At 60.8% G+C, this 57,671-nt stretch carries 45 protein-coding genes and 1 riboswitch (2 of these 46 only partly in view); of the genes, 20 read left to right on the plus strand and 25 right to left on the minus strand.

Going from position 1 to position 57,671, the window contains the following annotated elements; translation table 11 throughout:
- Positions 1–162 carry the 5' portion of a PTS 2-O-a-mannosyl-D-glycerate transporter subunit IIABC gene (mngA, locus tag G5195_RS04245; protein WP_421221533.1) on the minus strand. 1,785 nt of this gene lie to the left of the window's left edge, so only the first 162 of its 1,947 coding nucleotides appear in the window; it begins with the start codon at positions 160–162; its stop codon lies beyond the left edge, outside the window.
- A 247-nt stretch (positions 163–409) separates the two neighbouring features.
- Here mngA and G5195_RS04250 point away from each other — a divergent pair, with 247 nt between their 5' ends.
- The gene (locus G5195_RS04250) at positions 410–1,129 is read left to right on the plus strand and encodes a GntR family transcriptional regulator (RefSeq protein ID WP_005337027.1); all 720 of its coding nucleotides are present in this window, start codon (positions 410–412) and stop codon (positions 1,127–1,129) included.
- Between the two features lie 128 nt (positions 1,130–1,257).
- On the opposite strand, the gene xseA is transcribed toward G5195_RS04250, so the two are convergent.
- On the minus strand, positions 1,258–2,631 hold the full coding sequence (gene xseA / locus G5195_RS04255; RefSeq protein ID WP_421221567.1) for an exodeoxyribonuclease VII large subunit: 1,374 nt from the start codon (positions 2,629–2,631) through the stop codon (positions 1,258–1,260).
- A 330-nt stretch (positions 2,632–2,961) separates the two neighbouring features.
- On the opposite strand from xseA, the gene G5195_RS04260 reads away from it, so the two are divergent.
- The 7 genes from G5195_RS04260 (at position 2,962) to G5195_RS04290 (ending at position 12,808) form a co-directional block, all read left to right on the plus strand.
- On the plus strand, positions 2,962–6,168 hold the full coding sequence (locus tag G5195_RS04260) for an alpha-amylase family glycosyl hydrolase (protein ID WP_421221534.1): 3,207 nt from the start codon (positions 2,962–2,964) through the stop codon (positions 6,166–6,168).
- Between the two features lie 610 nt (positions 6,169–6,778).
- On the plus strand, positions 6,779–7,414 hold the full coding sequence (locus G5195_RS04265; protein ID WP_234933221.1) for a YitT family protein: 636 nt from the start codon (positions 6,779–6,781) through the stop codon (positions 7,412–7,414).
- Positions 7,415–7,678: 264 nt separating this feature from the next.
- Positions 7,679–9,142 (plus strand): IMP dehydrogenase, encoded by a 1,464-nt coding sequence (gene guaB / locus G5195_RS04270; RefSeq protein ID WP_005345006.1) that lies wholly within the window; start codon positions 7,679–7,681, stop codon positions 9,140–9,142.
- A gap of 84 nt (positions 9,143–9,226) precedes the next feature.
- Positions 9,227–10,816, plus strand: a complete 1,590-nt coding sequence (gene guaA / locus G5195_RS04275) for a glutamine-hydrolyzing GMP synthase (protein WP_042032353.1) — start codon at positions 9,227–9,229, stop codon at positions 10,814–10,816.
- Between the two features lie 380 nt (positions 10,817–11,196).
- The gene (locus tag G5195_RS04280; protein ID WP_005337011.1) at positions 11,197–11,469 is read left to right on the plus strand and encodes a hypothetical protein; all 273 of its coding nucleotides are present in this window, start codon (positions 11,197–11,199) and stop codon (positions 11,467–11,469) included.
- 359 nt (positions 11,470–11,828) lie between these two features.
- Positions 11,829–12,275, plus strand: a complete 447-nt coding sequence (locus tag G5195_RS04285) for a hypothetical protein (RefSeq protein WP_194496296.1) — start codon at positions 11,829–11,831, stop codon at positions 12,273–12,275.
- Positions 12,276–12,394: 119 nt separating this feature from the next.
- The gene (locus G5195_RS04290) at positions 12,395–12,808 is read left to right on the plus strand and encodes a hypothetical protein (protein ID WP_421235886.1); all 414 of its coding nucleotides are present in this window, start codon (positions 12,395–12,397) and stop codon (positions 12,806–12,808) included.
- Positions 12,809–13,206: 398 nt separating this feature from the next.
- Here G5195_RS04290 and G5195_RS04295 read toward each other — a convergent pair whose 3' ends face one another.
- The 5 genes from G5195_RS04295 to G5195_RS04315 all read right to left on the minus strand — a co-directional run bounded on the left by G5195_RS04295 (position 13,207) and on the right by G5195_RS04315 (position 19,601).
- On the minus strand, positions 13,207–14,034 hold the full coding sequence (locus G5195_RS04295) for a bifunctional transcriptional activator/DNA repair enzyme AdaA (protein WP_421235887.1): 828 nt from the start codon (positions 14,032–14,034) through the stop codon (positions 13,207–13,209).
- Positions 14,035–14,085: 51 nt separating this feature from the next.
- Positions 14,086–14,850 carry an SDR family oxidoreductase gene (locus G5195_RS04300; protein ID WP_421235888.1) on the minus strand — a complete coding sequence of 255 codons (765 nt, stop codon included), beginning with the start codon at positions 14,848–14,850 and terminating at the stop codon, positions 14,086–14,088.
- Between the two features lie 384 nt (positions 14,851–15,234).
- Positions 15,235–16,275 carry a lipocalin-like domain-containing protein gene (locus G5195_RS04305; protein WP_216980299.1) on the minus strand — a complete coding sequence of 347 codons (1,041 nt, stop codon included), beginning with the start codon at positions 16,273–16,275 and terminating at the stop codon, positions 15,235–15,237.
- Positions 16,276–16,460: 185 nt separating this feature from the next.
- The gene (locus G5195_RS04310; protein WP_421235889.1) at positions 16,461–18,890 is read right to left on the minus strand and encodes an FtsX-like permease family protein; all 2,430 of its coding nucleotides are present in this window, start codon (positions 18,888–18,890) and stop codon (positions 16,461–16,463) included.
- Between the two features lie 30 nt (positions 18,891–18,920).
- Positions 18,921–19,601: an ABC transporter ATP-binding protein gene (locus tag G5195_RS04315; protein WP_421235890.1), complete on the minus strand. Its 681-nt coding sequence runs from the start codon at positions 19,599–19,601 to the stop codon at positions 18,921–18,923.
- A gap of 197 nt (positions 19,602–19,798) precedes the next feature.
- Here G5195_RS04315 and G5195_RS04320 point away from each other — a divergent pair, with 197 nt between their 5' ends.
- Both G5195_RS04320 and nhaD read left to right on the plus strand, forming a co-directional pair.
- Complete coding sequence (locus tag G5195_RS04320) at positions 19,799–20,266, plus strand: DUF4357 domain-containing protein (RefSeq protein WP_005333716.1); 468 nt, start codon at positions 19,799–19,801, stop codon at positions 20,264–20,266.
- Positions 20,267–20,373: 107 nt separating this feature from the next.
- Positions 20,374–21,798 (plus strand): sodium:proton antiporter NhaD, encoded by a 1,425-nt coding sequence (nhaD, locus tag G5195_RS04325; protein WP_421235891.1) that lies wholly within the window; start codon positions 20,374–20,376, stop codon positions 21,796–21,798.
- An 86-nt stretch (positions 21,799–21,884) separates the two neighbouring features.
- On the opposite strand, the gene G5195_RS04330 is transcribed toward nhaD, so the two are convergent.
- From G5195_RS04330 to G5195_RS04380, 11 genes are all read right to left on the minus strand, one after another.
- The gene (locus G5195_RS04330) at positions 21,885–23,096 is read right to left on the minus strand and encodes a Bcr/CflA family multidrug efflux MFS transporter (RefSeq protein ID WP_201936403.1); all 1,212 of its coding nucleotides are present in this window, start codon (positions 23,094–23,096) and stop codon (positions 21,885–21,887) included.
- 113 nt (positions 23,097–23,209) lie between these two features.
- Positions 23,210–24,904, minus strand: coding sequence for a hypothetical protein (locus G5195_RS04335; protein ID WP_421235892.1), 1,695 nt, complete (start codon positions 24,902–24,904; stop codon positions 23,210–23,212).
- A 58-nt stretch (positions 24,905–24,962) separates the two neighbouring features.
- Positions 24,963–26,291: a hypothetical protein gene (locus G5195_RS04340; RefSeq protein WP_421221568.1), complete on the minus strand. Its 1,329-nt coding sequence runs from the start codon at positions 26,289–26,291 to the stop codon at positions 24,963–24,965.
- Positions 26,292–26,397: 106 nt separating this feature from the next.
- The gene (locus tag G5195_RS04345; protein WP_337072111.1) at positions 26,398–26,958 is read right to left on the minus strand and encodes a hypothetical protein; all 561 of its coding nucleotides are present in this window, start codon (positions 26,956–26,958) and stop codon (positions 26,398–26,400) included.
- A 34-nt stretch (positions 26,959–26,992) separates the two neighbouring features.
- The gene (locus G5195_RS04350; protein WP_337072112.1) at positions 26,993–28,417 is read right to left on the minus strand and encodes an FAD-dependent oxidoreductase; all 1,425 of its coding nucleotides are present in this window, start codon (positions 28,415–28,417) and stop codon (positions 26,993–26,995) included.
- A gap of 102 nt (positions 28,418–28,519) precedes the next feature.
- The gene (locus tag G5195_RS04355; protein ID WP_421221545.1) at positions 28,520–29,359 is read right to left on the minus strand and encodes an FTR1 family iron permease; all 840 of its coding nucleotides are present in this window, start codon (positions 29,357–29,359) and stop codon (positions 28,520–28,522) included.
- The gene (locus G5195_RS04360; protein ID WP_421221546.1) at positions 29,359–32,349 is read right to left on the minus strand and encodes a YncE family protein; all 2,991 of its coding nucleotides are present in this window, start codon (positions 32,347–32,349) and stop codon (positions 29,359–29,361) included. The genes G5195_RS04355 and G5195_RS04360 overlap by 1 nt, the downstream gene beginning before the upstream one ends.
- Before the next feature lie 4 nt (positions 32,350–32,353).
- Positions 32,354–32,803 carry a hypothetical protein gene (locus tag G5195_RS04365; RefSeq protein ID WP_279487892.1) on the minus strand — a complete coding sequence of 150 codons (450 nt, stop codon included), beginning with the start codon at positions 32,801–32,803 and terminating at the stop codon, positions 32,354–32,356.
- Between the two features lie 299 nt (positions 32,804–33,102).
- Positions 33,103–33,579, minus strand: coding sequence for a DUF2919 domain-containing protein (locus tag G5195_RS04370; protein ID WP_421221547.1), 477 nt, complete (start codon positions 33,577–33,579; stop codon positions 33,103–33,105).
- 148 nt (positions 33,580–33,727) lie between these two features.
- A complete protein-coding gene (corA, locus tag G5195_RS04375; RefSeq protein WP_266133904.1) occupies positions 33,728–34,675 on the minus strand; it encodes a magnesium/cobalt transporter CorA in 948 nt (315 codons plus the stop codon).
- 505 nt (positions 34,676–35,180) lie between these two features.
- On the minus strand, positions 35,181–36,824 hold the full coding sequence (locus G5195_RS04380) for an electron transfer flavoprotein-ubiquinone oxidoreductase (RefSeq protein WP_421221548.1): 1,644 nt from the start codon (positions 36,822–36,824) through the stop codon (positions 35,181–35,183).
- Positions 36,825–36,993: 169 nt separating this feature from the next.
- Between G5195_RS04380 and G5195_RS04385 the strand changes: the two genes are divergently transcribed.
- The 5 genes from G5195_RS04385 (at position 36,994) to aroG (ending at position 42,785) form a co-directional block, all read left to right on the plus strand.
- Positions 36,994–37,761, plus strand: a complete 768-nt coding sequence (locus tag G5195_RS04385; protein WP_421235893.1) for an electron transfer flavoprotein subunit beta/FixA family protein — start codon at positions 36,994–36,996, stop codon at positions 37,759–37,761.
- Positions 37,758–38,684, plus strand: coding sequence for an electron transfer flavoprotein subunit alpha/FixB family protein (locus G5195_RS04390; RefSeq protein WP_421221550.1), 927 nt, complete (start codon positions 37,758–37,760; stop codon positions 38,682–38,684). The genes G5195_RS04385 and G5195_RS04390 overlap by 4 nt, the downstream gene beginning before the upstream one ends.
- 225 nt (positions 38,685–38,909) lie before the next feature.
- Positions 38,910–39,998 (plus strand): 3-phosphoserine/phosphohydroxythreonine transaminase, encoded by a 1,089-nt coding sequence (serC, locus tag G5195_RS04395; protein WP_421221551.1) that lies wholly within the window; start codon positions 38,910–38,912, stop codon positions 39,996–39,998.
- A gap of 227 nt (positions 39,999–40,225) precedes the next feature.
- Positions 40,226–41,509, plus strand: a complete 1,284-nt coding sequence (aroA, locus tag G5195_RS04400) for a 3-phosphoshikimate 1-carboxyvinyltransferase (RefSeq protein WP_247822662.1) — start codon at positions 40,226–40,228, stop codon at positions 41,507–41,509.
- Positions 41,510–41,729: 220 nt separating this feature from the next.
- Complete coding sequence (gene aroG, locus G5195_RS04405) at positions 41,730–42,785, plus strand: 3-deoxy-7-phosphoheptulonate synthase AroG (protein WP_421221552.1); 1,056 nt, start codon at positions 41,730–41,732, stop codon at positions 42,783–42,785.
- Positions 42,786–42,877: 92 nt separating this feature from the next.
- Here the strand turns inward: aroG and G5195_RS04410 are convergent, their stop codons facing one another.
- Positions 42,878–45,133: an LTA synthase family protein gene (locus G5195_RS04410; RefSeq protein WP_421221553.1), complete on the minus strand. Its 2,256-nt coding sequence runs from the start codon at positions 45,131–45,133 to the stop codon at positions 42,878–42,880.
- A gap of 255 nt (positions 45,134–45,388) precedes the next feature.
- Here G5195_RS04410 and G5195_RS04415 point away from each other — a divergent pair, with 255 nt between their 5' ends.
- Complete coding sequence (locus G5195_RS04415) at positions 45,389–46,474, plus strand: hypothetical protein (protein ID WP_266133911.1); 1,086 nt, start codon at positions 45,389–45,391, stop codon at positions 46,472–46,474.
- Between the two features lie 82 nt (positions 46,475–46,556).
- Here the strand turns inward: G5195_RS04415 and lysC are convergent, their stop codons facing one another.
- Together lysC and argA are read right to left on the minus strand one after the other, a co-directional pair.
- Positions 46,557–47,909, minus strand: a complete 1,353-nt coding sequence (gene lysC, locus G5195_RS04420; protein ID WP_234664056.1) for a lysine-sensitive aspartokinase 3 — start codon at positions 47,907–47,909, stop codon at positions 46,557–46,559.
- A 90-nt stretch (positions 47,910–47,999) separates the two neighbouring features.
- A riboswitch (Lysine riboswitch) is annotated at positions 48,000–48,223 on the minus strand.
- Between the two features lie 107 nt (positions 48,224–48,330).
- Entirely contained in the window at positions 48,331–49,659 is a 1,329-nt protein-coding gene (gene argA / locus G5195_RS04425; protein WP_005345063.1) for an amino-acid N-acetyltransferase, read from the minus strand.
- Between the two features lie 268 nt (positions 49,660–49,927).
- Here argA and msrA point away from each other — a divergent pair, with 268 nt between their 5' ends.
- Complete coding sequence (gene msrA / locus G5195_RS04430) at positions 49,928–50,560, plus strand: peptide-methionine (S)-S-oxide reductase MsrA (protein WP_005352745.1); 633 nt, start codon at positions 49,928–49,930, stop codon at positions 50,558–50,560.
- A 261-nt stretch (positions 50,561–50,821) separates the two neighbouring features.
- Here msrA and G5195_RS04435 read toward each other — a convergent pair whose 3' ends face one another.
- Genes G5195_RS04435 through G5195_RS04445 form a run of 3 tightly spaced genes read right to left on the minus strand, consistent with a single transcriptional unit; the run spans position 50,822 to position 52,083 of the window.
- Positions 50,822–51,157, minus strand: coding sequence for a DUF3802 family protein (locus G5195_RS04435; protein WP_005333735.1), 336 nt, complete (start codon positions 51,155–51,157; stop codon positions 50,822–50,824).
- Between the two features lie 57 nt (positions 51,158–51,214).
- Positions 51,215–51,703: a GNAT family N-acetyltransferase gene (locus G5195_RS04440; protein ID WP_421235894.1), complete on the minus strand. Its 489-nt coding sequence runs from the start codon at positions 51,701–51,703 to the stop codon at positions 51,215–51,217.
- On the minus strand, positions 51,700–52,083 hold the full coding sequence (locus tag G5195_RS04445) for an MmcQ/YjbR family DNA-binding protein (RefSeq protein ID WP_005333730.1): 384 nt from the start codon (positions 52,081–52,083) through the stop codon (positions 51,700–51,702). Before G5195_RS04445 ends, G5195_RS04440 begins: the two co-directional genes overlap by 4 nt.
- A 118-nt stretch (positions 52,084–52,201) precedes the next feature.
- Here G5195_RS04445 and G5195_RS04450 point away from each other — a divergent pair, with 118 nt between their 5' ends.
- From G5195_RS04450 to G5195_RS04460, 3 genes are all read left to right on the plus strand, one after another.
- Positions 52,202–52,993: an alpha/beta fold hydrolase gene (locus tag G5195_RS04450; protein WP_005333728.1), complete on the plus strand. Its 792-nt coding sequence runs from the start codon at positions 52,202–52,204 to the stop codon at positions 52,991–52,993.
- Positions 52,994–53,244: 251 nt separating this feature from the next.
- The gene (locus tag G5195_RS04455; RefSeq protein WP_118853921.1) at positions 53,245–54,615 is read left to right on the plus strand and encodes a leucine-rich repeat-containing protein kinase family protein; all 1,371 of its coding nucleotides are present in this window, start codon (positions 53,245–53,247) and stop codon (positions 54,613–54,615) included.
- 286 nt (positions 54,616–54,901) lie between these two features.
- Positions 54,902–55,549: a thiopurine S-methyltransferase gene (locus tag G5195_RS04460; protein WP_005351307.1), complete on the plus strand. Its 648-nt coding sequence runs from the start codon at positions 54,902–54,904 to the stop codon at positions 55,547–55,549.
- Positions 55,550–55,881: 332 nt separating this feature from the next.
- Here G5195_RS04460 and G5195_RS04465 read toward each other — a convergent pair whose 3' ends face one another.
- Positions 55,882–57,671 carry the 3' portion of an insulinase family protein gene (locus tag G5195_RS04465; protein ID WP_421235895.1) on the minus strand. 997 nt of this gene lie beyond the right edge of the window, so the window shows 1,790 of its 2,787 coding nt (coding positions 998–2,787); its start codon lies off the right edge, out of view; the stop codon is at positions 55,882–55,884.

Here is a 57,671-nt window from a genome sequence, read left to right on the forward strand (position 1 = left end):
CTGTGCCTCGCGGGCCATGACCGCGGCCAGAAAGGCGGCCTTGTCGTGCAGCTTGCCGGCCTGATCGAGCCGATCAGCCAGGGCATGGATGGCCGCATCTCGATCGGCAAACCGGGTTTGCAGCGTGATGAGATGGGGGCCGGTAAGACTGGTCAGATTCATGATGATCCTCTGTCAGGTTGGCTTGCCAGCAAGCCGTCATGGTGAAAGTGACAGCGATGCTAACAAACCGGCCGACTGATTTTTGTGAGTGGTATCATACAATTAGTTATTTGTATTGTTTTTGTATTGTTTGTCCAAGGTGATTTGTTAGGTCAAATGGGGCCAAGCCGTTTTGTCTGCCGGGCAACTGGGGTAGAATGGCGCCTCTTCCATTTATCATGGCGCAGAGCCGACGAGGTGGCCTTTCGTGTCGAAAAAACCCATGTATCGCCAGATAGCCGACACCATCCAGCAGTGGATTGCGCAAGGGGAGCTGGCCCCCGGCGATGCCCTGCCCACCGAAGCCGAGCTGCGCGAGCAGTTCGGGGTGAGCCGGGTGACGGTGCGTCAGGCTCTCAAGCAGCTGACCGAACTCAACGTCATCGAGAGCATTCAGGGTAGCGGCAGCTACGTGCGGCAGGAGAAGGTGAACTACGACATCTATCAGCTCACCAGCCTCTATGAGAAGGTGACCGATCCAGCGGCCGAGACCCACAGCGACATTCTCGCCTTCGAGGTGATCAAGGCGAGCAGCGAGCTGGCCGAGCGGCTCAATCTGCTGGAAGGGGCGCTGGTCTATTACGTCAAGCGGGTGCGCTTTATTCGCCAGATCGCGGTAACGCTGGAGGAGACCTGGATGCCGCTCGCTCTCTTCCCCGATCTCAGCTATGCGGTGATGCAGGGCTCCAAGTACCACTACATCGAAGAGGTGAAGCAGCTGGTGATCGACCGCAGCGAGCAGGAGATCATTCCGGTGCTCCCCTCGGCGCAGGTAGTGGAGGCGCTCGGTATCGATCCCGCCAAGCCCATTATCGAGAAGGTCTCCCGTGGCTTCTTGCAAGATGGCACCGTGTTCGAGTTCAGTCGCAACTTCTTCAAGAGCGATGATTACAAGTTCACCCTGGTCGCCCGCCGCGCCAAGGGGTGAGCGGGCGGCAGCATCTTAGATAAAAAAGGCCACCACCGTGTTTGCGGTGGTGGCCTTTTTGTTTGGCCGATTAACGGGCCAGCAGCTGGGCTGGATAGTTCGTTGGCTGGTGGTTTGATGCAGCCGACCTACTGCGCAGAGTCCTTGACGATCCCCTCGACCCGCACCTGCAGGCTCCCTTGCGCCAGGGTGGTGATGAGCTGGTCGCCACTGTTGACCTGATCGGCGCGGCTGATGACTTCGCCGCGTGGAGTGCGGGTGATGGAGTAGCCGCGCCCCAGAGTAGCGAGCGGGCTTACCCCGTCGAGGCGGGCGGTGAGCATGGCGAGGCGGTGACTAGCAAGGTCTTGCCGCTTGGCAATCAGGGCATGAAGCCGCTCCTCGGCCAGCTGATGGCGGCGCTTGCCAGCTGCCAAGAGGCGCTCCGGACTTTTGCCCTGCAGGCGCAGCTCAAGGTTGGCGAGGCGCCGCTCACCCTGATGCAGCCGCTGGCGTAGCAGCTGCTGCAAACGAGTAGATAGCTCGTCGAGGCGCTGGGATTGTTGCTCCAGCCGCCGCTTCGGATCCTGATGGTCGAGCCGCTTTTGCAGCAGGATGAAATCGTGGCGGGCGGCGGTCTGCTGGCGGCTCATCGCCTGCAGCAGTCGCTGTTTAAGGTGGGCGAGGCGCTGGATGCGGGCCTGATTGTCCGGCGCCACCAGCTCGGCGGCAGCCGACGGGGTTGGGGCGCGCAAGTCGGCGGCAAAGTCGCTGATGGTGACATCCACCTCGTGGCCCACCGCGCTCACCACAGGTATGGCTGAATGGGCAATGGCGCGGGCCACCGCCTCTTCGTTAAAGCACCAGAGATCTTCGAGGGATCCGCCACCACGGCCAACGATCAGCACATCCACCTCGGCGCGCTGGTTCGCTTTGGCGATCGCCGCGACGATCTGGCTGATGGCGGCGCTCCCCTGTACCTGAGTCGGGTAGATAAAGACCGGCAGATCCGGGGCGCGCCGTTTAAGCACCGTCAGCATATCGTGCAGGGCGGCACCTGTGGCTGAGGTGACAAGGCCCACCGCCCGTGGTTCACGGGGCAGCGGCCGCTTGCGGCTCTCGTCAAACAGCCCCTCGGCACCGAGGCGGCGCTTGAGCTCCTCAAAACGCAGGGCCAATACGCCGTCGCCCGCCGGCTGCATCGACTCGATGATCAGCTGGTAGTCGCCGCGCGGCTCATAGAGAGAGACCCGCGCCTGCACCAGCACCTGCATGCCATCCTGCGGGCGAAACGCCACCCGCCGGTTGTTGCCCTTGAACATGGCGCAGCGCACCTGAGCTGACATGTCCTTGAGCGAGAAATACCAGTGGCCGGAGCTTGGCATCGCCAGATTGGAGAGCTCGCCGGTCAGCCACACCTGCCCCAGATCCTGCTCCAGGATCATGCGCACGGCGCTGTTGAGGCGGGTGACGGTAAAGACCTGCTGTTGCCTGTTTTGGCCGGATTCGTTGCGATAGTTCAAGGCGGTTCCTGCGCACGGTTCCTCGCCAGCGAAGGCGGAGGAGAGAAACAATGTCGCCATCTTACCCCACTTCACCTCGTCCGCCGAGTCAATGGATCAGGTTGGTCACTCCTCCCTGCAAATCGGTGTTGCATGGAAATGAAAGCGCTATCAATCACATACAGCCAATAGCGAAGTCGATGGTGGTCACATTTTGCGCGCATTCGCCATGAATTGGTTATGGGGAACTCTAGACTGATCGGGCTCATCCGAAGGCGGGACTGTAGCGGATGGGGGAATGCCGGGGCACACCGGCATCACACACAAAACAATGAAAATAAAGGACTATCAATGGCTAGATGGATACTCGCGGCCGGATTGTTGGGAACCCTGATCACGGCGCCGACGTCGGCGGCGGAGTGGTTCTTCCGGGGCACCGCGAATGGATGGGCGGCGACCGCCATGACGTCGACGGACGGCGTCAATTTTGATACCTGCCAGCGCTTCGTGAGCGGGGATGCCAGCGGCGGCCCGCGCTTCAAGATAGACAGGTACGGCAACTGGCAGCAGAGCTACCCGGCGGCCGACTACGGGGTCAATGCCAACACGGCGTACCAGATCCGCATCAACGCCAGCACTCAGGCGGTGAGCGCGACGGCGGTGGCCAGTTGCGAGGCCTCGGGGTTTGCCAGCACCTTGCCGCAACTCAACGTACGCGGCACCTTCAACGGCTGGGCAAGCCTCCCCATGACTCTGGTAGGGGATCACCTGTGGCAGGTGGAAGCCTACATGGATGGCAAGGCGAGCCAGCGCCTCAAGTTTGATCAGGCTGGCGACTGGGCCGTCAACTTTGGCGACAGCAACGGCGACGGCGTGCTGGAGAAAAGTGGCGGCGACATCTTCTGGAACGCCGTGGGTACGGTGCGCATCCAGGTCAACGACCAGACCCTGGTCTACAGCATCACCCCCCTTGGGGATGACAACCAGCCGCCGCTCGCGGTCATCACCCCGGGGAGCACGGTGAATGTGACCCAGGGGGCGTCACTGACCTTGAGCGGCAGCGACTCTACGGATCCCGACGGCCAGATCACGAGCTATCTGTGGAGCAGCGGCGAGACCACGGAGAGCATCGTCGTCAGCACCACCCAGACCGGCACCTTCACCTATGGCCTCACGGTCACCGACGATCAGGGCGCCAAGGGCAGCAGCAGCGTGAGCGTGGTGGTTGGGGCAGGACAGAGCAGCGACAGCTGGTACTTCCGGGGCACGACCAACAACTGGGGGCTCACCCCCATGACCATCGAGGATGGTACCACCTTCTGCACCGAGCAGGCCTTTGGCAGTAACAACCCCCGCTTCAAGATTGACCACAAGGGGGACTGGACCGAGGCGTATCCGGCCCAGGATTACCTGGTTAGCGCCAACACCCGCTATCGCATCTGCTTTGACAGCCTGCGCAAGGCCATCGAGGTGGAGACGCTGGCCGGGGCCGATCTGCAGGCCCCCACGGTGACGGCCACCCCGGCCCCGGGGAGTTATCTGGACAGCCAGTCCATCACCCTGGGGGTGAGCGACGATCAGGACAGCGCCCCCGCCGTGCATTTCACCACGGACGGCAGCCAGCCCACCACTGCGTCGGCCCGCTATGCAGGCCAGCCCTTGGTGGCGAGCGACAAGGGGAGCGGCACCGATCTGGTGATCCGCACCCTTGCCATTGACGCCAGCGGCAATCAGCGCGAGCAGCGCTTCGAGTACCGTATCGGCGAGCAGGGTGTGGCGAGCGGCGATTTTCGTGCCGAGAGCATCTACTTCCTGCTGACCGCCCGCTTCTATGATGGCGATCCCAGCAACAACTACCATAACCGGGATCGCTACAAGGCGGGGGATCCCCATTGGCGCGGCGACTTCAAGGGCTTGATCGCCAAGATCGACTACATCAAGGATCTCGGCTTCACCGCCATCTGGGTGACGCCACCGGTGGAGAACCGCTCCGGCCTCGACTACCACGGCTACCACGCCTACGACTTCTACCGGGTCGATCCCCGTCTGGAGTCGCCGGGGGCGGGTTACCGGGAGTTCATCCAGGCGGCCCACGCCAAGGGGCTCAAGGTGATCCAGGATGTGGTGCTCAACCACTCGAGCCAGTACGGCCTGCGCGGCAAGACCTGGATCGATCGCCTGCCCGTCAAATACTACGTACCGGCGGGGTCGAGCCAGGGGCTCATCAACAACGGCCCCTATCAGGGCAACCTCGGGGACTACGCCAGCGCCAACCGCTGTGACGACGACAACCCGGTGGCTCCCGACTGGTACAAGGCCCGCTGCCAGTCCGATCCGGCGGGCACCCAGCCTCTGGTGGACCCCAAGACAGGCGCCACCGTGCCGAGTGCTGGCTACAACCCCAACCGCTTCTTCGGCATCGACGCCCAGACCCTGGATCCCGCCTGGTATCACCTGGACGGTTTCATGTCAGGCGGTGACTGGGAGAGCCCGCTCGCCCTGCAGCGCAAACACATGGCGGGGGATTGCATCGATCTCGCCACCGGCAACCAGAACGTCAAGGACTACCTCAACGGCGCCATCCGCCAGTACCTCGACATGGGGGTTGACGCCATTCGCATCGATACCTTGAAGCACATCGAGCGGGACGAGCTGCTGACCTATGTCCACGACTGGCAGGCCCACAAGCCGGGGTTGTTCGTCTTTGGCGAGAACCTGGTCAAGGGCACCGGCTGGGGCTCTGAGCTGGCCAACGACAATGCCTCGGCGGTGATCCGTCCCTGGTGGTATACCCGCACCACGCCGAACCCGGCGGATCCCCGGGCAGGGGGCGATTCCGGCCTCTCTGTGCTGGACTTCTCCCTCTTCTCCACCTTCCGTGACAACGTCACCCGGGGGAGCTTTGGCGGGGTGGGCGGGATCTTTGCCATGGACTGGGTCTATGGGGATGCCACCAAGCTCATCACCTTCTTCCAGAACCATGACGTGGGGCCGGATAACGACTTCAAGTACCGCTACGGCGGGGAAGAGGGCAATGCGGCCATGACCTACAACCTGCTCTGGACGGCGCGGGGCATCCCGACCCTCTACTACGGGGAAGAGGTGATGTTCCAGGCGGGCAAGCCTCAGGATATCGACGGGGCCACCATGACGGTGGATCAGACTGGTCGTGCCTACTACGGGGAGGTGCTGGACAACCCGGCCACTCCGAGCCACCCGCTCTACCAGCACATCAAGCGCCTGAACCAGATCCGCAAGGCGGTGCCCGCCCTGCAGAAGGCGCCCATGAGCCAGGTGAACGAGTGGGGCAGCGGCATCAGCTTCGTGCGTGACCTGAGCGCTCAAGGCAGCTACGCTGCCGTGGGCCTCGCGGCCAATTCGGCCCAGCAAATAAACCTGAGTGGCCTGAAGAACGGCACCTATATGGATGCGGTGACCGGCGCGAGTCAGAACGTCAGCAACGGCAGTCTGAGCTTTGCGGTGCCCGCCTATTCGGCACGGGTCTGGGTACTGAACGGCCCGGGCAAGGTGGGCGTTGACGGTAAATATCTCAAATAAGGAAAGCCTGTCACAGTGTGCAGCGAGTCGGCCTTGGGGCCGACTTTTTTATGCCGCATATCAAGGGATCGAGGGAGATGGACCAGACGGGGAAGGCAATAAGCAGTAGCGTCGACATCGCTTGGGAGCAAGCGGCATCCGAGGGTGGCTTGCTCTGTTATGGTGCTTTCGCCCCAAAGTGGTGCGCATCATCGACATTGGCAGCAGGAACCCACCTTGGAGAAATATGCCGTATCCACCCTATGCCCCTCCTGTGACGAGCATGATTCATGCTGCCATGTGGCACCATATCAACATGATCCACTTAATAACGGGCTTTAAAAGGGGAGATGGTGAGCTGCCTTCAGTATGGCTGGTCAAACATGCTGATGCAGCCTGATGTTTGTCCCATGAATGGGTGTGTTGCTCCTGTCATAGGCAGAATGTCGGAATTTAAATTTGATTTTTCAGCTTATCCTGGATGCTTGTGTTGATTGGCGCTTTTTTTGCTGAGTCTTGTGATGTTGACAGGGGGACCGGCAGGGGAAATGGCCAGGGCGCCCGAGTATGCCGACCCCTTCGGCCCAGTGACTGGTGCCCTGATGTCACAGCAAACATGGAAAGGAGTCATATGGAAAGTGAAATGACCATGTCGCCCGTGCCGGCGACCAAAGCCCTGGCCCACACCCTCAAGGACGATGTTTACGGCATGGTGCTCGGGGTCATGTTTATCGCGGTCGGTCTCAACCTGCTCAAGTGTTCCGGCATGATCACCGGTGGCATCGCGGGCATCGCCCTGCTGCTCGCCCATGTCAGCAGTTTGCCCATCGGGGTTCTGTTCTTCATGGTCAACATGCCCTTCATGGTGTTTTGTTACTTCACCATGGGGCGCGCCTTCACCATCAAGACGCTGATCGTCAACGTTACCCTCTCGGCGGCCACCCAGGCGGTACCGCTGCTGCTGACGGTGAGCTATGTCCACCCACTGTTTGCCGCCTTGGTAGGGGGGACCTTTCTCGGCATGGGGGTGTTGTCTCTGGCGCGCCACAATGCCTCCGTAGGTGGCACCGGGGTGGTAACGCTCTGGCTGCAACGGCGCGTTGGCATCAACGCGGGAAAGAGCCAGATGGTGCTTGATGTGCTGGTGTTTGCACTCTCCCTGCTCACCTTGCCACTGCCCTTGCTGCTCTGGTCCACCCTGAGTGCGCTGGCGATGAACGCCATGCTGATGAATTGGCACAAGCCAGGTCGCTATCAGGGAAACTGAACACCCGGCTGCACATAATTGGATCATGGAAAATGCTGTTCCGGGAGGTTGGAGGGAGAAAGGAGCTCAACGACAAAAAAGATCATCTTGTCGTGAAAAAAGGCATGATTACAGCTGAATTTATTAGTTTTTTGCGCCGTTGGCCGCGTTAAATCGGGCTACGCCATAAAAAATTCAAAAAACTTCTTTACCAGTGACCAATGGGTGAGTAAACTTCGTCGGCAATATTTTACACCCCCACTTCCTCAACGGTGAGATATTGCCATGCTCAGGATTGCCAAAGAAGCGTTAACCTTCGACGATGTACTGTTGGTTCCCGCCCACTCCGAAGTTCTTCCCAATACTGCCGATCTGCGTACCAAGCTGACCTCCGCCATCAGCTTGAACATCCCGATGATTTCCGCCGCCATGGACACAGTGACCGAAGCCCGTCTGGCTATCGCACTGGCCCAGGAAGGCGGTATCGGCTTTATCCACAAGAACATGTCCATCGAGCAGCAGGCTGCCGAAGTGCGCAAGGTCAAGAAGTACGAGAGCGGCGTGGTGACTGACCCCGTCACTGTACGCCCTGACATGACCATCGCCCAAATCAAGGAGCTGAGCCACAAGAATGGCTTCGCCGGTTACCCCGTGGTGACTGACGGCAATCAGCTGGTCGGTATCATCACCGGCCGTGACGTGCGCTTCGTGATTGACCTCTCCCAGACCGTTGAACAGATCATGACCCAGAAAGATCGTCTGGTCACCGTGCGTGAAGGGGCCCCTCGCGAAGAGGTGGTTGCCCTGATGCAAAAGCACCGTATCGAAAAAGTGCTGGTGGTGAACGGCGACTTCAAACTCAAGGGCATGATCACCGTTAAAGATTTCCAGAAAGCCGAGCGCAAGCCCCACGCCTGTAAAGATGACAAGGGTCGTCTGCGGGTCGGTGCTGCGGTTGGTGCCGGTGCCGGCAACGAAGAGCGCGTCGCTGCGCTGGTAGAAGCCGGTGTAGACGTGCTGCTGATCGACTCCTCCCACGGCCACTCCCAGGGCGTGCTGGATCGTATCAAGGCCACTCGTGACGCCTATCCGGATCTGCAGATCATCGGTGGCAACGTCGCGACCGCCGCGGGCGCCAAGGCGCTGGCTGCTGCTGGTGTCAACGCCGTCAAGGTCGGTATCGGCCCGGGCTCCATCTGTACTACCCGTATCGTGACCGGCGTGGGTGTGCCCCAGATCACCGCCATCTCCGACGCCGTTGACGCGCTGGAAGGCACCGGTATTCCGGTGATTGCCGATGGCGGCATCCGCTTCTCCGGCGACATCGCCAAGGCCATTGCCGCGGGCGCCAGCTGCGTCATGGTCGGCTCCATGTTCGCCGGTACTGAAGAAGCGCCGGGCGAGATCGAGCTCTATCAGGGTCGCTCCTTCAAATCCTACCGTGGTATGGGTTCTCTGGGCGCTATGTCCAAAGGCTCCAGCGATCGCTACTTCCAGACCGACAATGCCGCCGACAAGCTGGTACCGGAAGGTATCGAAGGTCGCGTGCCGTACAAGGGTCGCCTCAAAGAGATCATCCACCAGCAGATGGGCGGCCTGCGCTCCTCCATGGGCCTGACCGGCAGCGCCACCATCGACGACATGCGCACCAAGGCTGAATTCGTGCGCATCTCCGGCGCCGGGATGAAAGAGTCCCACGTCCACGATGTGACCATTACCAAAGAAGCCCCCAACTATCGGATGGGCTGATAAAACGGGGCCCTGCGCCCCGTTTTTCCACCCTTTTTTTATCCCGTGCCCTTTGTGACAACATCAGCCTGATGCAGGAATAAAATGACTAAAGACATTCACCAGCACCGTATCCTTATCCTCGACTTCGGTTCCCAGTACACCCAGCTGATCGCCCGCCGCGTGCGCGAAATCGGCGTTTACTGCGAACTGTGGGCCTGGGACGTAACCGAAGAGCAGATCCGCGAATTCAATCCGAGCGGCATCATCCTCTCCGGCGGCCCCGAGTCCGTCACCGAAGCGGGCAGCCCGCGCGCCCCCGAGTATGTGTTCAACGCCGGTGTCCCTGTGTTCGGTATCTGCTACGGCATGCAGACCATGGCCGAGCAGCTGGGTGGCAAGGTGCAATCCTCCACCGAGCGTGAATTCGGTTACGCCAAGGTGGAAGTGCTGGGCGAAGCTGGCAAGAGCAGCGCCCTCTTGCGCAACATCGAAGATGCCATCGCCGACAACGGCAATGCCCTGCTGGATGTCTGGATGAGCCACGGTGACAAGGTCACCACCATTCCGGCCGACTTCACTACCATCGCCCGGACCCCGACCTGCCCCCACGCGGCCATGGCCAACGAAGCCAAGCGTTTCTACGGCGTGCAGTTCCACCCGGAAGTGACCCACACCCGTCAGGGTGCCCGCATGCTGGAGCACTTCGTCAAAGATATCTGCGGCTGCGAATGCCTTTGGACGCCGGCCACCATCATCGACGACGCTGTTGCCCGCATCCGCGAGCAGGTGGGTGACGATGAAGTGATCCTCGGCCTCTCCGGCGGTGTCGACTCCTCCGTGGTTGCTATGCTGGTGCACCGCGCCATCGGTGATCGCCTCACCTGCGTCTTCGTGGATAACGGCCTGCTGCGCCTGAACGAAGGCACCCAGGTGATGGAGATGTTTGGTGACCACTTTGGTCTGAACATCGTCAAGGTCGATGCCGAAGAGCGCTTCCTCTCTGCGCTGGCCGGTGTTGACGAGCCGGAAGCCAAGCGCAAGATCATCGGTCGCGTCTTCGTCGAAGTGTTTGACGATGAAGCGAAAAAGCTGAAAAACGCCAAGTGGCTGGCGCAAGGCACCATCTATCCGGACGTTATCGAATCCGCTGCCAGCAAGACCGGCAAGGCCCACGTCATCAAGTCTCACCACAACGTCGGCGGCCTGCCGGAAGAGATGAAGATGGGTCTGGTCGAGCCGCTGCGCGAGCTGTTCAAAGACGAAGTGCGCCGCGTCGGCCTCGAGCTGGGTCTGCCCTACGACATGCTCTACCGTCACCCGTTCCCGGGCCCGGGTCTGGGCGTGCGTGTCCTTGGCGAAGTGAAGAAAGAGTACTGCGATATTCTGCGCCGCGCCGATGCAGTCTTTATCGAAGAGCTGCGCAAAGCCGACCTCTACAACCAGGTCAGCCAGGCGTTCGCCGTGTTCCTGCCGGTGCGCTCCGTTGGCGTGATGGGCGACGGTCGCAAATATGACTGGGTCATTGCCTTGCGCGCTGTTGAAACCATCGACTTTATGACCGCCCACTGGGCTCACCTGCCGTACGACTTCCTCGGTCACGTGTCGAACCGCATCATCAACGAGATCAACGGTATCTCCCGCGTGGTGTATGACGTCTCCGGCAAGCCGCCCGCAACCATCGAATGGGAATAAGCGGCTCGCGCCGTTCTGCCCTTCGAGCATAAAAATGCAAAAAAGACGCCCTTGAGGCGTCTTTTCTTTTCTCAATCGTTTGCGCCACATATCTTCTTTTTTCGAGCAGCTTTTTCGCCACCTTGCCCCTGTCATATGTGACAGGGGCATTTTTGCCATCCCGCACTAGGCTCTCTCATGCCAATTGAGCCCGCTGTCAACAGCGGCTTGTGGCTGGGGGGAGGGCTGATCCAGTTGCAGATAGCTGCGCAAACGGGCCCATCGTCATCGCGCCAACCGGCAGTGATGACACCCCGGTGGAGACCGGAAACCACTTGAATCAACGGGGCGCAGCCCGAACGGCCAAACGAGTCGGGACCATAGAGCACGGAGAGTTTGATATGTCAGAACAAGCAGTGTTGGTGGGTGGATGGACCGCATATCACAAGCTGACCGCCGAGGATCAGGCGGTATTTGATCAGGCGCTGAAAGGATTTGTCGGGGTGCAGTACGTACCCTTTGAAGTCTCCACCCAGGTGGTGGCTGGCACCAACTACCGCTTCAAGTGCAAGAGCACTGTGCCGCTTGCCAAACCGATCCATGGCGAAGCCGTGGTGCAGATCTTCAAATCACTGGACGGGGATGCCCATATCACCTCCATTACCCCGATCTGATTGGGTGCGGGGCAAAGCGGGGAGGGGTAGATCTCTTAACCGGTTTGCTCCAGACTCCAGATAAAAGAAAAGACGCCTTAGGGCGTCTTTTCTTTATCTATGCTCCGGCACTGCTGATATGTGGCCAGTATTTGTACTTATTGATTAATTTGTTGATCTTGCTCAGGAAACTATCATCATCTGCTTTTGCTTATCTGTCTTGCTCGCTAGGATATCCGTCTGGATATGACCTCTTTGAAGTCACCAATGAATCAGAACAGAGACTTCGCGTGGCTCAAAAGCAGTAAATTGGAGGGGCGGATGCCCTGCGATGCAGGCGGAGTACCCTTAGATCTACGTTATTCTTTTTGGAGGCAGCCATGCCAGATATGACATTGATCACCACAGCTTTAAACGGAATTAAAACTGCTACCGACATTGCACGCTTTCTCAAAGACAGTGACTTCTCACTGGAAAAAGCGGAACTCAAGTTAAAACTAGCAGATTTAGTTGGTGCTTTAGCTGATGTAAAAATGGAATTAGCAGAAATCCATGAAACGATCGCGCAGAAGGACAAAAAGATTGAAGAATTGGAGAGTGCTTTTCAAAGTAAAGATTCTTTAATTCGACATATCGATGCATTTTATGAAGTGGACGAAGCAGGAAATCCACATGGGATTGCGCACTGTCTAAAATGCTGGGAAATTGAGCATAAAAAGCGTCCTCTAATTAAAAAGGCGACGAACCGCCACATCCATGTATGTCCCGCATGTGCTCATGAGTACGCAGATTGGCGATCACAACCAATAGAAGGGAAGCCCGAGTAGGCACTAACAATGCGCTCAATTGCTGCTCGCAAATAGCTAATCGCCAAGAGCCTCGCTTTTAATAGTCCGTTAGCTTAATCGTTATGTACATATTTTTAATATGCTGTAGGAATAGCTAGATGAGTGATTATCAGGATTTTTGTGAAGCATTTGGAGGATACGCTAGTGATCCAGATTTTATGGATGATTGGCTGGCAGTGTACGGCCATGATAGTTCTGTTAAATCTCGGCTGGCGCTATTTGATTACACTGATATCGCAAATAAATATAGTTTGTCTAACAATGAAATAGAACAAATAAAAAGTTATATGAATATTTATAATATTCAAGGCTTTAAAAGTCAAAAAGAGGCCAATAAATATATAACCAACAAAAACCGTTGGGGTGAGTTTCCTGATATAAGGTCGCTGAATGATCATGGTGCATATAAAAATGTTCCTGGTATTTTACCCAAGTTTTATCGTATAACTTGTGAAATTCTCGATATTACAAAAGGAAATGGTGCACCACTGATAAAAGCTACCAAGTATTAAGGACACATAACAAGCCGTTCAAGTGAGACTGCTAAATTTTGACTAAGTTCTGCTTCTTTACTCAAATTTTGCCAAGCATTACCATAGCCTAATGCTGTTGGGTGCAATGAAATTGCACCGCTAATTTAATCTCTGCTCCCTTGAATGAGAAATACTCAGCAAACGGTGCAATGCGCTGCGCTTATTGCACCCTACGTCTTTTCGTAAATCCGCTGGGGTGGGGTGGCTAGGCACCATGTCTTGCCAAGGCAACAAAAGGGGCGATTTGCGCCCTGATTCTTCTGATCTCCCTGTTTTATATCGCTGCACGTTTGTCCGGCACAGCCTTATTGTCTGCTGACTCACAACCAGCACTCCTGTTTCTTCCCCCCATCAGGCCGGGCAGGAAAAGCCCACCTTCACTCATACCTCGCCGCTTCCCAGGCGTGTATCGCCTGTTTGCGGGTCTCGCCCCAGTGATAGCCGCCGAGTTTGCCATTTTGCTGGATGACCCGGTGGCAGGGGATCATCAAGGCGACGGGGTTGGCGCCCACCGCCAGTCCCACGGCGCGGGCGGCTTTGGGATTGCCGACGGCGCTTGCTACCTGGGCGTAGCTCACCACCTTGGCGGGCGGGATCTGCAGCAGCGCCCGCCAGACGCTGATCTGAAAGTTGGTGCCGCTCACGTGCAAGGAGATGGGGCGATCCGGCGCCTTGCTGCCATCGAACATGGTGTTGATGACCCCTTGGGTGCGTGATGGCGCTTCTTGCAGCGTTGCCGCAGGCCAGCTGTGGGCGAGGGTGGCCAGCGGCGCCTCTGGGGCCTTGTCATCGAGAAACGAGAAGTTGCACACCCCCCGCGGGGTCAGGGCGACGAATGCCTGACCAAAGGGGGTGTCGTGCACCCCGTGATCGATAACCAGCCCGGCCCCGCGCAGCTTGTACTCGCCCGGCGTCACCGCTTCGAGCTGCACGAAGTGATCGTAGAGCCGCGAGCCGCTGCTAAGGCCCAGGGTATCGGCCACCTCGAGCAGTGGGCGCGACTCCTGCAGCAGCACCTTGGCCCGCTCCAGGGTCAGCACCTGCAGATAGCGTTTGGGCGTCACTCCGGCCCAGCGGCTGAACAGCCGCTGGAAGTGAAAGGGACTTAAGTGAACGTGCGCCGCTATCTCGTCCAGAGTGGGTTGGCGCTCCACCTGACTTGCGATAAAACGGATGGCATCGGCGATGCGGGCGTAATCAGACATAAGGCGCTCTCACGATAAGTTTGCGGTCGCAGTGTGTTGGGGGCGACAACATCATGTGCGACAAATAGATACCCCACCATCGGCCAGCAAGGCAATGCCGGTGGTAAAGCTGGATGCATCGGACGCGAGATAGAGGGCCGAGCGGGCGATCTCCTCCGGTTGGGCCAGCCGTTTGAGGGCATGCATATTCTGCACAAAGGCGAGGCTCTCTGGCGTATTGGCAAAAGCCCGCCCCATGGGGGTATCGGTGCCCCCCGGCAGCAGGGCGTTGACCCGAATCCCTTGTGCCCCATACTCGGCGGCCAGCATCCGGGTCAGGCCAATTAGGCCCGCCTTGCTCGCCGCATAGGCCGCCATGCCGGGCAGCCCCAGGGTATGGCCGACAAAGGTAGAGGTAAAAATAAGCGAGCCGCCGCCACGCGCCAGCATGGCGGGGATCTGGTACTTGGCCCCCACAAAGGCGCTGGTGAGGTTGGTATCCAGCGTTTCCTGCCACTGCGTCAGCTCAAGCTGCTCTACGCTACCCGGCGTGCCTGTGGTACCGGCGTTGTTGAAGGCGATATCGAGCCCGCCGAAACGGGTTAGCGCGAGATCCACTAGGGCGCGGGCGTAACTCTCGCTTTTCACATCTCCCGCCAGACTCACCGCCTGGCCCCCCTCATGGCGGATCTCCTCCACCAGCAGATCCAGCTCGGGTTGGCGGCGGGCACCGACGACGACGCTGGCCCCTTCACGGGCAAACAGGATGGCACTGGCGCGACCGATGCCGGAGCTGGCGCCAGTGATAATGGCGACCTTGTTGGACAGTAATGACATGGCAGTTCCCTCGCTGAGTGTGTTGTGCGCCAGCTAAGTGGCTCACAGGGTTGGCTGTGGGTTGGAACCTCAATAGATTCCAACCGACTTGGGTTTGGCCCCCACTATGGCAACCACTCCTCGCAGGAACGACCCGAATCTTGCTCTCTTTGTCCCCAAGTCGTTTTGCGACATGTCGATACAGTCCTTCGCGGCAACAAAAAGGGGCGTTTTGCGCCCCGAATTCTTTATCATGCCCCCTTTAAAATCGCCGGATCCAGGTGCGGCGCGCCCTGTGTGCTGCAGTGAGGGGCGAGAGCCCCGGCGCCATGGTGGCTGCGTGCATCATCAAGCCTGCCTGGCAGGGCATTGACGGCGATTGCAATCAACAGACACGCTCCTGGATCAATAGCCCGTCATCTCCAGATAGCCGACCCCCTTGGCATCCCCCGAGACAGAGACCGCGCCCTCCCAGTAGTCAAAGCGACCTGTCATGGCCTGATTGGGCTGACGGGCTTTGATGGTGAGGCTCATACCGGCGGCGTTTAGCTGCCACTCGACGGGGTAGGGTTGGCCTTTGGGACCGAGCCAGCTCTTGCCCGGCATAAAGCGGATCTGCTCCGGGTTCAGCACCTGACTGCTGCCGTCGCGCTCAATCAAGATGCCGTAGCGGTTCTCCGGCTCGGTGCGGCCCGATTTGGTGCGCAGGCGAAACAGCATCAGCTCGCGGCCATCGGCCAGTTGCAGCGAAAACCAGTCCCAGCCCGATTGCCACTCGGCCAATACCGAGCTGCTCCACTCGTGATCAAACCAGCCTTGTCCGGTGATGGGGCGGGTTTCCCCATCACGAGTCAGGGTGCCGCTCAACTGCAGGCGCGGGTAGGAGTAGTAAAAGGAGGCGTTGCCCGGGCTCTTCTCGCTGTAACCGGCCTTGCCTTGCAGCACCAGCGGCTTGGCGGCAGTGACGGTGAGGTTCAGTTCGCCAATCTTGCTCTGTACCTTGAGGGTGGCGGGGAACAGCGCGGCCCCTTGCGAGGCAAGCCGCCACTCCCTGAGCCAATATTGGCCGCCGCTGGCCCCTGCCAGTCCCGGCCCCTGCCGACTGGCCCGTTCATCGTGCCGGTGGCTGCCACGGTCGAGATCCGTGATGGCAAACTGGGCCAGCCAGAGCTGGGGGGTCAGCCAGGGGTTGCTGGTACGGAGTTCTTGCTCGATCCCTTGGCGAAACAGGGTCCACTGCATGCCATATTCGCGTCCCTGCTCATCCTTGAGATTGCCGGTGAGATACCACCACTCGGAGCGGTAATCGGGGTGGGCGGCGTGATCCTCCGGCAATTGGATAGTTTGCCCCGGCAGCACCTTTTTGAAGCTGTCGTTGCCGCCACCGAGCAGGGCGCCCAGATCGCTGGCCTGCGCGCTGCCAATCATGGCAATCAGCGGGAGCAAGAGGGTGGCGAGCCACAGGGGCCGTAAGGAGGACAAGATCCCCCTCACCCTGGCCCTCTCCCGAAGGGAGAGGGGATGGTTCAATGCCGCACTGTGCTCTTCTTTGCGTTGAAGAAGGGGCGGAGAGAGGGAAGTGGTCGATGGGAGCTTCAAGCCATGGCTGAGCCAGTGCGCTAACCGATATTTCATACCACTCTCCTTGCCGCATACCAGGAGGCCAATGCGCCACAGACCGGTGCCAGCAACAGGGCGGTGACCGCATGAAGGGGGGCGGACTCGAAGGCGAGGCGCCAGCCAAAGGCGCGGGGGTTGACCACCTCGATCAGCACCCAGGCGAGGCCATACCCCACCGGTAGAGCCAGCAGGGCGGTGAGCAGCCCCAATCCCGCCCCTTGCCACAGCAGCAGCTGGCGGCAGTGGCGGGGGCTCAAGCCCAGACTCTGCAAGGTCTGCAGCTCGCCACGGCGCGCCAGCCCCAGCACCATAAAGGCCGAGCCGATCCCGACAAAGGCGATGCCGAGGATCAGCAACTTCAATAGCTCGGTCACCACAAAGGTCTGGTCAAACACCTTGAGCGCCGCGCTGTGGATGGCGGGGGCGGAGAGCAGATTGAGCTGCTCGCCAAAGCGCTCGCGCAGGTGGTCGGCCAGCTGTTCGGGGTCGTTGCTAAAGAGGGCGAGGGATTGCACCGCCCCCGCCTCGAAGGCGTGCAGAATTTGTCCCTTGTCGCTGCCGTAATCCTGATAGACGCCGGTGACGGTGAACTGCCGTGGCCCCTGTTCGCCACTCACCTCAAGGGTCTGGCCCACCTTGACCCTGAGGCGCACCGTCAGCGGTTCGCTCGCCAGCACTTCGTCGGGGCGGGTCGGCCAGCGTCCGGCCAGCAGCGGATAGGCCGCTTTCAGCTGGGGGATAAAATCCATCTGCGCCCACTCGATGGGCTGCCCCTGCCAACGAGCGGGGTGCACCGAGCGGCGCGAGGCGGCGCTCACCAGCGGATTGGCTAGCAGGGTCTCGAGGGTTGTACCGCTCAAGGTGCCCTTGTTGCCCGCCACCCCTTTGGGGGCGGTGACATAGAGATCGGCGGCCAAACGCTGGCCGAGCCAGATCTCCACGCTGGAGCGAAAGCTCGACACCATGACCCCGATGCCGATGGCCGCCGCGATGGCGAGCTGCAACGCCATCACCGCGATGGCGGTGCGGTCGAGATGATAGAGGGTATCAGCCACCCCGAGCCGGGCGGTGAGGGGGCCGCCCGCGCGCCGTCGCAACCAGCCAAGCAGGCCGCGCAGGGCATCGGGCAGCCAGAGCGCCATGGCCAGCAGCCAGCCGCCGGCGATAAAGAGGGCGCCACTCAGACCCGTTTTCGGCAGCCACAGGCACAGAGCGCACAGCAGCAAGATGGCGATGGCCAGCCCGCGCCGTCGCCACGGGTGAGCGGGGGGACGGCTGCTCCCGGCTCGCAGTTCGAGGGGGGATTGGCGCAGCAGTTGCCACCAGTCGGGCAGGTTGGCGGCCAGCGTGCCGAACAACCCGATCAACAGCGCCTTGAGCAGGCTCACAGGGGAAAGGCGCAACAGATCGATGGGGTTGGGGCCATAGAGATCGGCCAGCGCCTGGGTGAGCTGCCCCATCAAGGCGAGCGCCAACAGGCTGCCGAGCAGCACCCCGAGCAGGGTGCCGAGGGTGGCGAGAATAACGAGCTCCAGAATGAGCCAGCGGAGCACCCGACTCGGCCCCATCCCCAGAATGATCAGCTGGGCCAGCTGGGGGCGGCGCACGCTCTGCACAAATCGCTGGGCGTTGAACACCAGAAACAGTCCCACTGCCATGGCGAGCAATGAGAGCGCCGTCAGGTTAAGGGCCAGCGCATCGCCAAGCTGGCTGGCATCGAGCGCCGGGCTGATGGGCTCAAGCCACAAGGGCTGGTTCGGGTAATCGGTTTGCAGGGTGGCCTGCAGGGTGCGAGCCTCGGCGTCGCTTAATTTGAAGACGATGCGATCGAGCCGACCCGCTTTATCCAGCAGCGGCTGGGCGAGGCCGATGTCGGTTATCAGCAGCCGCTCCATGGGCACGGCGCCCTGTTCAAAGGTGCCTGCCAGCGTCAGGGTCAGGGGGCGGGTGCTGGCGCCATCGCTGCCGCCCAATACAAAGCGGCGACTCTGGCCCGCTTGCCAGCCAAGGCGCTGCGCTTCGGGGGCCGCCAACCAGATGCTGTCGGCACGGGTTAAGGAGAACGCAGGTTCGCTCGCGGGTTGGGCGCCAAACAGCTGGCGCAGGGGGCCGGGGTTGAAGAGATCCATTCCCAGCAGCTGAAAACTGCGCCCCTCTTCATCCTTGAGCCAGCCATGGAGCTGGGGCATGGCATCGAGGGCGGGCTGGCTGGTCACCAGCTGCACGTAAAGCTGTTCATCCAGCCCGCCAGCGGGGGCCAGCCGGTAGTTGGCTTCCCCTGCCAGCTGGCTGCGTGCGGCGACAAAATTGGTGCGGGCACTGTGATTGAGCAGCTCGATGGCCACCACCAGCGATACCCCCAATACCAGCCCGGCCAGACTCATCAGCAGCAACCAGGGGTGACTGCGATAGAGGCGCAGCAGCGCTTTAAGTGGCAGCATCAGCGTGCTCCCGGCAGACGCAGTCGCTGCCTAGTCATGACGGGGCCCCTTGAGCTCGATAAGTTGCCCCCCTTCGAGGCGCAGCACCCTGTCTGCCAGCGCAGCATAGGCGGGGTTGTGGCTCACCAGCAGCAAGCCTGCGCCTGTGTCCCGCACCGCCGCCACCATCAGCGCCATCACCTGTTCGGCATTGTGCTCATCGAGGCTGCCGGTGGGTTCGTCGGCGAGCAGCCAACTGGGTTGATGGATAAGGGCGCGGGCCAGCGCCACCCGCTGACGCTGACCGCCGGAGAGCAGCTCCGGCCAGGCATGGCGCTTGTGGCTCATATCGAGCCGCTGCAGCAACTGGTCAATCTTTGTCTCATCCGGTGGCAGAGCGTTGATGGCCAGCGGCAGGGCCAGATTCTCGGCCACGTTCAGGGTCGGCAGCAGGTTGAAATCCTGATAGACGATACCGAAATGGCGGCCCCGCAGGCGCGCCCGCTCGTCGGGTGAGCGGGTGTCGATCCGGGTCTCCCCCAGCCAGATCTCCCCTTCATCCGGTGCAATCAGCCCGGCGATCAGATTGAGCAGGGTGGACTTGCCGCAGCCGCTTTGGCCCAGCAGCAGGGTGATCTCGCCTGCGGGAAGGGCGAGATCGAGATGGTGGAACAGCGGCAGTCGTTCACTGCCGTTATCGAAGCTCTTGCAGAGGTTGCGCAGGGTCAGCATGGGATAACCGTTTGATGGTCAATGGCTTTCATCATGCTTGGTACGCTAGCACGGCCAGCATTGATCAACACCTCTTACGGTTGATCAAGAGTGCCAGTTAGTGATCAAGGCGGCAAAAGAGCAGTGGATCCTCGCTGGATCCCGCTCGCCCGAGGTGGTTAGAATAGGGGCTTCCATGGGTCACAGGATGAGCAAGGATGTTACACAAGCAAGTCAGTTTTATCATCGATAGCAAGGGCAACAAGCAGGCTGCCGTCGTCCCCATCGAGATCTACAACGAGCTGATGACCCTGCAAAAGGCACTCTCCGACAACCGGCCGGGGGAGCGCGAGCTCTACCACTTCAACGGCAAGGGGGCTGAGGCCCACGGTTATCCTGTGGGCAAGCGGCAAAATCCGGGCTTTATGGTGCTGGCCGGTTCCACCGCCAATGGCGAGGATGCCGCCTCTTTGCGTGAAGCGGTGATCGAGCTGCGTCACGAGCTGCTGGAAAAGGGGGTCATAGTGCCCCGCAGTCAGGGCGGCTTTGTCTTTACCGCCGATCAGCTGTTCAACAGCCCGAGTCTGGCCGCCAGTCTGGTGGCGGGCAATAACCGCAGCGGTCTGGATGCCTGGCAGAACAGCGCAGGCTATACCCTCAAGCAGTCGGGTTTCGGCAAGAAATAATCCCGCGTTTCGACAGCAAACCAATTAAGCGTTAATTGACCTGGATGAATTTTTCTTTTCATCCAGGTGTTAGCATCATTGCCAGATGGTTCTAAAAGGAAGAGACCATGTCTGCGCTTACCCCAGTTATTTTGCTGCTGTCCCTGTTTATCCCTCCCGCCCATGCCAGTAGTGGCCCAGTTCTGTTGACATCCTCCTCAATCGGACTTTTTTGTGTCGGATTGTTTGTGCTGGCCTACGCCCTGGTGATGGCTGAAGAGTATCTGCAACTGCGCAAGTCCAAACCCGTGCTGGTGGCCGCCGGGGTGATCTGGATCCTGATCGGTATCGCCTATGCACAGCAGGGGATGAGCCATGTCGCCGAGCAGGCCTTCCGCCATACCCTGCTGGAATATGCCGAGTTGATGTTGTTCCTGCTGGTGGCGATGACCTATATCAACGCCATGGAGGATCGGCGGCTGTTCGATGCCCTGCGCGCCTGGCTGGTGCGATCCGGCTTTCACTTGCGCACCCTGTTCTGGTTGACCGGCGGGCTTGCTTTTTGTATTTCGCCGGTGGCAGATAACCTGACCACAGCGCTCTTGATGTGCGCCGTGGTGTTGAAGGTGGCCAACGGTGATCGGCGTTTTGTCAATCTTGCCTGCATCAACATAGTGATCGCCGCCAACGCCGGAGGGGCGTTCAGTCCCTTTGGCGATATCACAACCCTGATGGTGTGGCAGGCGGGCAAGGTGCAATTTGGCCAGTTCTTCACCCTGCTTATTCCCTCTCTGCTCAATTTTCTGGTCCCGGCCATCCTGATGAGCCTGATGGTGCCGCGTCATGTGCCGGAGGCTGATAACGAGGTGGTCGATCTCAAGCGGGGTGCCCGTCGCATCGTCGCGCTGTTCTTGCTGACCATCATCACGGCGGTGCTATGCCACAGTTTCCTCCATCTGCCACCCGTGCTAGGCATGATGCTAGGGCTCGGTTATCTGCAGTTTTTCGGGTTTTATCTGCGAAAGTCACTGCCGCGATCCCTTGCCCGCAAGCGTGCGCTCTACGAACGCAATGGTGATGAGGTGCGGTTGCGCAGTCTGGGTTCTGTGGTGCCATTTGACGTGTTCAACAAGGTGGCCAAGGCGGAGTGGGATACCCTGCTCTTCTTCTACGGGGTGGTGATGTGTGTCGGTGGGCTGGGCTTTATGGGGTATCTGGAGCTGGTATCACACTGGTTGTATGACGGTACGGATCCCACCATGGCCAACGTCTTTATCGGGGTCTTGTCCTCCGTCATCGACAACATTCCCGTGATGTTTGCCGTGATCTCGATGAGCCCGGACATGGCGCTGGGGCAGTGGCTGCTGGTGACCCTGACCGCCGGAGTGGGTGGCAGCCTGCTCTCCATCGGCTCTGCGGCCGGGGTGGCCCTGATGGGACAGGCCCACGGCATGTATACCTTTTTTGGCCACCTGAAGTGGCTGCCGGCCATCTTGCTCGGTTATCTGGTGAGCATAGGGGCGCACCTCTGGCTCAACAGTGCCCAGTTCTGAACGTCTGGGCGCCAGTACGAGCCAATACGAAAAGAGGCTTCCGTTGACGGAAGCCTCTTTCGTCTTCCTGGCCGGGGGGAGGGGGATCAATCGCCTCGCTTGCCGGTCAGCAGCCAGTAACTCAGGGTGGAGCCCACCCCGCAGCAGGCGATGGCAATGGCCATCGGCAGCGGCGAGTGGGGCGGATTGAGGTTGACCAGAATGCCGACCAGGGCGCCGATGCCAAAGCGCAGGGTGCCCGCCAGTGCCGAGGCGGTGCCCGCAGATTGCGGGAAGTGGCCCATCAGGCCGGTCATGGCGTTGGCACCCACCAGACTGATATGGCCGACAAACAGTACCACCGGAATGACGATGCCCCACAGGCCGCCGGTCTGGCTCCAGGCGTTGTAGACCAGCAGGGCGCCCGCGCAGGGCAGCACCAGCAGGCCGTATTGCAGCATCCGCTCGGCACCCACCCCTTTCACCAGTCGGCTATTGACGAAGGTGACCACCATCATCAGCAAAATATTGAGACCAAACAGCCAGCCGTAGTGCTCGGTCGGCACCTTGAAATACTCGATATAGACATAAGGGGAGCCACTCAGGAAGGCGAACATGCCGGAGCTGGAGAGGGAGCCGCACAGCACGTAGCCCATGGCGCCGCGATGGGAGAGTACCCCCCAGTAGTTCTTGAGGATCTGGCCCAGATTAAGGGGCTGACGGTGCTCCGGTTTCAGGGTCTCCTGAATTTTCCACTGCATCACCAGACAGATCAGCAGGCTGATCCCCACCAGCAGCCAGAAGATCACCCGCCAGTCGGCGTGGGCGCTGATATAGCCGCCCACCACAGGGGCTACCAGCGGCGCCAAGGTCATCACCAGAATGACGAACGACATGGCGCGAGAAAACGCATCCTTCTCGAACAGATCGCGCAGCAGGGCATTGACCACCACCGAGCCCGCCGCACCGCCCGCTGCCTGCAACATCCGATAGGCCAGCAATTCGGGCAGGGAGTCCGCCATGGCGCAGCCCACCGAGGCGATGGCAAACATCACCAGCCCCGCCAGGATCACCGGCTTGCGGCCATAGCTGTCGGCCAGCGGGCCGTAGAAGAGTTGGCCGATGGCAAAACCGCCCAGAAAGGCGCTGATGGTGAGCTGGGCACCGTCGATGCTGGTGGCTAGATCCCGAGCGATGGCCGGAATGGCGGGCAGATACATATCCACCGCCAGCGGGGTCAGACCCGCCAGAGCGCCGAGCAGGATAAACAGGAAACGGGGAGAGAGCATGGTGGCCTGGGGGGACTGTGCGTGGGGCATAGGGTATCCGCTGGTGAACCTTGGTTGAAAAAGGGAGAAGGGCGAGTCTATCAGGTTTGCCCCCGCTCGGCATGACGTTCCTGCTCCCTCAAAAGGGGGAGGTGCCCGATCGCTCAGGCACCTTGGGGATCAAGCTTTCGGTCATGTCGGCGCGCTGCGCGGATCACCCCCCCCAGCCAGAGCAGCCAGGCCAGCAACGAGATGGCGTAACCGAGCCGCTCCGGCCAGCGGGCGGTGAGGGTAAAGGTGAGGCTGTGTTGTCCGGCGGGCACCCAGACCTGCACCAGCCCGTTGCGGGTGCTGCTGACGCTCAGCGGCAGGCGCTGGTCGAGCCTTGCCTGCCAGCCCGGGTAATCAAACTGGTGCAGGACCAGCTTGGCGGGTGCCGGGGCATCCACCGTCAATTCGATATGACGAGGCTGCCAGCGCTGGATCTGCCAGTTCACCCCCTGATGGTCGCTGGTGATGGCGGGCTGGAATTCCTCTTTCCAGGCCAGCAGGGTGGGGGCAAACATGCCGCGTGGCACCTGCTTTGGTCGGTATTCGCGGGCGCTGCGCTTGCTGTCGAACTCCCCGTCGAGCTGACTCTTTACGGGAGCCTGGGTGAGCGGCGCCTCGCGTACATAGAGTCCCTGCGAGAGCAGGGTGAGGGCAAGCAGTAACCACCAGACCCACTGCCACGGGCGATAGGTGGGGGTACCCAGCGCCACCACGGCGACGGTAGCGATGACCAGCAGCAGATTGAGGCGCCAGGGAAATTGCACCAGTTGCAACGGAGTGAGCAGGCGCCACAGGGGCTCGCTTGGAGGCAGCATCATCAGAAAGCTCAGGGTGCCAATGACCCCCCAGAGCAGCAACTCGGGATGGCGCGGCTCGCGGGCGGTAGCCCAAGCTACCAGCAGCAGAGCCAGGGTGAGCAGCGTCAGCCAGGCGAGATGGCCGCGAAAGCGCCAGTCATCACGGCTTTGGGGCAAACGATCGAGAAAGTTGCGCTGAAATTCGAACATGCCGGTGCGCATCTGCTCCATGGAGATCCCCCCCTGATCGAGCAGGGCGGGCAGCAGCAACAGGCTGGCCATCGCCAACCCCCAGAGCTGGCCCAGCAGGGTGCCAATGAGCGGGGAGGCGGTGACAGGGACACTGACAAGCGCTGTGCTCCCCTTGTAGCGCCAGACCAGTAGCAGGCTGCGCAGGGTGAGCAAGCCCAGAATGAGCAGGGTGCTTGGTAGATGGGAAAGCGTCAGCATGGAGACGGCCAGTGCGAGCAGCAGTAGTGCAAAGGGGGCGCCGCGGCAGAGGCGATCCTGCGCCAGTAGTGCCAGCGGCGCCCAGACGAAGGCCCAGCTCTCCGCCAGGGCAAAGCGGGCGTAGATATCGATGGCCAGATGATAGGGCAGCGCCATATAGAGCAGACTGGCCGCCAGCGCCCGTCCGTGGCCGGCAAAGGGACGCAACCAGAGATAGGCAAACAGGCCGGAGAGCCAGAGTGCCACGCTGCTGCTCCAGAGCAGCGGCGTCATCGCCTCGTGGGCCAGTGGGGTGGGGCCGGCGAACAGGGCGCTCACATAGTAGGGCAGGGGGGGATAGAAGAAAAAGACCGGGCTGCCGAAGGCGCCGTTCATCTCCATCAACCAGCGCGGATAGAGCTCACCTTGCCACAGTTGCACGGCAAAGAAGTGACCGGAGAGCAGGTGGTGAAACAGATCATGGCCCTGACTGCCGCCGCGCAGCCAGAATGGTAGCAACAGGAGGGCACAGGCCCCGGTCAGCACCGACAAAACCCACAGCCACTCTCTGGTTACACGCATAAGGAGACTCGTCTGTTATGGATGCGCTGTGAGTGTACCCGAGTTGTTCCCCTCTTTTTTAGTTGCCTTGGCGGATTTTTGTGCTCTTTATATGTTTCTTGTCACTTTCCCCATGGGTTGTCTGCCGTGAGGGAATGGCGAGCCAGAGTCCGGGCTCGGCGGCAAAGCGTGGGGCAAACCAGTGCTGGCGCACCGCGCTGGGCATTTCGTTCTCGGCGATGGGGCGGCGACTGAGGCGGCAGGCTCCCTGAGAGAGTGCCAGCGCCGCATCCCCCTTGTACCAGCCATCGGTGACGGCCAAGGCTGTGGTCTCCCGCAGCAGCCGCACTCCCCACTGGGTCACCAATGCCGGACACGCTTTTTCTGCGAGCCTTGCTGCCTGCACCATGGCGGGTGGACGGGGCAGGGTAAAGGTTACTCCGAGCAGCAGCAATCCGGCCACCGCGACCACCCCCTCGCCACGGCGCGGCAGCCAACCTGCCAGCAGCACGATACCGAGCAGGGTGACGGGGGCCAGATGGCGGGGATTGTCGGGATTCTGGCCAAACAGGGTCCAGAGCAGCAGGGCGAGCCAGTAGAGTGTCCAGAGTGGGGGGAGGGCGGCAGGGTGGTTTTTTGATCTTTGCCAAAGCGGCAGCACCAGCAAGGCCCCCATCAACATAGGCCAGAGCGGGGTCAGCTGACCGTTGAAGGTGCGCGCCCAGCTCAGCAGCCGATCGCCGTGGGCCGCCGCCGTGTTGCCCCACAGGGTAAAGTGGCCGTCGGTAAAGCGCCGCCCCTCGCTGAAATAGGCCCAGCCATCGGCTTGCCAGACAAACAGCAGGCTGATAAGCCCCACCAGCACGATGGGGAGCACAAACCTGACGCGCGTGCCCTGCTGCGCCAGCCCGAGCCACAGCGGCAGCAGCGCCAGCACAAAATAGGAGGGGCGCAGTGCCAGCATAAGGCCCAGCAGCAGACCCGCCAGCGCAATTCTGCGCTGCTGCAAGGCCAGCAGCGACCCGAGCCAGGCGGCGAGCGCTGGCCCGTCCGAGAGGCTGGAGAGCGCCAGCGTCGGGGTGAGCGGCAGTGCCAGCACCAGTAGCCAGACGGGTGCCAAAAGGTTTGGCCGTTGCCACAGCCTTACCGCCAGCAAGGCGGCGAGCGGCGCCAGCAAACTGCTACCGAGCAGACTTGCCCACTGCACTGCGCGGGCCGGATCGTCCACCGCCAGATTGATGAGCCGCGCCAGCCAGATAAAGGCGGGGTAGCCCGGAAAGTGGGGGGAGAACTCCAGCACGCTAAAGCGCGTTACCCCGTGGGCGAAATTGAGGGCATCATCGGAATCGAGCGCCACAGGGAAGGCTAGCAGCCAGCCGAGCCAGGCCAGTTGCAGCAGGATCAGCAAGTAGGGTCGATTAGCGAAGCGTAATCGGCCGTGGTGACGCCCCCCTTCTCCCCTTGCGGGAGAGGGGCTGGGGATGAGGGGGGCTGTCATCATCGATGAGAGGCCATCAAAGCGGCGCCAGCACGGCCATCAGCGCTTTTTCCGCTGCGGCAAAGGCGGCGGCGTCGGCGGGCTTGGCGCCCACCCCGAATACCCCCGGGTTGCCGATGGCATCCAGCACCTTGGCCAACGCCTGTTCGGCCGCCTTGCGATCCCCCTCGCTAAGGGAGGGGAGGATCAGATCGAGGAAGCGCTTGCTCTTGACCACCAGCACCTTGGCGGTCTGGTAGTCGCCAAGATTCTGGCTGGCCCCTTCGAGGCGGCGCTCGATCTCCGCCTTGTAGGCCCGGTTGAGCAGGGCGGCGGTGGCGGCAGCGTCTTTCCCCTTGATGGCGGCGGCCAGCGGCCCTTGCAGCTCCACCTTGTGGTGCTGTTCCAGATAGGTCAGCTCGTCGGCAATCTCGCTCAAGGTGGCGCTGGCATCCTTGCCGTCAGTGGCGGCGCCCAGCAGCGCCTCGCGGGCGTCGATCAGTGGCTCCTTGCCGGCGGCGGCGTAGGAGTATGCCTGCGCCTGCCCGCTCAGGGTCAGCAGCAGGGTGAGGGCGAGTAAACCCGGGCGGATGGTCATCCTGTTCTCCTTACTTATGCCAATGGCGCGGCACTCAGGCCACGCTCTGGGTTTCAATCACGGTATTTTCGTTGCGATGGTTAAAGATGGCGTGGCGTCGGTCCACCCCGTCGATCACCATGTCGGCCGCCATCATCCCCATCTCCATGGCGGTGTCGGTGAAGATGTAGCGGAATGTCCCCTGACGGCCGGTCATGATGAGGTTGGTGATGGGCATCAGCGCCTTGATGGCTTCGTTGCGGCGCGCCTGATAGCCCAAATCCATCAGCGGATAGGCGTACTCGCTGCGGGCTTCGAAGGTCTCATCGCCAAGCTTGGCGGTATCGACGCCGAGGCTCGCCAGATCGGCGGTGACCCGACCGCGCAGATCAGAGAGCGGCGCCTGCCAGGTGGCATCGCCTGGGTTGCATGGGATCTCCAGCATCACCGAGGTCTGGCCCTGGGGCGCCATAAAGGGGCTGCGGCGGCGCGGCTCCTGCAGACGGGTGGCCAGAATATGGGGGTCGGAGAGGTACTGCCAGGTGTTGTCCGACAGGTTCTCTTGCTTGAGCGGCATATTGATGAAGCGCAGGGATCGGTAGTGCAGGTCGCACGGCAAGCCAAGATGCTGGCAGGTGAGCGGCAGCGGCAGGGTGGAGATCACCTGATCAAAGCGTGCGCTCTGCTCAACGTCATCTTGTTTCCAATACACCCGTTCAATGCGGCCATCAGCCTGCTCAAGGCGGGTGATGGTAGCGCCAGTTTTCAGTTCAACGCCCTCTGCCACCAGTCGCTCCCCCAGAGTGGTGAAGATCTGGCCGAAGCCATATTTGGGGTAGCGGTATTTGCGGGCATAGGTGCGCACCGAGATACTGCCGTTGCGTCTTGGCAGCAGGCGGCGGGCCACGTCTTTGAGATCGATGAGGCTGATGCGCTGACCGGCCCAGTCGGCGGAGAGTTTGTCCGGGTTGATGCCCCACAGCTTGCCGGTGTAGCCCTCGAAGAACTGGCGATAGAGGGTGCGGCCAAAGTGGCTCTGGATCCACTCGGCAAAGCTCGCCTTGGCAAAATCGGTGGGCTTCTTGGCAAAGGGCAATAGCAGCAAGTCTTTTACTGCACCGGCCATCAGGGCCAACGGCGCCGTCTTGAGCAGGTTGGGCAGGTTCAGGGGGTAGTCATAGGTGCGCCCGCCAAAGCGGATCACGCTCTTGCGCTCGGCGTGGAGCAGGTCGTCCCCCATCAGCTCGTCGATAAAGGCGAGCAGCTCGGGGTTTTTGGTGATAAAGCGGTGGCCGCCGTAGTCGAAGCGATACTCCCCATCGCGTCCCTTGAAGGTCTGGGTGGCGCACATGCCGCCCACCACGCTCTCCTGCTCGAACAGGCTGACGGCAAAACCGGCGCGGCGCAGGCGCCAGGCCGCCATCAAACCGGCGGGGCCTGCGCCCAGCACTGCAATGCTTTTCTTGTTGTTATCGCTCATGACCTATTCCGAAACTGCTTGATAGATAAGGGAACCGCGCCAAGGCGCGGCTCCCGAATGGTGTTATTACCCCGTGGCCTTGTTGCCACAGGGCGTGCGGGCTCAGCCCTTGCTGGATGCGGCGCTCACCTGAGGGCGATAGCTGCGCTGCCAGAGGGTAACGAAGATCGCCAGATAGAGGGCCCAGGTCAGCAGCTGCAAGCCAGCGGGTGAGGCATTGTAGCCAAACAGGGCGCGCAGGAAGGTACCAAATACCCCCTGATCGTCGAGAATGTGGCTGATGTCGAACACCGGCGTGGTCCAGAAGGTGATGATATCTGCCGCCTGCAACATGTTGACGGCGGACGAGAGCAAGCCTGCGGCGATGATGATGATAAGCAGGCCCGTCCAGCGGAAGAAGGGAGCCAGCGCCACCTTGCGGGTGGAGCGCAGCAGCCCCCACACCAGAGCGATGGAGACCAGCAGCCCCGCCAGCGCGCCAATCATGCCGGATTGCAGATCCACCCCTTGCCCCGAATAGAGCAGGGCGGAGAAGAAGAGCACGGTTTCAAACCCTTCGCGCATCACCGCTAGGAAGGCGAGCAGCACCAGACCAAACAGGTTGCCGCCATCGATGGCTGCATCGATGCGCGCCGTCATGGCCCCCACCTGGGATTTGGCCTGTTTTTGCATCCAGATCGCCATATATGTGAGCACCAACGTGGCGAAGATGAGGATCCCCGCCATCAAGAGGTGGTTGTAGCGCTCGCTCTCGAACTGGCTCACCACCACCTGGAACAGGAAGGCGACGACAAGGGAGGCGATAAGGCCGAGCCCCACCCCCAGATAGATGAACTTGTTGTAGCGGCTCGCCCCCAGCTTGGCGAGGTAGGAGAGGCAGATGCCGACCAGCAGGAAGGCTTCCAGCCCCTCGCGCAGGGTAATGAGAAAACTTGCAAACATCAGGATTGAGGCTCCGTTGCAGGCGTGACGGGGAGAGGCCGCAGGGTCAGTTGCAGCCGATTGAGTTGCACTATGGGTGGCTCCGGCAAGCTGGGCTCGGCGGCGCGCACCGCATCATTGACCCACTTGGGGTAGGTGCGGAAATTGAGTTTGATATCGGCCTTGAAGGGCCCTTGGGCTTCTGCGGGCAGCGACCAGACTTCATCGCGCCAGCCATCGGCCGGAATGCGGGTATCTTCCAGCAGTTTGGCGTAGCGCCAGAACTTGAGCCCCACCGGCTTGCCCTCGGCATCACCGAACACTTTGCGAAACAGTCGCGCATCTTCAGGGACGGCACCATCCACCGGCTGGCCGCTGGCAAGCACCAGCTTGCCGCTGGCGTCGGTGACGGTCAGCTCCAGCCAGAGTTCACGAAAATCGGCCACTCCGGTGGGCAGGGCATGGCCTGCGCCGGTATTGGTGACCCGCACCACCAGCTGTTGGCTATCGGCAGCCTGTTCGATACGGGCGGAGAGGGTAGCGCTGGAGCGCAAGAGCGCCAGGCTCTCCTGTTCAAGTGCAGGATTACGCAGCCCCACCAGCTGGTGCTGGGCGCCGGTAAAGTTGTGGCGATAGAGCCGCGCTTTCATGGTGCCGTTTTCAGTGGATTGACCCGCGACCGGCGCACCGCCGTTACCCGGCTCCGGGTTCATATGGCAGTCGATGCAGGTGCGCCGTTTGGCGGGATCCTCCGCGTTCGCAAAGCTGGATTTTTCCCACTCGTCCCAGGTGTTGACGATATTGGCGCCGGTGCCCGGGGCAAACTCGTTGTGGCACGACTTGCACAGGGCCGCGTCGCGGTAGAAATCCTTCTGATAGGAGGCTTTGTGGGCCGCCGGACGGGCGTTGATCTGCCGCTCGGCCAGCCAGTGCTTAAGGCTGCCGCCCGGGGCATCCTCGAACACATAGCTCTCGCGGTCTTTCAAATTCACGGTAAAGGCGCTGTTGCCGCCCGCGTCTTCTACCTTGGTGATGCGATGGCAGAGCACGCAACCGGTCCCTTCCTCAACCACAGGTTCGCCCGCCTTGTGGGCGGCAATCAGCGAGGCGCCACCTTGCTCGAACATGTGGGAGCCCTTGGGCAGGTCCAGCTGGCCTGTCATCACCTGCTGGGGCATATGGCAGCCCTGGCACCACTGGCCAAACGCTTCCCCTTCGGTTTCGCGGGCCAGCGCCTGCACCACCTTGTAGTAGGGGTGGGAGTTGCCCATCAGCCGGTGGTTGCTCTCGCTCCAGTCCTTGAAGGCCTGTTGGTGGCAGTTCTGGCAGGAGGCGGAGTTGAGCCACTCTTTCGGGTGAGTGGTCGGCGCCTTGGCGGGATCCTTGCGCGGGGCATCGAGCCGCAGCCAGTTGGCGAGATAGGGGAGGTTGCCATCGGCGGTGACGAAGGCGTGCAGATCTTCCATCATCGCTTTCACTTCCGGTTGGGGCCTCGCGGGGTCAACTGCCTCGGCGCCATCGCGGGTGTCATGGCCCATGCCGCCTTGGGTCTGCTGGGTCATGCGCAGGTATTCGCCGACAAAATCCCCCGCCACCATGTTGGTGAGGTTGGCGTGGCCGTTGATGGCGTTGTCGCCGCTCTTCTGGCGATGGGCCGCCATCAGATAGCGGTTGGTGAAATTGAACCCGTCCAGATGGCAGGAGTTGCAGCTCATCCAGTTGTCCCCCGCCATGGGGAAGCGTGAGTTTGCGGCTGTGTTACCGAGGTTGAACAGCCGCTCGCCGCGCTGAAGCGGCTCGGGGCGTGGATCCGTCTCTACCAGCTTGGCGAAGTGGGGCACATCGACGGTGACCCGGGCAAACGGGCCGCTGCCGCCACTATTGAGGCGGGTGAGATCCTGCCCCATGGCGTTGTGCACCAGAATATGGTCACCGTCGATCAGCAGATCCCGCGGATTCTGGCCCGGCAGGTGGCGCAAGAGCTGGGTCGCCTTGGCGCCCCCCTGAAACTTCTTGCGGCGGTGGCGGTTGTTGTTGGATTTGCCGCTGCGGGAGAGGTCGAACACCAGCAGATCTTCCGAGCCCGCCAGAGTCAGATAGACCCGCTTGCCATCTGCGGCAAAGCGCGCCGCAAACGGGTTGGAGACAATCTGGCTGCGGTTGCCGACGCTGGGCAGGTTGATCTGCAAAAAGAGCTGCTTTCTTTCATCGACCCGCTCTTTCTCCTCATCGAGATCGATGATGGAGACGGCCGGAAAGACGGTGCTCTGAAACTGGAAGGGGTGGCTGAAGCTCCACAGTACATGGGGCAGCCAGGCTTCGCTGCCATCGGGGGAGAGGGCGATGCCGTCCAGCAGGCGCGGCAAGCCCTGGGAGTCGCTCGGCGTGTCGCTGTGGGTCTCGGTCAGGGTGATGAGCTTGGGCTTGGGAAGCGAAGAGCCCTTGGCGCCGTGGCCAAGCTTGGCGAGATCATAGATGGCGAGCTGGCCGGTCATGGCGTGGGTCAGCAGCAGGCGATCGTTGTCGGTCAGGGCCAGTCCACGTGGAGTCTCGGCGGTTTCTGCATCCAGCTGGAGGTTGCCGGCGGTGTCATAGGCCTGCAGGCGAGCGGATTCGAACAGCGTGACCCAGAACCACTGCCGTTTGGCATCGAAGATGACCCCGTAGGGTCTATGGCCGATGGGGATCGTCTTTTCCAGATCGAGATCATCATCCAGCAGCAGCAGGCGATCACCGCTGTAGTCGGTGACCAGCAGGGTGCCGTCATCGGCGCGGGCAAGCTGGCGTAGATCGCCCCCCAGCTGCACCTCTTTGAGCCGCTTGCCGCTATCGCGCTCAAGCAGGGTGACGGAACCTGCGCTCAGGTTGGCGGTGACGAGGCGCGGGGCGCTTCCCTCCTCATAGGCAAGCATCCCTGTGCCCATCTGTTGGGCCAACGCAAAGGGGCTGGCCAGCAGCAGGAGGAGGACCAGCAGGGGTGACAAATATGCAGAAAACGATGACTTCAACATGGGATCAGTTGCGCCATTTCAAGATGGTCCAGCGCCAGGCGTGGCGCAGCACCAGAGGAGTTAACGCCAATGCGCTCAACCAGTGGGCCCAGCTGGCGAGGTTGCCCATGGCATCGCCCGGAGTGCCGTGCAGCACCAGCAGCAGGCCGCTGGCCAGACAGATCAGCAGCAGGGCTTCAATAATCCGCCCCGTGGTGCGTAAAAAGGGTTTGTTGCTGCGGTGCAACAAGCTGCGATGGGAGAGCCAGAAGGCGCCAAATAGCAGCGGGAACAGGGTGAGCGAGAGCATCACATGGAAAAACAGATTCCAGCGTGCCAGCGACCAGAGCGGGGTCAGCGGCTCCCACAGCAGCAGGCCGGAGAAGAACATCAGATAGAGGGTGCCCTCGGCGGCCTGATGGTGGTAGGCCAGCCACTGCCAGAATTGTCGGGGTGAGAGAGAAAGGCTTGTCATAAAGGCTCCAGCACCCGGGCAGGGCAGCCCGGGGGGAGCAAGTTTATAACGCAGTAAGAGTAATGAAAAGTGTTATCAATTCCATTGATAATGAATCAAGCCTGAATGAACGGGGTGACCTAACACGACGATTGATAATTCCTTATCCGCTTGGCAGCCACCTATGGGGCGAGAGTGCGGGCGCAGCCGCTCCTCGACAGCGGGGCAGCTTGCGGCTCGGGGTTATGGCCGCGCGTCGGGCGTTCAACTCACCAAGAGGCTTTTTATATTTATTTCAATTGATTGCAGCTAAAACTTGGCTAGATGTTCGACTCCTGATGAGGATCATCAGCAGCATATTCCCGTAGCTGGCGACTGCGCAGCAGATACCAGAGTGACCAGAGGCTGGCGACCAGCACCAGCGCGGTGGGCCAGCTGAATGACCACTTCTGCAGATTGAGGCTGTGCAACTGCATCAGCAGGCCGCTGACGGCAGAGCAGAGCAGCAGCAGCGGGCTGTGGCGCCGTAGTCTGGCGCGAATGCTCTGGGTCTGCTGATAGGTGCCGCCGCAGGCGAGCAACGCCAGCATGGCGGGCACGTCGGTCAGCAGGCTGATGTAGAAGGTGATCTTGTCCGGATAGAAGAGGGTCAGGATCTCGCTGCCGCTCTCGCGGGTCACTCCCGCCATCAGAAAGAGCCAGACCGAGCGGGTCAGCAACAGGGCGATGGGCCAGAACCAGAGAGGCGGGCGCAACTGGCCGTGATCGTCATATCGGTGTTCGGGGTAGAGGGTCATGGTTGCCCGTTATCCACTTGAATTGAGTGATGGAGGGGATATGGGGCGACGAAGCGCCCTTTGCAAGGCGTTGGGCGTGGCGCAAATTAATCGGGGGGCCATGCCCCCCAATCCGTTTCTTCAGATATCGCTGCGCGCGTCGGCGGCGTTACAGCCACCCCTTGCGCTTGAAGAAGAGCCCGGTGCCGAGCGATGACATCACCATCAGCACCAGCGAGAGGGGATAGCCATACTCCCAGGCGAGCTCCGGCATGCGGCCAAAGTTCATGCCGTAGATACTGGCGATCAGGGTCGGCGGCAGGAAGATCACGGCGGCTACCGAGAAGATCTTGATCACCTTGTTCTGCTCCAGATTGGTCACCCCCATGGAGGCCTCCAGCTGGAAGTTGATCTTGTCGAACAGGAACTGGGTGTGAGGCAGCAGTGACTCCACGTCGTGCAGCATCTCGTCGATCCACTTGTTCTGCTCCAGGCTCATGCGCTGGCGCAGGCTGCGTTTGAGGAAACGCAGGGCGCGGCGGGTATCGTGCAGGGAGAGACGGATCTGGCCGTTGGCCTCTTCCTGTGCCAACAGCTCCTTGAGCATAGGGTTGATCTGATCCGGCTCGAAGATCTGATCGGCGGTGTTTTCCAACGTCTTGTAACCATCTTCGATAAGATCGGAGAGGTACTCCACCTTGAGGTTCTGCACCTCCAGCAGGATATCGAGGGCATCCTCCACCTCCAGCCGATCCTGGCGCATGTAGTGGCGCAGCAGGCGCACCAGCCCGATGTCATCTTCACGAATGCTGATCAGCAGGTTGTTGCGCAGGGTAAAGGAGACGTGGACACCCTTGGTGTCACGACCGATCCGTTGGGGAAACAGGGAGTGAATGTGCAGACCATCGGTATCCCAGTAGAAACGGGCGGATGCTTCGATGTCGTCGAGCTCCTCCTTGTCGGGAACCTCTTCCAGGAACAGGCCCGTCAACCATTCTCGCTCTGCCGTGTCCGGCTTGTAGGCATCCAGCCAGACCGTGTTGTCAGGTACTATGTCGTCAGGCCCGAGCGTGACTATGTCCAGCACCTTGTTATTGAGAATGTAGGCGGTGATCATCTGTCCCCCCTTAAAAAGTCATGGGTAATCAGGGATGGTTGCACAGGTCATGCGGCCTTAGATCGCTGAAGAAGGCGATCCCGTGGATAAGCAGATCGGGCCGATGGAAAACCTGAATGCGGCGAACTATACAGGGGTGGGCCGCGCTTGTCAGGGGCTATTCATCAGGGATTCAGCTTGTTTGTCCAAAAAAACAGCGAGGTCGGATCACCTTAGCGGCTATGCGGGGTAGAACCAGCCTTTGGCGGGGGGAGGGATGGCTGGGGCTGCTTGTTGCCGCTACCCCGCGTCATCAGATATTGGGATAGTTGGGCCCGGAGCCCCCTGTGGCGGTATCCAGACGATGTTTTGGGGCTGAGTATCTTTGATGTCACCGCATCTTGGCATCGCCGTATTCCATCACATATTGGGATAGTTGGGCCCGGATCCTCCTTGTGGCGGTGTCCAGACGATGTTTTGGGACTGAGTATCTTTGATGTCACCGCATCTTGGCATTGCCGTTCCATCACATATTCGGATAATTGGGCCCGGAGCCCCCCTGTGGCGGTGTCCAGATGATATTTTGACTGGGATCTTTAATGTCACAGGTCTTGCAGTGAATACAGTTGGCTGCGTTGATTTGCAGTTTGGCCGCGCTTTCCATTTCCAGCACTTCAAACACCCCGGCCGGGCAGTAGCGTTGAGCGGGTTCTGCCCAGGTGGGCAGATTGACCTCGACCGGAATGCGCTCGTCCTGCAGTTTGAGGTGGCAAGGCTGATCCTCGTCGTGACTGGTGTTGGCGAGATAGACAGACGAGAGTTTGTCAAAGCTCAGTCTGCCATCGGGTTTGGGGTAATGGATGGGCTCGCAGCGGCTGGCCACGCGCAGCTGACGGTAGTCGTGAGCCTTATCGAGCAGCTTGAAGGGCGAGTTTGCGCCAAACAGCCGTTGCTCCAGCCAGTTGAAGGCACCGCCCAACCAGGGACCATAGCGGTGAAGAGCAGCGCCGAAGTTGCGTGCTGCCTTGAGTTCGCGGGCCAGCCAGCTCTGGTGCAGCTCGTCACCATACTGGGCCAGATCCAGCCCTCCCTCATCGCCCCCCCGCAGCGCCATCGCGACGGTTTTTGCCGCCAGCATCCCCGATTTCATGGCGGTGTGGATCCCCTTGATGCGGGAAAAGTCGAGGGTGCCGGCATCGCAGCCGATCAGCAGGCCGCCTGGGAAGTGCATGCGGGGCAGGGCGTGCCAGCCCCCCTTGGTGATGGCGCGGGCGCCATAGCTGATGCGTTCACCCCCTTGCAACACGCCGGCGATAAGCGGGTGATGCTTGAAGCGCTGGAATTCGTCGAACGGGCTGAGCCAGGGATTCTGGTAGTTGAGATCGACAATCAGCCCGACCGCCACCTGATCCCCCTCCATGTGATAGAGATAGAAACCGCCGTGACTATTGCCGCCCCCCTGCTTGCCAAGGGGCCAGCCACTGCCGTGCAGCACCTGTCCCGCTTTGCCTTGCCCGGCAGGCAGTTGCCACAGCTCCTTGAAGCCGATGGCATAGTGCTGGGGCTGGGCAGGGCTTGCCAGATTGAATGCGGCGATCAGCTGTTTGCCAAGATGGCCTCGGGCCCCTTCGGCAAAGAGGGTGTAGCGGCCGAGCAGCGCCATGCCGGGCACATGATCAGCTTTTGGATTGCCCTCCCGATCCAGCCCCAGATCGCCGGTGATCACCCCCTTGACCCGGCCCGCTTCCATGATAAGTTCGCTGGCGGTAAATCCCGGGTATATTTCGACTCCCAGTTTTTCCGCCTGTTGGCCAAGCCAGCGGCAGAGATTGCCCAGACTGAGCACGTGGCAACCCTGATTGTGCATCCGGGGTGGCACCGCCCAAGCGGGGAGTTGCAGGGAACGTTGCTCGCTTTGCAGCAGATGAACCTGATCGTCGCTGACCGGCACGCCGAGCGGCGCTTGCTGCCAGCAATCCGGCAGCAGCTCTTGCAAGGCGACGGGATCAAACAGGGCGCCGGAGAGCAGATGGGCGCCAATTTCCGCTCCCTTCTCCAGCAGACAGACAGAGAGAGTGGCATCCTGCTGTTTCAGGGCGATGGCTGCACTGAGCCCCGCCGGACCGCCGCCGACGATGACGACATCAAATTCCATTGCTTCCCGTTCCATCTTGCCTCTGCGCTCTGGTTGGCCTAGGGTAATGCTGGTAGTTTACGTAAACGTAAAGCTGTTGTAAGTAAAACTGAGCAAGAAAAAGCAAAAAATCAGGGAAGAGCGTACTGCAACAAACGCAGAGGCACACTAATGAATTCAATCCAAAGAGACGAGGCATGACCCCATGAAGCTGCTTGTCGCGATCAAACGGGTAGTCGACTACAACGTCAAGATCCGGGTGAAGGGAGACGGCTCCGACGTGGAGCTCGCCAATGTGAAGATGGGGATCAACCCCTTTTGTGAAATTGCGGTGGAGGAGGGGGTCAGGCTGCGGGAAGCCGGGGTTGCCAGCGAGCTGGTAGTGGTGACCTTTGGCCCGGACGCTGCCGCCGAGCAACTGCGCCATGGGCTGGCGCTGGGGGCGGATCGGGCGCTGCACTATATAACCGGTGAGAGTGTCACCGATGAGACGCTCGCCCCGCTGACGGTTGCCCGCGCCTTGCACAAGGTGTGTAAGCAGGAGCAGCCGGATCTGGTGCTGCTCGGCAAACAGTCCATCGATTCAGACAACAATCAGGTGGCCCAGATGCTGGCTGCTCTCAATGATTGGCCGCTGGCGACCTGCGCGTCCGCCCTTAAGGTGGAAGCGGGAGAGCTGCTGGTGACTCGCGAAATCGACGGTGGCCTCGAGACCCTGGGCATGCCGTTGCCTGCCGTGGTGAGCGCCGATCTGCGTTTGAATGAACCGCGCTTTGCTTCGCTGCCCAACATCATGAAGGCCAAGCGCAAGCCGCTTGATAGCGCCCCCTTCTCGACACTCGCCGTTGAGGTGGCCAATCAGACCCGCTTGCTCGGGGTGATGGCGCCGCCAGCCCGCAGCGCTGGGATCAAGGTGGGCTCGGTGGACGAGCTGGTGGACAAACTCAAACACGAAGCGAAGGTGCTGCCATGAGCGTGCTGATCATTGCCGAACATCATCAAGGCCATCTGGCCGACAACGTGGCACAACTGGTGACCGCAGCCGGCTCCATCGGCGGTCAGGTTGATCTGCTGTTGCTCGGGCAGGGGCTGACCGAGGCGGGTGAACAGGCGGCAGCTCTCGGCGGTGTCGACAAGGTTCTGCTTGCCGAACATCCCCTGCTGGCCGACGGGCTGCTGGATGGGGTCGACAAGCTGCTGGCCAGCTGGTGTCAGGGTTACAGCCACTGCCTGATGGCGGCGAGTGCCATGGGCAAGGCGTTGCTGCCACAGGTGGCGGCACGGCTCGGGGTGGAGATGCTCTCCGAGGTAACGGCTATCGAGAGCAGCGACACCTTCCTGCGCCCCATCTATGCGGGCAATGCCATTGCCAGAGTGGCAAGCTCGGCGCCCGTCAAATTGATGACAGTGCGGGCCACCGCGTTTGCCAAGGCGGCGACAGGCGGGCAGGCTCTCATCGAGCACTTGGCCGTGCCCGAATTCGCTGGTCGTACCCGGCTGGTCGAGCGCCGCGCGGTGCGCTCCAGCAGGCCCGAACTGACCGCCGCTCGGGTGGTGGTCTCCGGTGGCCGAGCTCTGGGTTCCAAGGCGCAATTTGCCCTGATTGAGGCGCTGGCCGACAAGCTGGGCGGCGCTGTGGGGGCATCGCGGGCCGCCGTTGATGCAGGATATGTCGCCAACGATCTGCAAGTGGGACAGACCGGCAAGGTGGTGGCGCCCGAGCTCTATATCGCGGTAGGCATTTCGGGCGCCATCCAGCATCTGGCGGGGATGAAGGAGTCGAAGGTGATCGTGGCCATCAACAAGGACAGTGAAGCCCCCATCTTTCAGGTGGCTGACTACGGGCTGGTGGGGGATCTCTTCACTCTGCTGCCGGAGCTCACCGCCAAACTGTAAATTTGTCAGAAATGGCTGGGCTGTGGTCGTTTATGCGCTCTGCCCGCCATTTCTGTGCATGTTCCCTGCAAGCCCTGACCCGTTCAGGGCTTTTTCTACTGCAAGGGGGATGCAGAGTGACGGTAAAAGGTTGAGCCAGCTCCCAAAAAGCCTTTGATCCGCTGGCTGCTCTTGTGTAAAACCTGACAAGTCATCGATCACACTCATCCACTCACGGAAAGCGTCATGAGCAAACAGGTTTACAACTTCTGCGCCGGCCCCGCCATGTTGCCGGTTGAAGTCATGGAGCGCGCCCAGCGCGAATTTTGTAATTTTCAGGGGCTGGGAGCCTCGGTCATGGAGCTTTCCCACCGCGGCAAGCACTACATGGCGGTCGCCGAGAAGGCTGAAGCGGATCTGCGCGAGCTGCTGGCGGTGCCGGAGAACTACGAGGTGCTCTTCATGCACGGTGGCGGCCGCGGTCAGTTCTCCGCCGTGCCCATGAACCTGCTGGGCGGGGCCAACAAGAAGGCGGACTTCCTGCTGACCGGTGTCTGGTCCCAGAGTGCTGTGGATGAAGCCAAAAAGTATGGCGATATCCAGACCTTCCAGGGGGTTGCCAAGAACGAGCAGGGGATCTCTCACCTGCTGCCGACCCCGGCGTTTCGCGCCGATGCGGCCTATGTTCACTACTGCCCGAACGAAACCATCGACGGCATTGAGATGTTCGACATCCCGGCCACCGGCGAGGTGCCGCTGGTAGCAGATCTCTCCTCCACCATTCTCTCCCGTCCTCTCGACGTCAGCCGCTTCGGCATCATCTATGCTGGTGCCCAGAAAAATATCGGGCCGTCCGGGCTTGCCATCGCCATCGTGCGCGATGACTTGCTGGATCAGGCCAGAGCCGATGTGCCCTCGATTTTTGACTACAAGCTCACCGCCAAGAACGACTCCATGTTCAACACGCCGCCCACCTACGCCTGGTATCTGGCCGGTCTGGTGTTCGAGTGGCTCAAGGAACAGGGTGGCCTCGAGGCGATGGAAGCGCGCAACAAGGAGAAGGCCGACTTCCTCTACGACTATCTCGATCAGTCGAGCTTCTACGGCAATCAGGTGGATGTCAGCTGCCGTTCGCGGATGAACATCCCGTTCCAGCTGAAAAATGCCGAGCTGGACAAGCAGTTCCTGACAGAATCGGAAGCGGCCGGCCTGCTGGCCCTCAAAGGGCACCGCATCGTCGGTGGCATGCGCGCCAGCATCTACAACGCCATGCCGCTGGAGGGAGTGAAGGCCTTGGTGAGCTTTATGGATGGTTTTGCCAAGCGCCACGGCTGAGAAGAGAGTACTCACATGCTTGCTGGCGGCCTCTCGTGACAACTCGTGAGCCGCTTTCAGCTATTGCAGTGATTCAAGACGCCGGGGATACCCCGGCGTCTTTTTTTCAACAGAACCAGCGCGCTGGCGTTTGCCGTGCGATTTCCCCTGAAAGTGCCCTTGCCGAGCGGGACGCAGGCTGTTAACGTCCGGACAGGCGTTTATTTTTGAGATAGCACAGGAAGTCTATGAATTCGTTGCGTTTGGAACCCATTTCTCGTGTGGTCGGTGAGGTCAATTTGCCCGGCTCCAAGAGTGTCTCTAACCGTGCGCTGCTGCTGGCGGCGCTGGCTCGTGGCACCACCCGTCTGACTAACCTGCTCGACAGCGATGACATTCGTCATATGCTGGCTGCGCTGACCCAGCTCGGGGTCAAGTACAAGCTCTCCGCCGACAAGACCGAGTGTACCGTGCAGGGGCTGGGCCGCAGCTTTGCGGTGAAAGAGCCGGTCAATCTGTTCCTCGGCAACGCCGGTACCGCCATGCGACCGCTGTGCGCCGCGCTGTGCTTGGGCTCCGGTGAATATACTCTGGGCGGCGAGCCGCGCATGGAAGAGCGTCCCATCGGCCATCTGGTGGATGCCCTGCGTGAAGCGGGTGCCCATATCCAGTACCTGAAACACGATGGTTATCCGCCGCTGGTGGTGGACGCCAAGGGGCTGTGGGGCGGCGATGTGCACGTCGACGGCTCCGTCTCCAGCCAGTTCCTGACCGCGTTTTTGATGGCGGCGCCGATGGCGGCGGGCGATACCCGGATCCACATCAAGGGGGAGCTGGTTTCCAAGCCCTACATCGACATCACCCTGCACATCATGAAGCAGTTCGGGGTGGTCATCGAGCACGACAACTACAAGCTGTTCTACATCAAGGGCAACCAGACCTACATCAGCCCGGGTGACTTTCTGGTGGAAGGGGATGCCTCCAGCGCCTCCTACTTCCTCGCGGCGGGTGCCATCAAGGGTAAGGTGCGGGTCACCGGTATCGGCAAGCACAGCATTCAGGGTGATATCCACTTCGCCGACGTGCTGGAGAAGATGGGCGCGCGCATCACCTGGGGTGATGATTTCATCGAGGCGGAGCAGGCGCCGCTGCACGGAGTGGATATGGATATGAACCATATTCCCGATGCGGCCATGACCATCGCCGTAGCGGCGTTGTTTGCCGAGGGGCCGACCTCCATTCGCAATATCTACAACTGGCGGGTGAAGGAGACCGATCGTCTGCACGCCATGGCGACCGAGCTGCGCAAGCTGGGCGTCGAAGTGGAGGAGGGGCATGACTTCATCACCGTGACCCCGCCGACCCAGCTCAAGCATGCCGAGATCGATACCTACAACGATCACCGTATCGCCATGTGCTTCTCGCTGGTGGCGCTGTCGGATACCCCGGTCACCATCAATGATCCCAAGTGCACCTCGAAGACCTTCCCGGATTACTTCGACAAGCTGGCCAGTATCAGCCAGCGTGGCTGATCACTGACAAACCCGTCATCACCGACGCTTCGGGCCCGCGCTGAGCGGGCTTTTTTGCCTTCCTCACCAGCATCGTCATTTCGCTTAGCATCATTTCAATAACTTGCAAGATTGCCATATAAAATAGTTTTGTGATTACTGTAATTTCCTATTTACACATGCGTTGTCGCGGGCTATGTTGAGATTTCCTAATCGTAGTCATCTAGCAGGAAGCCTTGTCATGCAGCATCAAACCGACGACGTTCGTATCAGTGAAATCAAAGAGTTATTACCCCCGGTTGCGGTGCTTGAGAAGTTTCCGGCTACCGAGGTGGCCTCGTCCACCGTTTTTGAATCCCGTCAGGCCATTCACAATATCCTGGCCGGCGAAGATGATCGTCTGCTGGTGGTGATTGGCCCTTGCTCCATCCATGATCCGGTTGCCGCGCTGGAGTACGGCAAGCGCCTCAAGGCGCTGCGCGACGAGCTGAAAGATCAGCTGGAGATCGTGATGCGGGTCTACTTCGAAAAACCGCGTACCACAGTGGGCTGGAAGGGGCTGATCAACGATCCGTACCTCGACAACAGCTGCAAGATCAATGACGGTCTGCGTATTGGTCGCAAGCTGTTGCTGGATCTCAACGACATGGGGCTGCCGACTGCCTCCGAGTTCCTCGACATGATCACCCCGCAATATGTGGCGGATCTGATGAGCTGGGGCGCGATCGGTGCCCGTACCACCGAATCCCAGGTACACCGCGAGCTGGCCTCCGGTCTCTCCTGTCCGGTGGGCTTCAAGAACGGCACTGACGGCACCATCAAGGTTGCCATCGATGCCATTGGCGCTGCCAGTGCGCCGCACCACTTCCTGTCGGTCACCAAATACGGTCACTCCGCCATCGTGGCGACCCGCGGCAACCCGGACTGTCACATCATTCTGCGTGGTGGTCGTGAGCCGAACTACAGCGCCGCCCACGTGGACGAGGTGGTGAAGGGGCTGGAGAAGGCCGGTCTGCCCCAGAAGGTGATGATCGACTTTAGTCATGCAAACAGCAGCAAGCAGTTCAAGAACCAGATGCTGGTGGCCGAGGATGTGGCCGGCCAACTGCGTGCCGGTAGCAAGGCGGTGTTTGGTGTGATGGTGGAGAGCCATCTGGTGGAAGGCCGTCAGGATCTGGTGGAAGGGTGTGAACTCACCGTCGGCCAGAGCATCACAGATGCCTGCATCGGTTGGGCCGATACCGAAGTGCTGCTGCGCAACCTGGCGGATGCCGTTGCAACCCGTAACGCCTGCTAAAGACCGGATTTCGCAGTCGCAGTGACAAAGAGAAAGTGATAACCAGAGGCCGCTATTGCGGCCTCATCTATTCGTATTGCGGTGCTTAAGGCTCAGGGCAGGGCATCGGGCCGGAAGCTGGCGCGGATCTGCGGCACCAGGCTTGATGGGTCGAAGCCTTTCTCTTCGCCCAACACCGGATGGAGCAGGGGCTTCTCTTCTATGGGGGTGATATCCCCCGCCAGCAGCTGGCGAGTCGCCTGACCCATCTGGTAGAGCTGGCGCACCGGCGCAAACTGGGTCGCCAGATTGAGGGGGTCATCGGCGCGGGTGAAGGCCATCATGGGGATCTGGTAGGTGGCATCGCGCGCCGGCTTGTCACCGTGAATCCCCTTGCCGGCGGACATCAAAAACGGCTGGTGATCGCCAAAGGCCACCACCAGATAGCGCTTGTCCGACTGGTCGAGGGTCTTGAGCAGCCGCTCCAGCGAGGCCATGGCATCCACCACCCCGGTGTAGTAGGTGTTGAGCAGCTGGGTGTCGCTCTCGCTCTGTTTCGGACAGGCGCCGCTGCGCTCCTGCCCCTGATAACGGGGGCCATCGAAGGGGCCGTGCCCCTGCATGGTGACTGCATAGGCAAACAGCGGTTTGTCATCCTGTTCGCTGCGCTTGAGCAGGTGGTCGATGAGCGCATCATCGGAGATATAGGGCCCCTTGTGCTCAAGGGTGGTGAAGCGGGTATCGAACCAGCGCTCCTCATAGCCGAGCGCCGGGATCGCCTTGGCGCGGCCCCAGAATTTTTCCACATAGGGGTGGGCGAACAGGGTCTGGTAGCCGCTCTGTCTGGCGCTCTGGGCCAGCCCCGGCACCTGCTGCGAGAGGTAGTAGTAGGGCACCACCCCTTGCTTGAGCAAGCCCACCGGCAGGCCGGTGTTCATCTCGAACTCCGCCAGTACCGTCATGCCGCCGGTGGTGGGGGAGTGGATGGTCTTTTGCCACTGCTGCACGCTGGCGGGCAGGGAGAGGGTGGGAGCCGGGGCGCAGATCCGCCCCTTCCAGTCGAGCCAGAGCGACTCATATTGCAGTACGATCACCAGATCCCAGCGCGGCGCAATGCCCTGGGGCGGATAACTCAGCTGCGGGGTCAGCTCGTTGATCTGCAAGGGGTAGCGAAACACGCTGCCGCTTTGCAGCATCTCGTCCACCAGATTGAACAGATAGAGGCCGGGGCCGGAGCGGATGATGTCCCTGTGGTAGTTAACCGCGCGATCCACGTAGCGAATGTTGGCCCCCAGCAGCTTGTTGCCGGTCTGGGTGGCAAAGACGCAGAGGGCAAAGAAGGCGACGGTGGCCGCGGCTGTGCGCAACACCCAGCGTGACAGGGCAAAGCGCCAGCAGAGAAACAGTGCCAGTAAAACGGTGAAGATGGGTAGGATGGGGTGCTGGTCGAGCAGGATCCGCAGCAGCGCCAGCAGGTTGCCAAAATCGTCCCCGCCGAGCGGCACGCCGTAGATGGCGATCTTCATAAAGTTGGCCAGCAGACCTATGCCTGACAGCGCGGTAAAGACCAGCCCCATATAGAGGTTGAAGCCCGCCAGTGCGCAGAGGCTCCAGCCCAGCACCATGCTGCCCCAGGCCAGATAGTAGTGCTCCGGCCGAAAGCCTGACCAGAGCAGAAACTCCCCCAGCTTGAACACCACGAAGCCGTGCAGCAGCACGAAGGTGAGGTTGCCGAGCAGCAGGCTGCCGATGATCCGCCAGCGCAGGCTGCGGCGCAGCTTTGGCAGCACCGTTTTGAGCACGGCGGCGCTCAGGGCCAGCACTAGGGTCAGGCTCACCACCAGATAGGTGAGGTTGAAGCCCTGCTCCGGCAGGGTTTGCAGGATCTGGCTGAAATCACCGCTCTCGGGGCGATCCTTGAGCAGCAGACCGATGCGCAGCTGATAACGGCTGGCCAGTGCATCGTCCGGTGCCCGCAGGGTGCTGTTGAGATCCAGCGAGCAGCGGTTATTGCGGCACACCTGACGCTTATCCACCGCTTGACTGAGCTGGTCGATCCGCTCCCCCTTGTCGTTGAGCAGCTCCACTCGCACCTTGTCCCCCGCTTGCAGCGGCCCCCGCAACAGCCACTGGCTGCGCACCACCAGATAGAGGCCGCGGCTGTCGCTTTTATAGAGCAGGGCGTGGCGGGTGAGGGTGGCCAGCGGATTGTCGGCGGGGCCCAGCACCAGCGGTTGGGCACGGCCCAGCCAGCTGCCGGGATTGATCAGCGGTAATAACAGAGTCAGCAGCAGCAATCCGCCCAGCAGGGCCAGTAGCCCAGAGGGCAGACTCAGGGCACGGGGGCGGCCTGAGGAGGGGCGATTCATATAAGCTCATCCTTTGAGCGAGTAAGGGAGAGATCGTTCATCCGCATAGAGTTTGACCCGATGGTGCGGGCCTTGTTTCAGCTTGTCAATTTAATGACCACTTAATGAATATTTGGTTACAGCTCAACCTTGCAAATTGTGATCCCGATCGAGGGGTTGTTCGGAATATGTGATGAAAGCGTCATCATGGGGTTTTGCCACTGGCTTGGGAGGGAGCTGCTGTTTAGTCTCTCGATAGCGACTGGAGGTACATGTATGAATCCCAAAGTGATGGCACGTCAGGCCAGATTGCTGCGCATGCTGGAGAGCAAGGAAGAGATCCGGATCGGACGCGAGCGCGACTGCCCGCTGCCGCTGGCCCAACTGGTCAAGCTGAAGGATACTCATCCCGCAGTGGTCAAGGTCTATCGCCACGGTCTCACCGCCGAGGTGTTTCACCTCAAGGTGGAGGGGCATCACTGGTGCCTCAAGCGGCGACGTCAGGATTCACTGGTGGCCAACCTCGATGGCAAGACCGCCTTTCTGACCGAGCTGGAGCGGCGGCGTGAAATCGAGGCGCTGCGCGAGCTGCATCCCACCGTCCTCTCCCACGTGGTTTGCACCAGTTTCGGCTCGGCGCGGGCCGGGGTACTGGTCTCCCCCTGGTTGCGGGGTGTGCCGGTCCATCAGCTCAACGAACGCAATCTGGCCCAGATGCTGGAGGTGCAGGGTGAGCTGGCCCGCTGGGGCTGGTTTGACTGGGACCCGAGTCCGGGCAACCTGCTCGATGACGGCGAGCAGATCTGCGTGTTCGACTTTGGCTATATGTGGACCTTCGATCCCCGCTTTGAATACAACTCCAACGGTCTGGTCGATCCGCAGTTCCATGTACCGGAGCGGCTGGAGACCCGCACCCTCTCTGGACTCTGGCTCGATGAGGCCGATCCTCTGCCGCAATTTCGCTACTGGCGTGAACTCTGCCTCAAGTGGGTCAAACGGGAGATCCACCACCTGATCCGCGAAGGGGCCAGCGCGCCCGTGCTGGCCCGCCTGCACGCCCTGCAGGGGGAGTGGAGCGCCGCGCTGGTGAGCGACGAGGCGCTGGTTGCCAACTGGTGGCGGGACATGTATCGCAGCCATCGGCTCGATGTGGCCGATGATCTGAGCGGCCAGAGCTGCGGCCCGCTCACCCTGCGTCGCCTCGACTGGCTGATGCAGGCGGTGACGGATCACTATTCGCTGCTGGTGGACAATCTCTCGCCTCAGGAGACGGAGCTGGGCCAGACCGGGCTACTGGCCCGCTTGCAGCAGCTGCGCCGGGAAGCCGTCGCCTGTCAGTTGCCAGCCACCAGCCTTGCCTGAGCCAATACCTTTGCGGAGTACAAATGAACAGGGCGCCGTGTTGGCGCCCTGTTGCATGGCCGGAATTGCCTCGCGGTGAGGGTCAGTCCAGCAACTCCTGATGGAGGCGGTTGACGATATTGCCCGCCTCGCTCTCCTTGACCAGGAAGCAGAGGTTGTGGGCGCTGGCGCCGTAGCAGATCATCCGGATGTTGTGCTCGCGCAGGGCGTCAAAGACCTGACTGCCCACCCCGTTCACTTCGCTCATCCGGTTGCCGATGAGCGCCACCAGTGCCAGACCGGTTTCCACCTCCACCTTGCAGAGCTGGCCCAGCTCGGCCAGTACCTTGTCGCTCAGGATCGGTTCGCCGTTACTCTGGCTGCCGGTGTGATCCAGCGTCAATGACACGCTCACTTCCGAGGTGGTGATGAGATCGACCGAGATGCGGTGACGGGCCAGAATCCCGAACACTTCGGCCAAAAAGCCGTAGGCGTGGAACATGTTGAGGCTGTGCAGGGTCACCAGCACCTGCTGGCGGCGCAGGGCGACGGCGCGAAACAGCGGGCTTGAATCTGTGCTGGCGCGGATCCAGGTACCACCGGCGGCAGGATCCCTGGCGGAGCCGACAAACACCGGAATATTCTGGCGCACCGCCGGTTGCAGGGTGGCCGGGTGGAGCACCTTGGCGCCGAAGGTGGCCATCTCGGCCGCTTCGACAAAGCTGATTTCGGGAATGGGGCGGGCGCGGGTGACGAGGCGCGGATCCGTGGTGTAGATGCCGGGCACATCGGTCCAGATCTCGATACTGGCGGCATCGAGTGCTTCGGCGAGCAGGGCCGCGCTGTAGTCAGAGCCGCCGCGCCCCAGCGTGGTGGTGCGCCCATCGCCATCGGCACCGATAAAGCCCTGGGTGATGATAAGGCTGTCGCCAAGCTGCGGGCCCAGCGTCTGCTGGCAGAGGGTTCGGGTGGTGGCCAGATCGACGGTGGCCTTGCCAAAGCGGCTGTCGGTGCGCATCAGCTGGCGCACATCCTGCCAGTGAGCCTTGACGCCGCGCTGGCGCAGCAGCTCGGTAAAGAGGCGGGTAGACATCAGCTCGCCGCAGGCGATGAGGCGATCGGCCAGCTCCGCATCGGTATGCTGGTGGGCTTGCTGGGCCATGAGGCGAATTTCGTCCAGCTGGCCATGAATAAGGGCGCTCACATCAACGGGGTTGCCGAGATCGGTCAGAATGGCCTGCTGGATCCCGGCCAGTTTGGCCAGCTGCTCGTCGCGGCCAGCCTCGTCCAGCTCCCCTTGAGCCAGGGCAACCAGCAGGTTGGTGACACCGGCACTGGCGCTCAGTACCACCACCCGGGTGGCGGGATTGGCCAGCACGATGTCGGCGCAGTGATTCATGGCCGGGAAGTTGGCGACACTGGTTCCGCCAAACTTGGCGACATTGATCGGGCTCATTGCTTACTCCTGTCTTATTTTAAGATTCCGGTTCCATCGGGCAAAAAAGAGAGGAGGAGGCTGAAAATGGCAGGAATGAACGAAGCTATCCCGGCCAGAAGCACTCCACCTGCAGAGCCCATCCCGTACCGCCCCTGACAGGGCGCGGTGGGGGATGATCACTACCGATGACAACCCGGGGGATTCAGCCCCCGCAGCCGACGTTGAGGTCACCAGTCTCCTCACTCGTCTCGGCGCTGCTCCCCCTGACCCAAGTTCACCGGACGCTGGTGTCCTCCCTTGGGCTGCCTGGGCAGCGCTCCTCTTCTGGCTCCACCAGGGCGGTGGAGTGCATTTAGAAATACCCTGCGTTGGATTGCACTGTCAATCGAGTTTGTGAAAAAGTTCAAATTGTCGGCTAACTCAACACAGAATCAATGGCTTAGGCAATGGTCTTTGACAAAACCTTGGAACGGCGCTGCCAGTTGTAGAGACGCTGGCGCGCCACCGGCAGATCTTCCACTTCCAGCGGATCGAAGCCCCGCTCCCGGAACCAGTGGATGGAGCGGGTGGTGAGCACGAACAGGCGGCGAATGCCAAGCCGCTTGGCCCGCTCGGCCACCTTGGCCACCAGCTGATCCCCCCGGTTGGAGTTGCGATAGTCGGGGTGGATGGCGACGCAGGCCATCTCCGCCATCGCCTCTTCCATAAAGCAGTAGAGGGCCGCGCAGCCGATGATGAGACCATCGCGCTCGATGATGGTGAACTTGTCGATCTCCATCTCCAGCTGCTCGCGGGAGCGGCGCACCAGAATGCCTTCCTCCTCCAGCGGGCGAATGAGATCCAGAATGCCGCCGATATCCTCGATGGTGGCGGCGCGGGCCTGCTCGGCGCTCTCCCGCACAATCTGGGTACCGAGGCCGTCGCGACTGAACAGCTCCTGCAACATGGCGCCATCATCCTGATAGCTCACCAGATGGGAGCGGGGCACGCCGCCACGGCAGGAGGCAATGGCCGCGCGCAAGTAGCGGGCGGTGCCGGACATCTCTTCGCCCGCCTGCTCCAGCTCCACCAGCAGCTCTTCGGCCTGCTCGGGGAAGAGTTCGGAGATGGCTTCTCCGCGCCTGTCCATTACCCCCTGGGTGCTGCTAAAGCAGATAAGCTTGTCCGCCTTGAGGTCGACCGCCACCCGGCGGGCTACCTCTTCCGAGCTCAGGTTAAAGCTCTCGCCGGTGACCGAGCAGCCGATGGGGGAGATAAGCACCAGACTCTTCTGGTCGAGCTGGCGAGTGATCCCCTCCACGTCGATGCGGCGCACCCGGCCGCTATGGCAAAAGTCGATGCCATCATCCACCCCCAGCGGCTGGGCAGTGACGAAGTTGCCGCTCACCACGCTGATCCGCGCTCCCTGCATGGGGGTGTTGGCGAGCCCCATGGAGAGCTGGGCTGTGATGTCATATTGCAGGCCGCCACACACCTGTTTGATGATGGTGAAACTCTCGTCATCGGTGACCCGGATCCGCTTGTGATACTGGGCCTCGATACCGGCGCGGGCCAGCGCTTCATCGTTTTGCGGACGTGAACCAAACACCAGCACCAGGCGTATGCCCAGTGTCTGCAGCAGGGCGATATCGCTGACGATATTGGCGAAGTTGGGGTGGCAGATGGCTTCTCCCCCCATCATCAGCACAAAGGTGGCACCCCGATGCACATTGACATAGGGGGTGGATTGCCGGAAGGCATTGACCAGACTGGGTTCGCGTTCACGCACTTGATATTTCTTCCATAAAAAAACAGCGATTGGCTCAATATATGAAAATTAATTCACAAATCAAGACTAAATATTGATTTTGGCCGTTTCTGGTCTACGAGGGGCGGCTTGGCCGTGCGGATTGTGAAAGGGTGACAGACGGTGCAGACGGCCGCCGGAGCGAGCGGGGAGGGGCCCGCCGGTTGATCCGGCGCTATAAACTGCTATCTTCGATGCTCCTTTTCGTCAGCTGTGTGATTTCACAGGGTTTTATACAAGGACAGAATTCATGGAACAGATTATTTCACCGGCAGATGCCCTGCCGGGACGACGCGAAGCGATGGTGATTGGTCAGCAGCATGCGGTGAATGGCAACCCGACCCAGGGTCCCTGGCCCGAGAACATGGAGATCGCCTGGTTTGGCATGGGTTGCTTCTGGGGCGTGGAGCGCCTGTTCTGGCAGCAGCCGGGCGTCTACTCCACCGCTGCCGGATATCAGGGCGGCGTGACCCAGAATCCCACCTACAAAGAGGTGTGCAGCGGCCTGACCGGTCATGCCGAGACGGTGCAGGTGGTGTTTGATCCGGCGGTGATCAGCTATGGCGATCTGCTCAGACTGTTCTGGGAACAACACGATCCGGCGCAGGGGATGCGTCAGGGTGGGGACATTGGCACCCAGTATCGCTCGGTGATCTTCTATGGCGACGAGAGCCAGCAGATCATTGCCCAGCAGAGCATGGCGGCCTATCAGCAGGCGATGGCGGCAAGCGGCGACAGCCGTGCCATCACCACCCGCATTCTGCCGCTGGCGCCCTTCTACTATGCCGAGGATTACCATCAGCAATATCTGGAGAAAAACCCGGATGGCTACTGCGGATTGGGTGGCATTGGAGTCTGTTTGCCGCCCAGCCTGAACCGCTGAACAAGTTTGTAGTCGATTTCTTAATAAAAGTGAAAATAAATGGTCGGAGGAGGGAACTTATTGCGACCAGTCGGGACTAACTAGGTAGCGTCCAGGGATCGGATGCAAAGTCCAGACACATTTCTTGCCTTGATAACCGCCTGATGAATGAACGCACTGGCGGGTTGAAAATGATAGCAAGCAGGGCTGCCCACCAAGGCGGCCCTTTTCCTTATCTGCTGTTTTGCAATCTTGCGTTGGGCGGAAAAACCGGACGGCAGATCAGCCGATGGCGCTGTCGAACAGGTTCTTGATGAGATCGATAAACTCGATGAGGAAGGTTTTCTGTTCCGGGGTCGGGGCGCGCAGCCAGACGGCGGAGAGCACCTCTTCCAGATCGGCGACCACGGCGTCGGCCTCCTGCATGATGGCGAAACGCACCTTGGGATCGAGCTGGGGGTTTTGCTCGCAAATGGCCATCAGGTTGCTGGCAACACGGCCACTGACCAGATCTTCGATGGTCTCTTCACCATCGTTCTGCTGCTGGGATTCAAACAATCCCAAACTCTCCACCAGATACTCGATCAGCGAGATATAGCCTTCACTTTCTACCACCATGGTTGCTGCCTCAATACAGTAACAATACGAAAATTAAGCGTATTTTAGTGGCTTGCCCTATCTTGGCAAGCAGCAGTGCAGGCGATGGCGCGTAAAACTGACTCCGCCCCGCTCCACGCACTCCAGCCCGGTCAACGTAAAGCCATGTCGTAAAAATAGCTCATAACTGAAGGCGCTGGCCTCGGTGGTGATGAGTGTCATGCCGAGCCCTCGGGCCCCCGCGAGCGCCGTGGTGAGCAGCAGATTGCCCAGTCCCTGGCGCTGATGGCCGGCGCTCACATAGAGCAGACTGAGGTGGCCATCGGGGCTCAGGGTGACAAACCCGAGGGGCACATTTGCCTGCTCCGCCACCCAGCCGTGGTGCTCGCGCAGCTGGCTGACAAAGCCCGGATGTTGTGAACCGAGGGCCCACTGCTCCACCTGCTCGGCGCTGTAGTGTTCGGGGCCGCAGCGTCGCACCGCCTGCTCAAACAGGCTCACGAGGGCGGGGATATGTGCCTCACCAAGGGGGACAATGCAAAGTGCTGGACTAAGTGCTGGGGTCATAAGGTTGGGTCGTCAGTGGGGGAGAGGGGACGCGGCGCCTGTGGCCGTTTGGCTTTGGGCAGACCCGCGACAACCCGCTCATAGGAGTGGTGCACCCAGCCCTGCCACAGATCATCTGGCAAGGTGCTGTTCAGGGTCACTGTGTTCCAGTGTTGCTTGTTCATATGCCAACCCGGTTTGACCTCGGGGTGGATCTCGCGCAGCAGCAACGCCAGCTCGGGCTCGCATTTGAGGTTGATGGTAAGCGGCTCGGCCTGCCAATCCACCAGCGCGAACATCTTGCCCGCGATGCGGTAGACCAGGATCTCCGGGCCAAACGGGGTATCTTCGGTGGCGCCCGGCAGGGTCAGCAGAAAGTGGCGCAAACGGGTCAAATCCATGGAAAGTTCTCGCGCAAGGGGTGATCCGGGTCATGTCAGGCGCATATCTATCGGCGGGCCTGTTCTGTTAATATGCGCGCAGCCGAGTATACCCCCCATCACCAAGGGAGCCTATTGGATGTTGTATCACAAGACTTTCGAACTGGGTCCCGAGCGGGATTGGGTGGTGTTTGTCCACGGCGCCGGTGGCAGCTCCTCCATCTGGTTCAAACAGCTGCGCGCCTATCGCGAGCACTTCAATGTGCTGCTGCTGGACTTGCGCGGCCACGGCCAGTCCCACCAGCTGCAACAGGTGGTCAAGGGTCACTACAGCTTTCGGGAAGTGACCGAAGATATCGTTCGGCTGCTCGATCATCTCGATATCCGCCGCGCCCACTTTGTCGGCATCTCCCTTGGCACCATCCTTATTCGTCATCTGGCCGAGCTCTGCCCGGAGCGGGTGAAAAGCATGGTACTGGGGGGCGCCATTTTGCGGCTCGATATCCGCTCGCGGGTGCTGGTGCAACTGGGCCGACTCGGCCAGCACTTCCTGCCCTATATGTGGCTCTACCGGCTGTTTGCCTTCATCATCATGCCGCGCCAGCACCATCAGGAGTCGCGCAACCTCTTTGTGCGCGAGGCCCGCAAGCTCTGCCAGAAAGAGTTCAAACGCTGGTTCCGCCTCGCCACCGAGGTCAACCCGCTGATGCGTTACTTCCGCGAACGCTCCCTGCCCATTCCCACCCTCTATGTGATGGGAGAGGAGGATCATATGTTTCTGGCACCGGTGCGCGAACAGGTGGCCCGCGATGCCAGCTCCTCATTAGCGGTGATCGAACAGTGCGGCCATGTCTGCAATGTGGAGCAGCCGGAACAGTTTAATCGTCGTACGCTGGCGTTCATTCAATCGCTGGGGGGCGGACGGAAATAAGGATTCATTACGCTGTGCATTCAGGTCATGCTACAGCGGCATTGCAAGCTGGCCGCGAGCAAAGCGCTGCCAACGTGCAATAGATGTCGCTGTCTTGGCGATCGTATAAGCCGCATACTTTCAAGCTATAAGGGGTGATCTGCCCCCCTGATTCTTTATAATGCCCCCCTTTAAAACCGCCGGACCCCGGTTCGGCGCGCGCTGATGGCTGGCTACGTCATCAGGCAGGTCATCAGGATTGAGAAACGGTTATGCATACTCTGGAACAGCTGCGCGCAGGTGAACTGTGCGGTGCCCGCCATCTGAAGCTCTCTGAAAATCTGACGGAGTTCCCCAGCGAGATTTTGAGCCTGAAAGAGACGCTGGAGGTGCTGGATCTCACCGGCAACCAGCTGAACTCGCTCCCTGACGAGCTGGCCGGGTTTGGCAAACTGCGCATCATCTTCTGCTCCGAGAACCGCTTTACCGAGCTGCCCGAGGTGCTGGGGCGCTGCCCGGCGCTCACCATGGTGGGCTTTAAGGCCAACCAGATTGTCACTGTCTCGGCCAGGGCGTTGCCCGCCGGTTTGCGCTGGCTGATCCTGACCGACAACGCAATTGAAAGGCTGCCGGACGAGCTGGGCCAGTGCGATGCCCTGCAAAAGCTGATGCTGGCGGGCAACCGCCTGCGCGAGCTGCCCGCCAGCCTTGCCAACTGCCGCAATCTTGAGTTGTTGCGTATCGCCGCCAACCGCATCGAACGCTTCCCCGAGTGGTTGCTCTCGCTGCCGCGCCTTTCATGGCTCGCCTACTCCGGCAACCCCTTTAGCGAAGGGGCGGAGGCGCGGGCCATCGATGATGTCCATGTCGCTCCCCTTGCCTGGGAGACGCTGGCGCTGGGCGAGCTGCTGGGGCAGGGAGCATCCGGCGTTATCCATCGCGCCACCCTTGTGGGTAATACTGCTGATGAAGTGACTCTGGCGAGCGATAGAGGCGATGGCAGTCAGGTGGCGGTCAAGCTGTTCAAGGGGGCGGTGACCAGCGATGGCTTGCCCCGCTGCGAAATGGCGGCATCGCTGGCGGCGGGCACTCATCCCAACCTTATCAAGGTGATAGGCAAGGTGGCGGGTCACCCCTCTGGCATTCCGGCGCTGGTGATGGAGCTGATCGACCCGGCCTTTGCCAATCTGGCCGGGCCGCCGAGCCTGGACTCCTGCACCCGGGATGTCTATTCCGAGGGGCTGCATCTGAGTGTGTCGGATGCGCTGGCGATGGCCCACGGCATCGCCTCGGTGGCGGGCCATCTGCACCGCGCGGGCATCATGCACGGGGATCTCTACGGTCACAATATCCTGTTTGCCCGTGGGTCTGACGCACCGGCTCGCGCCCTGCTGGGGGATTTTGGCGCCGCTTCCTTATATGACCGCAGCGACAGCGAGCGGGCGCTGGGCCTTGAGCGACTGGAAGTGCGCGCCTTTGGCTGCCTGCTGGAGGAGCTGCTGGCCCATTGCGATACGCAAGACTCACCGCTCGATGGGTTGCATCAGCTCAAAGCGGCCTGCCTCTCGGAACTCCCCGCCGAACGCCCCGATTTTGCTTATATCGAGCGTCAGCTGGCGGCCGCTCGCGCCACGCTGTCGTGATCTTTCTGGCGTTGGCAGGCACGAGTTGGCCTGCCAATGTCATTCCTTTCATTGATTCATTCATTGCCATACTCCCATGACGTTTTTGCATGGATTGGTATGTCTTGTCCGTCATAAACGTAGCCAATTGCGATCATTGCGACAGCGAGGCGCACGGCAAGGGGATGTCCCATCATTCGCCCGATAACACGCAGAGACTGCGCGGCAAAAAGGGGAGGGGAGAGGGTTGCGCGGTGCCGGTTAAGTTGTGATATTGAGGCATCTTTAGTACAGAAGGGTAATAACGATGGAAGCTGCGTTTTGGCATCAGCGTTGGGAAGAGAACCGGATTGGCTTTCATCAGGCGGACTTCAACCACTGGCTGCAATCCTGGTGGTCAGCCCAGCAAGCGGACGAGCCGGTGCTGGTTCCCCTGTGCGGCAAGTCCCGCGACATGCTCTGGCTGAGTGCTCAGGGCCATCCGGTCGACGGTTTCGAGCTATCGAGCCTTGCCGTCAGCCAGTTCTTCAGTGAAAACCAGCTCGCCGCGACCGTGAGCGAAGTGGGCCCTTATCAGTGCCATCAGGTGGACAGCCTGCGCATTTTTCAGGGGGATTTTTTCGCCGCCCCGAGTCTGGGTCGCCGTTACCGGCTGGTCTATGATCGCGCGGCGCTGATCGCCCTGCCGACCGCGATGCGCCGCCAGTATGCGGCCCTGATCAGTTCGCTGGTCGAGACCGGTGGCCAGATCCTGCTGGTGACCCTTGAATATCAGCCGGAGCAGCAGACTCAGCCCCCCTTCTCGGTGGGTGAGATGGAGGTGCGGGCGCTGTTTGAACGGGATTTTCGCATCGAGGTGCTGGGGCGCGCCGCCGAGGTTGATCACCCGCGGGTGTTGTCGGGTCAGCTCTCCTACTTCGATGAGGTGGCCTACCGACTGGTTCGCCGGGGTTAACGGGCAGCTAGCGGGCGGCCAAAGGGTGATCTGCGCCGACAAATCGTCGGGCTACGCGCTCTTCGCTACCTCCTTTGACGTAGATCAACGTGACTGGCGGGGGGAGTGCCTAATATGAGGCTGTTTCTCAATCACTGTTGGCATTGCAAAGCGAGTATCGGGTCTTTCCCGCTTGCTGATCAGCAACTCAGTGTCTGATTTTCACGCTCATGTTCACTTTTGGCGGCTTTGGTCGCAATTGTTATGGTTTTTCCAGCCGACCCATATGGGTCGGCTTTTTATTGCCTGCGATATGCCGTGGGAATGGAAAAGCGGGGGAGTGCGAGGCCTGATCAGGCCTCGAAGGTGGCGGCATTGAGCCGAAATGCCCGTGGATCGTCGATAAACTGGCCGGTGATCCGCTCGTCATGTTCGTGCCCCTGACCATAGCTGCAGAGGATCAGCCGATCGGAGGTGCGCGAACGCAGTTGGGTGATAAAGCGCACCAGATCGGCGCGGCTCAACTTGCCCACCTCGTCGCAGACCCGTTCCCGCTGATCAAACCCCAGATCCTTGTTGCCGATGCTGACCCACAACCGCTGGCCGCGACTGCGCAGATTGGCATCCCGCTCGCTCAGCTGGGCTTGCAGCCCCGCCTTGCTCTCCTGCCACTGCTGCTCGGTAAATTCGAGCATGGCGAGCGGGAAGAGGTCGATAAACTCCTCCACCGCATCGAGCAGGATCTGCGGCCCCGCCACCGGCGACTGGATATAGAAGATCAGGCCCGGGTGGCGATTGAGGGGCAGGTTGCCTGCACCCACCACATACCCCAGTTGCTGGCGGGTGCGCAGCTCGTGGAAGAAAGTAGAGGACATGATGTGGTTCGCCAGAGTGAAGCAGGCGAGATCCCGCGCCCGGGTGGTGCGGGATTGGTAGTAGACCAGCAGTGCCGAGTCTTCGTGATCGCAACCCTGCTCGCGAATAAGGGTGCCCCTGTCCTGAATGGAGATGAGCGGGCGGCGGGTCTCGCCACTCGGCTTGCTGCTGGTGCCATTGATATCGCTCAGGTGGCGCTCCATCAGGGCGGCCAGCTCCAGTGCTTCGGCGGCAGTCCAGTCGCCGTGTACCAGCGCCTCGACATGCACCTCGCCAAACAGCTGGGCCACGAAGCCGGGCATCTCCTCCAGCTCGACGGTGCGCAGGTGACGCAGCAACTGCTCGAACGGCGGGTTGTTCGGTTGCAACAGGCTGGTGAGCTGGTTAAAGAGCTGGGAGATGGGGCGCGCCTTGGACTGGTTGTCCCAGTTGCGGATGAGCTGCTCCTTGATTTCGGCGAAGCGACCCGGATCCGGATACCCCAGGGTGCGGTTGCCGAGGATCATGTCGAGCAACAGCGGCTGCTTGTCGGCAAAGCCGCTCAGGTTGATGGTAAAGCCCCCCTGATGGGCATAGATCTGGTAACCCAGCCCCGCCAGCTCCGCCGGATAAGTGAGGGCGTTGAGATGGTCGGCCAACAGCTCCACGGCGAGGCGCGCCATGGCGATATTGCGCGGATTTTTGACCGCATGTTCGCTGTCGATGGAGATGTAGAGATTGCCCTTGGGCACGCTGAACAGGTGCTCATGGAGGTGCCAGAGGCGAAAACCGGGGCGATCGATCAGGCAGACGGGCATGTCGGCGGCAAGCTCTGGCGTGCGCGGATCGAGCCTACTGCTGATAAAGGGGTTGGGCTTGGGTAGCGCCAGCGCCGGATCCGGTTCGCTCTGCTGCCAGCGAATTTTCTCGGCCTCGGTAATGGTTGCCACGCTGTAGGGGGTCTGATACCAGCGGGCCAGCCGATCGGTTGCCACTTCCGGCGCAGTGATGGTGATACGCAGGTTGTGCGGGGTGAGCTTGGCGAGGAAGCGGCGGATCAGCCCCTCGTCATATTCGCGCATCATGTAGTCGCCGTAGAGCAGATCCTCAGGTTTGTAGCTAAAGAGGTTGAGCACCAGCCCCGACACCGTATCGAGGGGGCGGCCGCGCTCCTGAAAACGGAACGCCGATTCGAGCACGGTCCGTTTTTCGTCGTAGCGCCAGCTCTGCAGCCCTTCGCGGCCAATCAGTTTCAGATAGCCAAACAGGGCGGCGAGGATGTCGTCCA

Origin of the sequence: Aeromonas sp. 601039, assembly GCF_049174415.1 — a bacterium.
Classification (GTDB): Bacteria; Pseudomonadota; Gammaproteobacteria; order Enterobacterales; family Aeromonadaceae; genus Aeromonas; species Aeromonas veronii_A.

Excerpts from the sequence above, each read along its gene's own strand:
- G5195_RS04260 (WP_421221534.1), top strand. The coding sequence starts at position 2,962 with ATGGCTAGATGGATACTCGCGGCCGGATTGTTGGGAACCCTGATCACG.
- G5195_RS04265 (WP_234933221.1), top strand. The coding sequence starts at position 6,779 with ATGGAAAGTGAAATGACCATGTCGCCCGTGCCGGCGACCAAAGCCCTG.
- guaB (WP_005345006.1), top strand. The coding sequence starts at position 7,679 with ATGCTCAGGATTGCCAAAGAAGCGTTAACCTTCGACGATGTACTGTTG.
- guaA (WP_042032353.1), top strand. The coding sequence starts at position 9,227 with ATGACTAAAGACATTCACCAGCACCGTATCCTTATCCTCGACTTCGGT.
- G5195_RS04280 (WP_005337011.1), top strand. The coding sequence starts at position 11,197 with ATGTCAGAACAAGCAGTGTTGGTGGGTGGATGGACCGCATATCACAAG.
- G5195_RS04285 (WP_194496296.1), top strand. The coding sequence starts at position 11,829 with ATGCCAGATATGACATTGATCACCACAGCTTTAAACGGAATTAAAACT.
- G5195_RS04290 (WP_421235886.1), top strand. The coding sequence starts at position 12,395 with ATGAGTGATTATCAGGATTTTTGTGAAGCATTTGGAGGATACGCTAGT.
- G5195_RS04295 (WP_421235887.1), bottom strand. The coding sequence starts at position 14,034 with ATGTCTGATTACGCCCGCATCGCCGATGCCATCCGTTTTATCGCAAGT.
- G5195_RS04300 (WP_421235888.1), bottom strand. The coding sequence starts at position 14,850 with ATGTCATTACTGTCCAACAAGGTCGCCATTATCACTGGCGCCAGCTCC.
- G5195_RS04310 (WP_421235889.1), bottom strand. The coding sequence starts at position 18,890 with ATGCTGCCACTTAAAGCGCTGCTGCGCCTCTATCGCAGTCACCCCTGG.
- G5195_RS04315 (WP_421235890.1), bottom strand. The coding sequence starts at position 19,601 with ATGCTGACCCTGCGCAACCTCTGCAAGAGCTTCGATAACGGCAGTGAA.
- G5195_RS04320 (WP_005333716.1), top strand. The coding sequence starts at position 19,799 with ATGTTACACAAGCAAGTCAGTTTTATCATCGATAGCAAGGGCAACAAG.
- nhaD (WP_421235891.1), top strand. The coding sequence starts at position 20,374 with ATGTCTGCGCTTACCCCAGTTATTTTGCTGCTGTCCCTGTTTATCCCT.
- G5195_RS04330 (WP_201936403.1), bottom strand. The coding sequence starts at position 23,096 with ATGCCCCACGCACAGTCCCCCCAGGCCACCATGCTCTCTCCCCGTTTC.
- G5195_RS04335 (WP_421235892.1), bottom strand. The coding sequence starts at position 24,904 with ATGCGTGTAACCAGAGAGTGGCTGTGGGTTTTGTCGGTGCTGACCGGG.
- G5195_RS04345 (WP_337072111.1), bottom strand. The coding sequence starts at position 26,958 with ATGACCATCCGCCCGGGTTTACTCGCCCTCACCCTGCTGCTGACCCTG.
- G5195_RS04350 (WP_337072112.1), bottom strand. The coding sequence starts at position 28,417 with ATGAGCGATAACAACAAGAAAAGCATTGCAGTGCTGGGCGCAGGCCCC.
- G5195_RS04355 (WP_421221545.1), bottom strand. The coding sequence starts at position 29,359 with ATGTTTGCAAGTTTTCTCATTACCCTGCGCGAGGGGCTGGAAGCCTTC.
- G5195_RS04360 (WP_421221546.1), bottom strand. The coding sequence starts at position 32,349 with ATGTTGAAGTCATCGTTTTCTGCATATTTGTCACCCCTGCTGGTCCTC.
- G5195_RS04365 (WP_279487892.1), bottom strand. The coding sequence starts at position 32,803 with ATGACAAGCCTTTCTCTCTCACCCCGACAATTCTGGCAGTGGCTGGCC.
- G5195_RS04370 (WP_421221547.1), bottom strand. The coding sequence starts at position 33,579 with ATGACCCTCTACCCCGAACACCGATATGACGATCACGGCCAGTTGCGC.
- corA (WP_266133904.1), bottom strand. The coding sequence starts at position 34,675 with ATGATCACCGCCTACATTCTCAATAACAAGGTGCTGGACATAGTCACG.
- G5195_RS04380 (WP_421221548.1), bottom strand. The coding sequence starts at position 36,824 with ATGGAACGGGAAGCAATGGAATTTGATGTCGTCATCGTCGGCGGCGGT.
- G5195_RS04385 (WP_421235893.1), top strand. The coding sequence starts at position 36,994 with ATGAAGCTGCTTGTCGCGATCAAACGGGTAGTCGACTACAACGTCAAG.
- G5195_RS04390 (WP_421221550.1), top strand. The coding sequence starts at position 37,758 with ATGAGCGTGCTGATCATTGCCGAACATCATCAAGGCCATCTGGCCGAC.
- serC (WP_421221551.1), top strand. The coding sequence starts at position 38,910 with ATGAGCAAACAGGTTTACAACTTCTGCGCCGGCCCCGCCATGTTGCCG.
- aroA (WP_247822662.1), top strand. The coding sequence starts at position 40,226 with ATGAATTCGTTGCGTTTGGAACCCATTTCTCGTGTGGTCGGTGAGGTC.
- aroG (WP_421221552.1), top strand. The coding sequence starts at position 41,730 with ATGCAGCATCAAACCGACGACGTTCGTATCAGTGAAATCAAAGAGTTA.
- G5195_RS04410 (WP_421221553.1), bottom strand. The coding sequence starts at position 45,133 with ATGAATCGCCCCTCCTCAGGCCGCCCCCGTGCCCTGAGTCTGCCCTCT.
- G5195_RS04415 (WP_266133911.1), top strand. The coding sequence starts at position 45,389 with ATGAATCCCAAAGTGATGGCACGTCAGGCCAGATTGCTGCGCATGCTG.
- lysC (WP_234664056.1), bottom strand. The coding sequence starts at position 47,909 with ATGAGCCCGATCAATGTCGCCAAGTTTGGCGGAACCAGTGTCGCCAAC.
- msrA (WP_005352745.1), top strand. The coding sequence starts at position 49,928 with ATGGAACAGATTATTTCACCGGCAGATGCCCTGCCGGGACGACGCGAA.
- G5195_RS04435 (WP_005333735.1), bottom strand. The coding sequence starts at position 51,157 with ATGGTGGTAGAAAGTGAAGGCTATATCTCGCTGATCGAGTATCTGGTG.
- G5195_RS04440 (WP_421235894.1), bottom strand. The coding sequence starts at position 51,703 with ATGACCCCAGCACTTAGTCCAGCACTTTGCATTGTCCCCCTTGGTGAG.
- G5195_RS04445 (WP_005333730.1), bottom strand. The coding sequence starts at position 52,083 with ATGGATTTGACCCGTTTGCGCCACTTTCTGCTGACCCTGCCGGGCGCC.
- G5195_RS04450 (WP_005333728.1), top strand. The coding sequence starts at position 52,202 with ATGTTGTATCACAAGACTTTCGAACTGGGTCCCGAGCGGGATTGGGTG.
- G5195_RS04455 (WP_118853921.1), top strand. The coding sequence starts at position 53,245 with ATGCATACTCTGGAACAGCTGCGCGCAGGTGAACTGTGCGGTGCCCGC.
- G5195_RS04460 (WP_005351307.1), top strand. The coding sequence starts at position 54,902 with ATGGAAGCTGCGTTTTGGCATCAGCGTTGGGAAGAGAACCGGATTGGC.